Source organism: Embleya sp. NPDC020630 (genome assembly GCF_044334985.1).
GTDB lineage: Bacteria > Actinomycetota > Actinomycetes > Streptomycetales > Streptomycetaceae > Embleya.
Map to the genome: position 1 here is coordinate 557,859 of NZ_JBIRUB010000004.1, position 57,671 is coordinate 615,529.

48 protein-coding genes, 1 tRNA gene and 1 pseudogene (1 of these 50 only partly in view) are annotated in these 57,671 nt (G+C 71.1%); 10 read left to right on the forward strand and 40 right to left on the reverse strand.

Features of this window, described 5'->3' with window-relative positions; all coding sequences use genetic code 11:
* Positions 1-104 precede the first annotated feature (104 nt).
* The 7 genes from ACH4XV_RS18495 to ACH4XV_RS18525 form a co-directional block, all read right to left on the reverse strand.
* Positions 105-1,466 carry a replication-associated recombination protein A gene (locus tag ACH4XV_RS18495; RefSeq protein WP_380010239.1) on the reverse strand — a complete coding sequence of 454 codons (1,362 nt, stop codon included), beginning with the start codon at positions 1,464-1,466 and terminating at the stop codon, positions 105-107.
* Between the two features lie 1,693 nt (positions 1,467-3,159).
* Entirely contained in the window at positions 3,160-3,975 is an 816-nt protein-coding gene (locus ACH4XV_RS18500) for a vWA domain-containing protein (protein ID WP_380010242.1), read from the reverse strand.
* A 105-nt stretch (positions 3,976-4,080) separates the two neighbouring features.
* Positions 4,081-4,593 (reverse strand): hypothetical protein, encoded by a 513-nt coding sequence (locus tag ACH4XV_RS18505; RefSeq protein ID WP_395790982.1) that lies wholly within the window; start codon positions 4,591-4,593, stop codon positions 4,081-4,083.
* A complete protein-coding gene (locus ACH4XV_RS18510; protein ID WP_395790984.1) occupies positions 4,590-5,021 on the reverse strand; it encodes a hypothetical protein in 432 nt (143 codons plus the stop codon). The genes ACH4XV_RS18505 and ACH4XV_RS18510 overlap by 4 nt, the downstream gene beginning before the upstream one ends.
* A gap of 239 nt (positions 5,022-5,260) precedes the next feature.
* On the reverse strand, positions 5,261-7,078 hold the full coding sequence (gene aspS / locus ACH4XV_RS18515) for an aspartate--tRNA ligase (RefSeq protein WP_395790986.1): 1,818 nt from the start codon (positions 7,076-7,078) through the stop codon (positions 5,261-5,263).
* Entirely contained in the window at positions 7,075-8,334 is a 1,260-nt protein-coding gene (gene hisS, locus ACH4XV_RS18520) for a histidine--tRNA ligase (protein WP_395790988.1), read from the reverse strand. Before hisS ends, aspS begins: the two co-directional genes overlap by 4 nt.
* A 14-nt stretch (positions 8,335-8,348) precedes the next feature.
* Positions 8,349-9,044: an MBL fold metallo-hydrolase gene (locus tag ACH4XV_RS18525; protein WP_126643375.1), complete on the reverse strand. Its 696-nt coding sequence runs from the start codon at positions 9,042-9,044 to the stop codon at positions 8,349-8,351.
* 315 nt (positions 9,045-9,359) lie between these two features.
* On the opposite strand from ACH4XV_RS18525, the gene ACH4XV_RS18530 reads away from it, so the two are divergent.
* Together ACH4XV_RS18530 and ACH4XV_RS18535 are read left to right on the forward strand one after the other, a co-directional pair.
* Positions 9,360-10,202 (forward strand): peptidylprolyl isomerase, encoded by an 843-nt coding sequence (locus ACH4XV_RS18530; protein WP_395790990.1) that lies wholly within the window; start codon positions 9,360-9,362, stop codon positions 10,200-10,202.
* A 106-nt stretch (positions 10,203-10,308) separates the two neighbouring features.
* Entirely contained in the window at positions 10,309-11,538 is a 1,230-nt protein-coding gene (locus tag ACH4XV_RS18535; protein WP_395790992.1) for a DUF349 domain-containing protein, read from the forward strand.
* Between the two features lie 743 nt (positions 11,539-12,281).
* Here the strand turns inward: ACH4XV_RS18535 and ACH4XV_RS18540 are convergent.
* The 8 genes from ACH4XV_RS18540 to ruvC form a co-directional block, all read right to left on the reverse strand.
* The gene (locus ACH4XV_RS18540) at positions 12,282-14,981 is read right to left on the reverse strand and encodes a RelA/SpoT family protein (protein ID WP_395790994.1); all 2,700 of its coding nucleotides are present in this window, start codon (positions 14,979-14,981) and stop codon (positions 12,282-12,284) included.
* Positions 14,982-15,133: 152 nt separating this feature from the next.
* Entirely contained in the window at positions 15,134-15,682 is a 549-nt protein-coding gene (locus tag ACH4XV_RS18545) for an adenine phosphoribosyltransferase (protein ID WP_395790996.1), read from the reverse strand.
* On the reverse strand, positions 15,682-16,845 hold the full coding sequence (gene secF, locus ACH4XV_RS18550) for a protein translocase subunit SecF (RefSeq protein ID WP_395790998.1): 1,164 nt from the start codon (positions 16,843-16,845) through the stop codon (positions 15,682-15,684). The genes ACH4XV_RS18545 and secF overlap by 1 nt, the downstream gene beginning before the upstream one ends.
* The gene (gene secD, locus ACH4XV_RS18555) at positions 16,845-18,611 is read right to left on the reverse strand and encodes a protein translocase subunit SecD (protein ID WP_395791000.1); all 1,767 of its coding nucleotides are present in this window, start codon (positions 18,609-18,611) and stop codon (positions 16,845-16,847) included. The genes secF and secD overlap by 1 nt, the downstream gene beginning before the upstream one ends.
* A 173-nt stretch (positions 18,612-18,784) precedes the next feature.
* Positions 18,785-19,249: a preprotein translocase subunit YajC gene (yajC, locus tag ACH4XV_RS18560; protein WP_395791002.1), complete on the reverse strand. Its 465-nt coding sequence runs from the start codon at positions 19,247-19,249 to the stop codon at positions 18,785-18,787.
* 150 nt (positions 19,250-19,399) lie between these two features.
* Complete coding sequence (ruvB, locus tag ACH4XV_RS18565; protein WP_395791004.1) at positions 19,400-20,488, reverse strand: Holliday junction branch migration DNA helicase RuvB; 1,089 nt, start codon at positions 20,486-20,488, stop codon at positions 19,400-19,402.
* Positions 20,489-20,597: 109 nt separating this feature from the next.
* Positions 20,598-21,197, reverse strand: coding sequence for a Holliday junction branch migration protein RuvA (ruvA, locus tag ACH4XV_RS18570; RefSeq protein WP_395791006.1), 600 nt, complete (start codon positions 21,195-21,197; stop codon positions 20,598-20,600).
* Positions 21,198-21,251: 54 nt separating this feature from the next.
* Complete coding sequence (gene ruvC / locus ACH4XV_RS18575) at positions 21,252-21,800, reverse strand: crossover junction endodeoxyribonuclease RuvC (RefSeq protein ID WP_078974441.1); 549 nt, start codon at positions 21,798-21,800, stop codon at positions 21,252-21,254.
* Positions 21,801-22,130: 330 nt separating this feature from the next.
* On the opposite strand from ruvC, the gene ACH4XV_RS18580 reads away from it, so the two are divergent.
* Entirely contained in the window at positions 22,131-23,432 is a 1,302-nt protein-coding gene (locus tag ACH4XV_RS18580; RefSeq protein ID WP_395791008.1) for a glycosyltransferase family 39 protein, read from the forward strand.
* Positions 23,433-23,507: 75 nt separating this feature from the next.
* Here the strand turns inward: ACH4XV_RS18580 and ACH4XV_RS18585 are convergent, their stop codons facing one another.
* From ACH4XV_RS18585 to pgsA, 7 genes are all read right to left on the reverse strand, one after another.
* Positions 23,508-24,263 carry a YebC/PmpR family DNA-binding transcriptional regulator gene (locus tag ACH4XV_RS18585; protein ID WP_395791010.1) on the reverse strand — a complete coding sequence of 252 codons (756 nt, stop codon included), beginning with the start codon at positions 24,261-24,263 and terminating at the stop codon, positions 23,508-23,510.
* A gap of 75 nt (positions 24,264-24,338) precedes the next feature.
* On the reverse strand, positions 24,339-24,950 hold the full coding sequence (gene pdxT / locus ACH4XV_RS18590; protein WP_395791012.1) for a pyridoxal 5'-phosphate synthase glutaminase subunit PdxT: 612 nt from the start codon (positions 24,948-24,950) through the stop codon (positions 24,339-24,341).
* A gap of 90 nt (positions 24,951-25,040) precedes the next feature.
* Entirely contained in the window at positions 25,041-25,985 is a 945-nt protein-coding gene (pdxS, locus tag ACH4XV_RS18595; protein WP_078974445.1) for a pyridoxal 5'-phosphate synthase lyase subunit PdxS, read from the reverse strand.
* A gap of 87 nt (positions 25,986-26,072) precedes the next feature.
* Positions 26,073-26,609 (reverse strand): hypothetical protein, encoded by a 537-nt coding sequence (locus tag ACH4XV_RS18600; protein ID WP_380010413.1) that lies wholly within the window; start codon positions 26,607-26,609, stop codon positions 26,073-26,075.
* Between the two features lie 38 nt (positions 26,610-26,647).
* Positions 26,648-27,769: a glycosyltransferase family 4 protein gene (locus ACH4XV_RS18605; RefSeq protein ID WP_395791014.1), complete on the reverse strand. Its 1,122-nt coding sequence runs from the start codon at positions 27,767-27,769 to the stop codon at positions 26,648-26,650.
* Positions 27,766-28,692: a phosphatidylinositol mannoside acyltransferase gene (locus ACH4XV_RS18610; RefSeq protein ID WP_395791016.1), complete on the reverse strand. Its 927-nt coding sequence runs from the start codon at positions 28,690-28,692 to the stop codon at positions 27,766-27,768. The genes ACH4XV_RS18605 and ACH4XV_RS18610 overlap by 4 nt, the downstream gene beginning before the upstream one ends.
* Complete coding sequence (pgsA, locus tag ACH4XV_RS18615) at positions 28,689-29,393, reverse strand: phosphatidylinositol phosphate synthase (protein ID WP_380010304.1); 705 nt, start codon at positions 29,391-29,393, stop codon at positions 28,689-28,691. Before pgsA ends, ACH4XV_RS18610 begins: the two co-directional genes overlap by 4 nt.
* A gap of 236 nt (positions 29,394-29,629) precedes the next feature.
* Here pgsA and ACH4XV_RS18620 point away from each other — a divergent pair, with 236 nt between their 5' ends.
* Positions 29,630-31,789, forward strand: coding sequence for an elongation factor G-like protein EF-G2 (locus ACH4XV_RS18620; RefSeq protein ID WP_395791018.1), 2,160 nt, complete (start codon positions 29,630-29,632; stop codon positions 31,787-31,789).
* A gap of 86 nt (positions 31,790-31,875) precedes the next feature.
* Here the strand turns inward: ACH4XV_RS18620 and ACH4XV_RS18625 are convergent, their stop codons facing one another.
* The 5 genes from ACH4XV_RS18625 to thrS all read right to left on the reverse strand — a co-directional run bounded on the left by ACH4XV_RS18625 (position 31,876) and on the right by thrS (position 37,748).
* Positions 31,876-33,171, reverse strand: a complete 1,296-nt coding sequence (locus tag ACH4XV_RS18625) for a hypothetical protein (protein WP_395791020.1) — start codon at positions 33,169-33,171, stop codon at positions 31,876-31,878.
* A 199-nt stretch (positions 33,172-33,370) separates the two neighbouring features.
* Positions 33,371-34,642: a glycosyltransferase 87 family protein gene (locus tag ACH4XV_RS18630; protein ID WP_395791022.1), complete on the reverse strand. Its 1,272-nt coding sequence runs from the start codon at positions 34,640-34,642 to the stop codon at positions 33,371-33,373.
* The gene (locus ACH4XV_RS18635; protein WP_395791024.1) at positions 34,639-35,043 is read right to left on the reverse strand and encodes a thiol-disulfide oxidoreductase DCC family protein; all 405 of its coding nucleotides are present in this window, start codon (positions 35,041-35,043) and stop codon (positions 34,639-34,641) included. Before ACH4XV_RS18635 ends, ACH4XV_RS18630 begins: the two co-directional genes overlap by 4 nt.
* Before the next feature lie 64 nt (positions 35,044-35,107).
* On the reverse strand, positions 35,108-35,668 hold the full coding sequence (locus ACH4XV_RS18640; RefSeq protein WP_380010319.1) for an HIT family protein: 561 nt from the start codon (positions 35,666-35,668) through the stop codon (positions 35,108-35,110).
* A gap of 100 nt (positions 35,669-35,768) precedes the next feature.
* On the reverse strand, positions 35,769-37,748 hold the full coding sequence (gene thrS / locus ACH4XV_RS18645; protein ID WP_395791026.1) for a threonine--tRNA ligase: 1,980 nt from the start codon (positions 37,746-37,748) through the stop codon (positions 35,769-35,771).
* A 282-nt stretch (positions 37,749-38,030) separates the two neighbouring features.
* On the opposite strand from thrS, the gene ACH4XV_RS18650 reads away from it, so the two are divergent.
* The 3 genes from ACH4XV_RS18650 (at position 38,031) to ACH4XV_RS18660 (ending at position 39,912) form a co-directional block, all read left to right on the forward strand.
* Positions 38,031-38,441 (forward strand): hypothetical protein, encoded by a 411-nt coding sequence (locus ACH4XV_RS18650; protein ID WP_395791028.1) that lies wholly within the window; start codon positions 38,031-38,033, stop codon positions 38,439-38,441.
* A 62-nt stretch (positions 38,442-38,503) separates the two neighbouring features.
* Positions 38,504-39,223 carry a DUF3105 domain-containing protein gene (locus ACH4XV_RS18655; RefSeq protein ID WP_380010328.1) on the forward strand — a complete coding sequence of 240 codons (720 nt, stop codon included), beginning with the start codon at positions 38,504-38,506 and terminating at the stop codon, positions 39,221-39,223.
* Between the two features lie 23 nt (positions 39,224-39,246).
* Positions 39,247-39,912 carry a DUF305 domain-containing protein gene (locus tag ACH4XV_RS18660; RefSeq protein ID WP_395791030.1) on the forward strand — a complete coding sequence of 222 codons (666 nt, stop codon included), beginning with the start codon at positions 39,247-39,249 and terminating at the stop codon, positions 39,910-39,912.
* Between the two features lie 110 nt (positions 39,913-40,022).
* Here the strand turns inward: ACH4XV_RS18660 and ACH4XV_RS18665 are convergent, their stop codons facing one another.
* From ACH4XV_RS18665 to ACH4XV_RS18695, 7 genes are all read right to left on the reverse strand, one after another.
* Positions 40,023-40,643: a DedA family protein gene (locus ACH4XV_RS18665; protein ID WP_395791032.1), complete on the reverse strand. Its 621-nt coding sequence runs from the start codon at positions 40,641-40,643 to the stop codon at positions 40,023-40,025.
* Between the two features lie 317 nt (positions 40,644-40,960).
* Positions 40,961-41,989, reverse strand: a complete 1,029-nt coding sequence (locus ACH4XV_RS18670) for a LacI family DNA-binding transcriptional regulator (RefSeq protein ID WP_395791034.1) — start codon at positions 41,987-41,989, stop codon at positions 40,961-40,963.
* Positions 41,976-43,472 carry a GH1 family beta-glucosidase gene (locus ACH4XV_RS18675; RefSeq protein ID WP_395791036.1) on the reverse strand — a complete coding sequence of 499 codons (1,497 nt, stop codon included), beginning with the start codon at positions 43,470-43,472 and terminating at the stop codon, positions 41,976-41,978. The genes ACH4XV_RS18670 and ACH4XV_RS18675 overlap by 14 nt, the downstream gene beginning before the upstream one ends.
* Positions 43,473-43,523: 51 nt before the next feature.
* Entirely contained in the window at positions 43,524-44,417 is an 894-nt protein-coding gene (locus ACH4XV_RS18680; RefSeq protein ID WP_395791038.1) for a carbohydrate ABC transporter permease, read from the reverse strand.
* 1 nt (position 44,418) lies between these two features.
* The gene (locus ACH4XV_RS18685) at positions 44,419-45,453 is read right to left on the reverse strand and encodes a carbohydrate ABC transporter permease (RefSeq protein ID WP_395791040.1); all 1,035 of its coding nucleotides are present in this window, start codon (positions 45,451-45,453) and stop codon (positions 44,419-44,421) included.
* 1,398 nt (positions 45,454-46,851) lie between these two features.
* On the reverse strand, positions 46,852-48,156 hold the full coding sequence (locus ACH4XV_RS18690; protein WP_395791042.1) for an extracellular solute-binding protein: 1,305 nt from the start codon (positions 48,154-48,156) through the stop codon (positions 46,852-46,854).
* A 335-nt stretch (positions 48,157-48,491) separates the two neighbouring features.
* On the reverse strand, positions 48,492-49,484 hold the full coding sequence (locus tag ACH4XV_RS18695; protein WP_395791044.1) for a protein NO VEIN domain-containing protein: 993 nt from the start codon (positions 49,482-49,484) through the stop codon (positions 48,492-48,494).
* Between the two features lie 666 nt (positions 49,485-50,150).
* Here ACH4XV_RS18695 and ACH4XV_RS18700 point away from each other — a divergent pair.
* Entirely contained in the window at positions 50,151-50,354 is a 204-nt protein-coding gene (locus tag ACH4XV_RS18700) for a hypothetical protein (protein ID WP_395791046.1), read from the forward strand.
* Between the two features lie 80 nt (positions 50,355-50,434).
* Here the strand turns inward: ACH4XV_RS18700 and ACH4XV_RS18705 are convergent.
* Positions 50,435-50,509, reverse strand: a tRNA-Val gene (locus tag ACH4XV_RS18705).
* A 102-nt stretch (positions 50,510-50,611) separates the two neighbouring features.
* Positions 50,612-51,103: a TIGR02611 family protein gene (locus ACH4XV_RS18710; protein ID WP_395791048.1), complete on the reverse strand. Its 492-nt coding sequence runs from the start codon at positions 51,101-51,103 to the stop codon at positions 50,612-50,614.
* A gap of 365 nt (positions 51,104-51,468) precedes the next feature.
* Between ACH4XV_RS18710 and ACH4XV_RS18715 the strand changes: the two genes are divergently transcribed.
* The gene (locus ACH4XV_RS18715) at positions 51,469-51,882 is read left to right on the forward strand and encodes an SsgA family sporulation/cell division regulator (protein ID WP_026218464.1); all 414 of its coding nucleotides are present in this window, start codon (positions 51,469-51,471) and stop codon (positions 51,880-51,882) included.
* A 498-nt stretch (positions 51,883-52,380) separates the two neighbouring features.
* On the opposite strand, the gene ACH4XV_RS18720 is transcribed toward ACH4XV_RS18715, so the two are convergent.
* The 4 genes and pseudogenes from ACH4XV_RS18720 to ACH4XV_RS18735 all read right to left on the reverse strand — a co-directional run.
* A complete protein-coding gene (locus ACH4XV_RS18720; protein ID WP_395791050.1) occupies positions 52,381-52,920 on the reverse strand; it encodes a hypothetical protein in 540 nt (179 codons plus the stop codon).
* Positions 52,921-53,131: 211 nt separating this feature from the next.
* Positions 53,132-53,872 (reverse strand): GNAT family N-acetyltransferase, encoded by a 741-nt coding sequence (locus tag ACH4XV_RS18725; protein WP_395791052.1) that lies wholly within the window; start codon positions 53,870-53,872, stop codon positions 53,132-53,134.
* A gap of 140 nt (positions 53,873-54,012) precedes the next feature.
* Positions 54,013-54,837 carry an aminotransferase class IV gene (locus tag ACH4XV_RS18730; RefSeq protein WP_395791054.1) on the reverse strand — a complete coding sequence of 275 codons (825 nt, stop codon included), beginning with the start codon at positions 54,835-54,837 and terminating at the stop codon, positions 54,013-54,015.
* A gap of 245 nt (positions 54,838-55,082) precedes the next feature.
* Positions 55,083-56,105, reverse strand: a pseudogene (locus tag ACH4XV_RS18735) (chorismate-binding protein); the annotation flags it as partial.
* Positions 56,106-56,427: 322 nt separating this feature from the next.
* Between ACH4XV_RS18735 and ACH4XV_RS18740 the strand changes: the two are divergent.
* Positions 56,428-57,671 carry part of the coding region annotated (locus ACH4XV_RS18740; protein WP_395791056.1) for a DUF4328 domain-containing protein on the forward strand (this coding region is incomplete at its 3' end). 452 nt of the annotated region lie beyond the right edge of the window, so 1,244 of the 1,696 annotated nt are shown.

Sequence of the window (57,671 nt, forward strand, 5' to 3'; positions counted from 1 at the left end):
CGGCGCGGCGCCCCGAGTGGGGCGCCTTCACCTCTGTCGGGGCGGACGCGGGCCCTTCCCGCCGCGCCGAGGGGGCGCGGCGTGGGGTGGGGTCCTCGCGTCAGTCAGGACTTCGGCGGGGTCGGCGTGTTCAGGCGGGTGCGGAGCCACGTGGTGATGTCGGCATAGCGGGCCTCGGCGCCGTGGCGGGTGGGCTCGTAGTAGGTGCGGCCGTGGATGGCGTCGGGCGCGTATTGCTGCGCCGCCACGCCGTCGGGGTCGTCGTGCGGGTAGAGATAGCCCTGCGCGTGGCCGAGTTTGGCGGCGCCCTTGTAGTGCCCGTCCCGCAGGTGCGGCGGGACGGGCCCGGCCAGTCCCTTCCGGACGTCGGCGAGCGCGGCGTCGATCGCCAGGTAGGCCGCGTTCGACTTGGGTGCGAGGGCGAGGTGGATGACCGCCTGGGACAGCGTGATCCGCGCCTCGGGGAAGCCGATCAGCGCAACCGCCTGCGCGGCGGCCACCGCGACCTGGATCGCGGTCGGATCGGCCATCCCGATGTCCTCGCTCGCCGAGATCATCAACCGCCGGGCGATGAAGCGCGGGTCCTCCCCCGCCTCCACCATCCGCGCGAGGTAGTGCAGCGCCGCGTCCACGTCCGAGCCCCGGATCGACTTGATCAGCGCGCTCGCCACGTCGTAGTGCTGATCCCCGTCCCGGTCGTATCGCACCGCCGCCCGGTCCACCGCGCTCTCCAGCGTGGCCAGGGTGATCGATTCCTCGCCCTTGTCGGCAGCCGACCCCGCCCCCGCCTCCAACGCGGTCAGGACACGCCGCGCGTCACCGCCTGCGATCCGCAGCAGGTGCTCCTCGGCGTCCGAGTCGAGGGTGAGCGTCCCGGCCAGGCCCCGCTCGTCGGTGAGCGCGCGCTGCACCACCTCGCGCAGGTCGTCGTCGGTCAACGACTCCAGGGTCAGCAGGAGCGACCGGGACAGCAGGGGGCTGATGATCGAGAAGTACGGGTTCTCGGTGGTCGCCGCGATCAGCGTCACCCATCGGTTCTCCACGGCCGGCAGCAACGAATCCTGCTGGGCCTTGGAGAAGCGGTGGATCTCATCGAGGAACAGCACCGTGTCCCGGCCCTGGGAGCCGGCGTGCCGACGCGCGTCCTCGATCACCGCGCGCACTTCCTTGACGCCCGCCGTGATCGCGGACAGTTCCACGAACCGCTGACGGGTGACATGGCTGACCACATAGGCGAGCGTGGTCTTGCCGGTACCGGGCGGCCCCCACAAAATCACCGAACTCGGCGCGGTGACCCGACTCTCCGACGCCACCAGCCGACGCAACGGCGACCCCTCACCCAACAGGTGCCGCTGCCCGACCACCTCGTCCAGATCACGCGGCCGCATCCGCACGGCAAGCGGCGCAAGCGAGGGGTCCTTGGCCTGCCGCGCCTCGGCGGCAGCAGTAAAAAGATCGGCATCCACCCAACGACCCTAACCCCCACCCCCGACCCCACCCCCTCACAGCAACCACCCACGAAAACCCACCGGCCGGCCAGAATGCCGGTCCGGGGCCGGCCCGAGTCGATGATGACCCGCCGCCGGCGTCCGGGGCTCCAAGACCCGGGACCTCCGGCGAGACGAATGCACTGCTCAGCGAAACCCGGCCGGCAACGAGGGCACGGAGGTAATCGAGTCGAGTCTGCCAAGGACCCTTAAGGAGCGGGCCGAGCGTTCCCAACGCGCGTCGCACCCTTGGTCCCGAGTGGCCGGTCCGGGGCCGGCCCGAGTCGATGATGACCCGCCGCCGGCGTGCTGGGCTCCAAGACCCGGCCTTCTGGCGAGACGGATGCGTTGTTCGGCGAAAAGCGGCCGGCAGCGGGGAGTGGGAGAGCGCTCAGGTCTGGTCTGCCGGGGAGCGTTCCCGAGTGGGTCGGCATTTCGGGGTCGTTTGGGAGGAGGGTTGGGGTCCGGAACCGGATCTCGGCGGGTGGTTGGTGAACCTCGAGCTTCGGTGACCTGCGGTTTTGCGTAGCCGGGGCGAACCGTCGGGCGCCGAGTGCCGGTTTCGTGTGCTGCGCCCCCCACGCCGGAGCAGAAACCGGAACCACCCGATCGGAGCCGGCCGCAGGCGCCGCAACCCCACAGATGCCATCGAAGAGACCGAAAGCGCCAAGCGGAGGCCAAACCCGGATCCCAAGGCACCCCAAACCCTCCCCCGCCCGCACTGACCTGCGGTTTTCTCTCACACCGAGGCAACAGCACCCCACGCAATCCAGGTTCGTGAACCTCCGTCACCCACATGCCCACCGCCCGCCGGAAACACCCGGCCCCACGGGAAGGCAGCCCGGAGAACTCAACCCGACCACCACCCTGCCCGCCGCTGCCGGCCGCTTTTCACCAAGCAACACGCTCGCCTAGCCGAAAAGCCCCAAGTCTCGGAGCCCCGCACGCCGGCGGCGGCCCACCACCGACTCTGACCGGCCCCGCACCAGCCACCCGCAACCCAAAGCACAACACCCGCCGGAAACGCCCCGACCCACCCGGGAAGGCTCCCCGGCGGACTCGGCTCAACCGCCCTCCCTCCCCGCCGTCGGCAACCGCTTGTCCTGCCCAGCAATGCGCCCGTCTCGTCGGACACACCTGTCCTGCTGGGAATCCCAAGCCCTCGAACCACCCGCGCCCCTGACCGGGACCGCCTCGACCCGCCGGCCCGCCGACCGGCGGCTCGGCTCGGCTCGGCACGACCCAGGCAGGGGTGGGGCGCAAGGAACCGCAACCCACTTTGCCGCCATCGGTGTTGCGCAGCGAAGCCGGAGCCCCCTCGGCGCCGCACAGCGGCATCCACCTGTCCCCTCTCCGCCCCCGCCCCCGCCCCCGCCCTCCGAGAGCGCAGCGTAGGAGCGCACGCTCAGCCTCCACATCTCACGACACGCCCCTACGCCGTGCGTGAACTACCGCTCTCGCCACGGACCTCAACCCCCAGGCCGGCAGCTCTGGGTGCGAGGCGGCCTCTGCCCGGCGGCGTTGACCCGACCCCGCGAAAAGCTCCCGTCCGCGTCGCCCCCGCGCCGCCCCGCCCCGCACCGCCGCCGCGAGTGTCGCGTTTCGGCCCAGGTGTCGCGATGGCCCGCCGCCGGCCCGTCCCCGCGCGGGGCCGGGTTCGCGGGCGGCGTGGTCAGCGTAGGACGCCGGCTGATTTGGCTGTTTGGAGCCATTCGGGGAATTCGTTCATCAGGTTGTCGTAGAGGGTGGCGTCGGGCATGCGGCGGGGGTCGGCGCCTGCTTCGAAGAAGCCTGCGTTGTCGACGACGCGGTACTTCGGGGCGGGCAGGTCGTCGAGGCGGTGCAGGAAGCGGAATTCGTCTCGGCCGAAGCCGATGAACTGCCAGAAGATGGGCAGTTCGGCCGCCTTGCACAGAGCCTTCTCGGCGGCCTTGGCGTTGTTCGGCGCGCCGTCGGTCTGGAAGATCACGAAGGCCGGGTCGGTCGCGCCGCACGAGCGGTAGTGCGCGATCACCGCCTCCATCGCGGACACGTAGTCGGTGGTGCCCATGTGGCCGAGCTTCTTGTGCAGCGCGGCGATGCGGCCCCCGTAGTTGTCCAGCGAGATCTCCTCGGCCGCATAGGCCTTCGTGTCGAAGAAGATCACCGGCACGGTGCCGTCGTCGTCGAAGTGCGCGGCTGCGGCCAACACCCGGTCGGCGAGCGCCTGGACGCTGCCGTTCTTGTAGAACGGCGCCATGCTGCCCGAGCGGTCGAGCACCAGATAGACCGCCGCCCGCACGCCGGCCAGCCTGTTCTTCTCCAAGCTGACCCCGGCCGCCTTGTAGAGGCTGACCAGGCCGGGCGCGGAACGCTCGATCTTGTCGAGGCTGACCGCCGAGCCGCTGCCGCTGCGCACGGTGGCCGAGGGTGTCGCGCCGACCGGGGGCGGGGCCGCCGGGGCCGGTGCGGGCTTCGACTTCTTGCGACCGAACAGCGAGAAGGGCATGGCGAGGCTCCCAGCAGTCGAACGAGTCGGGTGGCCGCCCCCTCCCGGGGGCTTCCCGCGCCTACGCTCCCAGATGCCCCGCCCCCACGAACAGGGGCAGATCCCTCACGAATCGGCCATGTCGCACCCCGCCCGCCCACGCCGAACCCGTTCGGCCGTCCACCCCGGCGGTACCACCACCACCTCGCCCACATCCCCCGCCCAGATCACCTGCGGCCCGAACGCCTCGGCCAGCGCGACCACCGCCCGCTCCACTGCACCCTCCCCCGGAGCCCGGCAGGTCAGCCCGGACGCCGGCTCGTCGGCGCCGATCCGCTTGCGCTCACCCGCGACCGCCAGCGCGAGCCCGCCCAGATGATCGCCGTCACCACCCCCGGGCCGCTCCGGGAGCGGATCGGCCACCTCTGCGCCGTCGACCCACAGACTGAACCAGCAGCGCGCCGACAACCCTTCGCCCCGCAACACCCCCAACAGATCGCCGACTTGCGGATACGACGCGGCCCGCGCCTCCTCCAGGAGGTCGGCCGGCACCGGCATGCCGAACGACTCGACGAACTCCAGACCCCCCTCGCCGTCGGTGAACCACCGCAGCGGATTGATATGCACGGTGTGGCTCATGCGACCTCCCGATTCGAGCCCCGACCTCGACCCGCTCCAGCATCCCGCCCGCCTCCGACATGCGCGGCGACCCGAACTCCCGCCTCGGCCCCGGTCCCGGCCCCCGTCCCGACGGCAACGGGCGCACCACCTCCGCCCGTTGCACCGTCGCCGGCCCCGCCGCTCGCCGCCCGCTCCAACGCCGCCGCGCGCCGCCGCCGCGACGCGTAGAACCACTCCTGCCATTCCCGCGTGCCCTCGATCGCCTGCACGCGCGCCATCGCGTACAACCGCACCGGCGGCGAGCCGCGATATCGCATGTTGGCCATCGTCCCGTCGGGTTCGGTAAGGAAGCGCCCGATGGCGCCCTGCGTCCAGCCGCGCCCCAGCACGGTCGACCGCGTCACGTACTCCGCCGGCACCCGCCGCTTGGTCAAGTTCACCGCCATGTCGGCCTCCCCGAGGTAGTGCGAACCGATCCCGACGACCGGCTCGACTTCCAAGGTAGGCACCGACGCCCGCGCTTGCTTCTCCCCTGTGCAGAAGCGTTTTTCCTACGCCCGCTCCCGTCTCCACACGTCCCGTCCCATCTCCACACACCCCCGCCCAGCCTCCACACACCCCCCCACGCCGAAGGGCGGCCGAGCCATTGGCCCGACCGCCCCACACAACATCCACCGACAGGCGGTTACGCCTTCTCCGCACCCGCGTCAGCAGCCGCGCCCGCGCCCTTGGCACCGGCGTCCCCGGCCACCGACTTCGGCTTCGCGTCGATCCCCGCCTCCCGCCGCTGCTGCACCGTGATCGGCGACGGCGCCCCGGTCAACGGATCCCCACCGGAAGCCGTCTTCGGGAACGCGATCACATCGCGAATCGACTCCGCCCCGCCCAACAACGCCACCAACCGGTCCAACCCCAGCGCGATCCCACCATGCGGCGGCGGCCCATACGCGAACGCGTCCAACAGGAACCCGAACTGCGACTGCGCCTCCTCCTCCGACATCCCGATCGCCGCGAACGCGCGCTCCTGCACGTCCCGACGGTGGATACGGATCGAACCGCCGCCGATCTCGGTGCCGTTGAGCACGATGTCGTACGCGTTCGACAGCGCCTCGCCCGGGTTCTTGTCGAACCCGTCCAGCCACTGCGCCGTCGGCGCCGTGAAGGGGTGGTGAATCGCGTGCCAGCCCTGGTGGTTGCCGGCCGCGTCCTCGATCGGCTCGAACATCGGGAAGTCGACGACCCAGAGGAAGTTCCACTTCGACTCGTCGATCAACGACCCGCGCCGGGCGATCTCCAACCGCGCCGCGCCCAGCAGTTCGAGCTGCGCCGTGCGCCGCCCGGCCGCGAAGAAGATGCAGTCGCCCCTGCTCGCCCCGGTCGCCTCGACCAGCCCGGCCAGGTGCTCCTCGGACAGGTTCTTGGCCACCGGGCCGCGCAGTTCGCCCGTCTCCGCGTCGACCAGCACATAGGCGAGCCCGCGCGCCCCGCGCGCCTTGGCCCAGTCCTGCCAGCCGTCCAGCTCCTTGCGGGTCTGCGCGGCGCCGCCGGGCATCACCACCGCGCCGATGAACTCGGCCTGGAACACCCGGAACGACGTGCCCTCGAAGTAGGCCGTCAGGTCCACCAGTTCGCACCCGAAGCGGGTGTCCGGCTTGTCCGAGCCATAGCGCGCCATCGCCTCGGCGTAGGGCAGCCGGGGCAGCGGCAGCGCGATCTCCACGCCGTGCACCTCGCGCCACACCCGCGCGATCAGCTTCTCGGTCAGCGCCAGGATGTCCTCGGCGTCGCAGAACGACATCTCGACGTCCAGCTGGGTGAACTCCGGCTGCCGATCGGCCCGGAAGTCCTCGTCACGGAAACAGCGCGCGATCTGGTAGTAGCGCTCCATGCCGGCCACCATCAACAGCTGCTTGAACAGCTGCGGCGACTGCGGCAACGCGTACCACGAACCCGGCTGCAACCGCACCGGCACCAAGAAGTCGCGGGCGCCCTCGGGGGTGGAGCGGGTCAGGTACGGCGTCTCGATGTCGAGGAAGTCGTGGTCCTCCATCACCTCGCGGATCACCCGGGTGACCTTCGAGCGCAGCCGCAGGTTGCGCGCCATCGACGCGCGCCGCAGGTCGAGGTAGCGGTGCTTGAGCCGCACCTCCTCGTTGACCGTGCCCGGGGTGTACTCCTCGATCGGGAACGGCAGCGGCGCCGCCTCCGACAGGATCTCGAAGTCGTCCACGACGACCTCGACCGCCCCGGTGGGAATCTCGGTGTTCTCGTTGCCGTCGGGACGCACCCGCACGTCGCCGGTGACCCGTACGCAGAACTCGGAGCGCAGGTTGTGCACCGTCTCCAGGTCGCGGAAGACCACCTGCACGGTCCCCGAGGCGTCGCGCAGGTCCACGAACGCCACGCCGCCGTGATCGCGCCGCCGGGCCACCCAGCCGGCGAGCGTCACGGTGTGGCCGGCGTGCTCGGCGCGGAGCGTCCCGGCGTCATGGGTGCGGATCACTGAAGCTTCTCCTTCAAGACGGTGACGACCTGGTCGAGCGGAACCGGGGTCTGGTCCCCGTTCGACAGGTCCTTGATCTGGGCGACGCCCTCGGTGAGGTCACGATCGCCGACGACGATGGCGTAGCGGGCGCCGGACTGCGACGCGGCCTTCATGGCGCCCTTGAGCTTCTTCCCGCCGAACGCCATGTCGGCGGGGATGTCCTCGATCCGCAGCTGGGTGACCATGGCGAACACCGCGCGGCGGGCCGCGTCGCCGATCGCCACGCCGTAGACGTCGCAGTCGGCGGGGGTCTCCACGGTCTGGCCCTCCGCCTCCATCGCGAGCATCGTGCGGCCGATGCCCAGCGCCCAGCCCACCGAGGGCAGGTCGGGGCCGCCGAGGTCCTCGGACAGGCCGTCGTAGCGCCCGCCGCCGCCGATCGCCGACTGCGCGCCGAGGCCGTCGTGCACGAACTCGAACGTGGTGCGGTTGTAGTAGTCGAGGCCCCGGACCAGCCGCGGGGTGTCCTCGTAGGCGATCTCCAACTCGTCGAGCATGCCGCGCACGAACGTGTGGTGTTCGGCGCACGCCTCGCACAGGTGGTCGGTGATCAGCGGGGCGTCGGCGATCAGCGCCTGCACCTCGGGCCGCTTGTCGTCGAGCACGCGCAGCGGGTTGATCTCGATCCGCGCGTGCGTCTCCGCGTCCAGGTCGAGCGCGCGCAGGAACTCCTGCAGCTTGGCCCGGTAGACGGGGCGGCACTCGCGGCAGCCGAGCGAGTTGAGCAGCAGCCGGAAGTCGCGCAGGCCGAGCTTTTGGAAGCCCTCGGTGGCCAGCGCGATCATCTCGACGTCGACCAGCGGGTCGTCGCTGCCGATCGCCTCGGCGCCGACCTGGGTGAACTGCCGGGTACGGCCGGCCTGCGGGCGCTCGTAGCGGTAGTACGAGCCGAAGTACCACAACTTCACCGGCAGTCGGCCCGCGTACAGGTTGTGCTGGAGCACCGAGCGCATCACCGCCGCGGTGCCCTCGGGGCGCAGCGTCAGCGAACGGCCGCCGCGGTCCTCGAAGGTGTACATCTCCTTGGTCACGATGTCGGTGGACTCGCCGACGCCGCGCAGGAAGAGGCCGGTCTCCTCGAAGGTGGGGGTCTCGATGTACTGGAAACCGGCGTCGCGCAGTTCCAGGCCGAACTGGATCCGGATCCGGTTGAACGTCTCCGAGTACGGCGGGAGCATGTCGAAGGTGCCCTTGGGGGCGTTGAAGGTACTCACGGTATGAAAATCCGTCACATTCCTCGGTGCGGTCCCGCGGGCGGCGTCAGCTCTTGCAGATACGGATTGCTCGCGCGCTCGCGGCCGATCGTCGTCTGGGGGCCGTGGCCGGACAGGACGACGGTCTCGTCCGGCAGGGGCAGACACACCCGGGACAACGAGCGCAACATCTGCGCGTGATCGCCGCCGGGCAGGTCGGTGCGTCCGATGGAGCCGGCGAACAGCAGGTCACCCGAGTACAGGATGGGCGGGATGTCCGCGCTTCCCTGGGTGCCGAAGGCCACCGACCCCTGTGTATGGCCGGGCGCATGATGGACCGTCAGCTCGAGGCCCGCGAGTTCGAGCACGGCGCCGTCGGTGAGCAGGCGCACGTCCTCGGGTTCGGTGAAGGTCATCCCGCCGAACAACTGCTGTCCGACGCCGAGCGACAGGCCCTTGGCCGGGTCGGAGAGCAGGTCGCGGTCGTCGGGGTGGATCCACGCGGGCACCTTGTGCTCGGCGCACACCGGCACCACCGAGAACATGTGATCGATGTGCCCGTGGGTCAACACCACCGCCACCGGGCGCAGCCCGTGCTCGCGGACGATGTCCTGTACGCCGTCGAACGCGTCCTGCCCGGGGTCGACGATCACGCACTCCTCGCCGGCGCCCGGAGCGACCACGTAACAGTTGGTCTGGAAGGACCCTGCGGGGAACCCGGCGACGATCACGTTCGTCCTCTCGGTCTCGGGGTCTTCCGGCGACGGGGGCAAGCACGGAAGTATGCGGCGGACGTGGGAATCGGATACGAGACTACCGGCGCGCGGGGGCGGATCGCGAACCGGTTCCGGGGGTGCGTGCCTAGACTGTGCGCGAGCTGCGGCCGGTTCCGCACGTGTGGGATCACCGCAGGTCGGGACCGGTGCACCGATCCCGTCACGGTGCCGGAAGCCGTCGTCCGGCGCAGGCTCGGTCACACGGCCGTCCGGGTCGAGTCCCATCCACATCGAGTCCGTTCGAACCATTCGAATCCAGGAGAGCACGCGGTGGTCACCAAACAGCAGCGCCAGCGACAGCTCGCGCGCGAGAAGTTCGAGCGCCAGCAGCAGCGACGCGGGACCGCGCACGCACGCCGGCGCCGACGCAATCAGGTCGTCGCCGCGGTCGCGGCGGTGGTCGTGGTGGCGGGTGGCGGGGCGTGGCTCGCGGTGGCGACGAGTGACGACGACAAGGACGACAAGAAGACGAACGCGGCGAACACTCCGCCGAGCACGCAGCCCTCCGCGCCGCAGTCGCCGCCGCCCGCCGCCAAGCCCAAGACGTGTGCGGCGCCGGCGCCGGGCGAGCCGACGAAGGAGCAGTTCGGCGCGGAGCCCGCGATGTCGATCGACACCGCCGGCGCGTACACGATGACGCTCAAGACCACCTGCGGCGAGGTCAAGGTCGCCCTGGACGCGGCCAAGGCGCCGCACACGGTGAACTCGTTCGCGTTCCTGGCGGGCAAGAAGTTCTTCGACCACACCAAGTGCCACCGGCTGACCACGGGCGGCCTGGCGGTGCTCCAGTGCGGCGACCCGACCGGCACCGGCACGGGCGGTCCGGGGTACAAGTTCGTCGACGAGAACCTGGGCACCGCCGGCGCGGACGGCACCGCGGCCTACCCCGCGGGCACGGTGGCGATGGCGAACTCCGGTCCCGGCACCAACGGCAGCCAGTTCTTCCTGGTCACCGGGGACAGCAAACTGCCGCCGAACTACACCCCGTTCGGCAAGGTCACCGGCGGGATGGACGTCCTGCAGAAGATCGCCGCCGCGGGCACCGAGGACGGCGGCAGCGACGGCGCGCCGCACGAGAACGTGGTCCTCGACAGCGTGACCGTGGCCAAGTAGCAACCGACCGCACGCGTGTTCCACCGCGACTCCCCGGGCACGGCCCGGCCCGTGCCCGGGGGGTCCTGTGTAGAGTGCGCCGCATTCAGCATCGAAGGAGGCCGCTGTGAGCAGCGACCCGTGGGGCCGCGTGGACGAGCAGGGAAACGTCTTTGTCAAGACGGCGGACGGTGAACGCTCCGTCGGTTCGTGGCAGGCGGGTTCCCCGGACGAGGCCCTGGCCTACTTCCGGCGCAAGTACGAGGGACTCGCCGTCGAGGTGGAGTTGCTCGCGCGGCGGGTACGGACCACCGACCTCGCGCCCAAGGACGCCCACCACGCGATCGAGCGCCTGCGCGCGAGCATCGTCGACGCGAACGCGGTCGGCGATCTGGAATCGCTGGTCAAGCGCCTGGACGCGCTGGTGACCGTGGTGGATTCCAAGCGCGAGGAGCGCAAGGCCACCCGCGCGAAGGCGCAGGAGGAGGCGCAGGGCGCCAAGGAGCGGATCGTCGCCGAGGCCGAGCAGCTGGGCCAGAGCACGGACTGGCGACCGGCCGGCGAGCGGCTGCGCGCGCTGGTGGACGCCTGGAAGGCCGTGCCGCGCCTGGACCGCAAGGCCGACGACGAACTGTGGCACCGGTTCTCCCAGGCCCGGTCCAACTTCGCCAAGCGCCGCAAGGCGCACTTCGCGGAGCTGGACGGTCAGCGCGACAGCGCCAAGCGGGTCAAGGAGAAGTTGGTCGAGGCGGCCGAGGCGCTGTCCACGTCCACCGACTGGACCGACACCGCGGCGCGCTACCGCGACCTGATGAACGACTGGAAGGCCGCCGGCCGGGCCCAGCGCGACGTCGAGGAAGAGCTGTGGCAGCGCTTCCGGGCCGCGCAGGACGTGTTCTTCGCGGCGCGCAGCGAGGTGTTCGCCGAGCGCGACTCCGAGCAGCGGGAGAACCAGGCCGCGAAGGAGCTGCTGCTCCTCGAGGCCGAGACGATCCTTCCGGTGAAGGACGTCAAGGCGGCCCGGGCGGCGCTGCGCTCGATCAACGATCGCTGGGAGGCCATCGGCCACGTCCCGCGCGATGCCCGGCCGAGGATGGAGGCCCGACTCCAGACGGTCGAGCGGGCGATCCGCGAAGCCGAGGAGGAGCTGTGGAAGCGCACGAACCCGGAGGCCCGGGCTCGCGCGCAGGCCGCCGTGGACCAGATCCAGGCGTCCATCGACAAGCTCACCCAGCAGGCGGAGAAGGCCCGCGCGGCGGGCAACGAGCGCAAGCTGCGCGAGGCCGAGGAATCGATCGCGGCCCGCGCGCAGTGGCTGGCCGAGGCGAACAAGGCGCTGGAGGAGTTCTCCGGCTGAGCGGGTCGAGCGGTTCGAGTCGCGCGGGCGCGCGCGTACGCGGATCCCTCGCGTAGGCGCGGCCGGCGCCGCGACGCGGCGACGTACACCAGGCACGGGCGGACCCGGATCGGCGATCAGCCGGTCCGGGTCCGCCCGTGCCTGCCATCGGCCCGTTATCGGTCCGCCCCCGTCCGACGCGCGAGTGCCGGCCCCGGGCCGCCGCTCGCTCTCGCGGCGGGACACGCAACCCCTCGGCGCCCGCCGCACCCCCTCGGCCGCCGAGCCGACGCGATCGGGCGATCAATCGATCCGCGTCCGTCCCTCGCGCTGTCGGCCCCACCACGTCCGACGCGCGGATGCCGCAACCGGGCCGCCGCTCGCTCTCCTGGCGGGGCCCGCCGCGCAGCGCGCGCACCCGCGGCGCGTCCCCTCGGCCGCCGAGCCGACGCGATCGCCCGTGTCCCTCGCGGGTCCGCCTCACCGGTCGGCGTGCGCCGAGCCGGTCCGACCCCGCGCATCACCCCGGGACACCTCGCGGCCGTCGATCTTGGTCCGACAGTCCCGGCGCGGCCCGGCCCACCGCGTTCGCGGCCCGCCTTCGGTCACACCCACGACCGACCGCTCCCGAACCGCCCCACCCCGCCCGCAGGCATCGCGGCGGCTCCGAGCGCCGCCCACAGCGCCCCGCCTCGCTCCCCCGGATGCGATGACCGAGCGGCGCCGGAAAACCCTCCCGACGCCGCCTCCCGCCCCGTGACGGGCTACTGCTGCCGCCCGCTGGTCACCCGGTACGCGTCGAACACGCCCTCGACCCCGCGCACCGCCTTGAGCACGTGCCCCAGGTGCTTCGGATCGCCCATCTCGAAGGTGAACCGGCTCACCGCGACCCGGTCGCGCGTGGTGGCCACCGACGCGGACAGGATGTTCACGTGCTGGTCCGACAACACGCGCGTGATGTCCGACAACAACCGCGACCGATCGAGCGCCTGCACCTCTATCGCCACCAGGAACACCGAGGACGCGGTCGGCGCCCACTCGACGTCGACGATGCGCTCCGACTGCCGGGACAACGACTCCACGTTGCCGCAGTCCTGGCGGTGCACCGAGACGCCGTTGCCCCGGGTGACGAATCCGATGATCGGATCGCCGGGCACCGGCGTGCAGCAGCGGGACAGCTTGACCCAGATGTCGTCGACACCCTTGACCACCACGCCCGGATTGCCGGTCGAACGCGGCCGGCGCCGGGTGGTGGTCGGCCGGGTCGCCTCGGCCAGGTCCTCGGTCGCGCCCTCCTCGCCGCCCAGCGACTCGACCAGGCGCTGCACGATGGTCTGCGCCGAGACGTGCCCCTCGCCGATCGCCGCGTACAGCGAGGAGATGTCGGGGTAGCGCAACTCGTGCGCCAGCGTCACCAGCGTGTCCCCGCCGCCCGACATCAGCCGCTGCAGCGGCAGGCCCTGCTTGCGCATGGCCCGGGTCAGGCCCTCCTTGCCCTGCTCGATCGCCTCCTCGCGGCGCTCCTTGGAGAACCACTGGCGGATCTTGTTGCGCGCCCGGGGCGACTTCACGAAGCCGAGCCAGTCGTGGCTGGGCGCCGCGGTCTCGCTCTTGGAGGTGAACACCTCCACCAGGTCGCCGTTGTCCAACCGGCTCTCCAGCGGCACCAGCCGCCCGTTCACCCGGGCGCCGATGGTGCGGTGTCCCACCTCGGTGTGCACCGCGTAGGCGAAGTCGACCGGGGTCGAGCCGGCCGGCAGCGCTATCACGTCGCCCTTGGGCGTGAAGACGAAGACCTCCTGGCTGGAGAGGTCGAAGCGCAGCGACTCCAGGAACTCGCCCGGATCCTCGGTCTCCCGCTGCCAGTCCAGGAGTTGGCGCAGCCACGCCATGTCGTTGGCCGGGTCCTCGCCCTTGCGCGCGGACTTGGTGTCGGTCTTCGCGGCGCCCTTGGCGCCGACCGCCTCGGCCTTGTACTTCCAGTGCGCGGCGATGCCGTACTCGGCGCGGCGGTGCATGTCGAAGGTGCGGATCTGCAGTTCGACGGGCTTGCCCTCGGGCCCGATCACCGTCGTGTGCAACGACTGGTACATGTTGAACTTGGGCATCGCGATGTAGTCCTTGAACCGCCCGGGTACGGGGTTCCAGCGCGCGTGGATCGTGCCGAGCGCCGCGTAGCAGTCGCGGACCGAGTCGACCAGGACCCGGATGCCCACCAGGTCGTAGATCTCGGTGAACTCGCGGCCGCGCACGATCATCTTCTGGTAGACCGAGTAGTAGTGCTTCGGCCGCCCGGTCACCGTCGCCTTGATCCGCGCCGAGCGCAGGTCGCCCTGCACCTGGTCGGTGACCAGCGCCAGGTATTCGTCCCGCTTGGGCGCGCGCTCGGCGACCAGGCGCACGATCTCGTCGTACATCTTGGGGTAGAGGATGGCGAAGGCCAGGTCCTCCAGCTCCCACTTGATCGTGTTCATGCCCAGGCGGTGCGCCAGCGGGGCGTAGATCTCCAGCGTCTCGCGGGCCTTGCGCTCCTGCTTCTCGCGCTTGAGGTAGCGCATGGTGCGCATGTTGTGCAGCCGGTCGGCGAGCTTGATCACCAGCACGCGCGGGTCCTTGGCCATCGCGATGACCATCTTGCGCACGGTCTCGGCCTGCGCCGCCTCGCCGAACTTGACCTTGTCCAGCTTGGTCACGCCGTCCACGAGCATCGCGACGGTGTCGCCGAAGTCGCGGCGCAGCGCGTCGAGCCCGTAGTCGGTGTCCTCGACGGTGTCGTGCAGCAGTCCGGCCATCAGCGTCGGCGGGTCCATGCCCAGCTCGGCCAGGATGGTGGCGACCGCGAGCGGGTGGGTGATGTACGGGTCGCCGCTCTTGCGCCGCTGGCCGCGATGCCAGCGCTCGGCGGTGGTGTAGGCGCGCTCGATCTGGCGCAGGTCGGCCTTGGGGTCGTTGACCCGAACCACCCGCAGCAGCGGCTCCAGGACCGGGTTGTAGACGCTGTTGCGCTGCACGCCCAGGCGGGCCAGGCGGGCGCGGACCCGGCTGGGCCCGTCCACCCGCAACGAGCGCGAGCGCTCGCCGGTGCGCGAGGCGCCCGCCGCGCCGGGTGCCGCCTTGGCGACCGGTCGCGGGCCTCGGGCCTCGGGTCCGGCCGCACCGGCGGCGGGGCCGCTGTGGCCGTCGCTGCCGCGGGGACCGTCGGCGCTGTCCTCGGACGCGGGGCCGCGGGCGTCACCCGCGCCGGGCCGGTTCGCGGGCGGCTCGGCCGAAGCCGAGGGCCGCTTCTGCGGCGGTTCGGCGTGCGCGTCGGCGCGGGCCCGGGCGGGAGCCTCCTCTGCTCCTCCGGCGCTGACCGGCGGATGACCCGCGGGTCCCGGTGTGGCACGTGTGGCGTCGTCCGAGGGAGCCGCGTGTTCGACGGCATCCCCCGAGGACGACGCGACGGGCGCGACCTCGTCCGGCAAGGGAACTCCTCCCACAGATGACGGAAATTCCATCGTACTGACCCGCGCCGTCGACACTCGGCCATCCGGTTCGGCGGCCCCGAAACGGCGGAGGCCGGAGGCTCCCCACCTGGGGCGCCTCCGGCCTCCGGACACCGGCCGCGGGCGGCGTGTCACACGACGATGAACGACTCCAGCGCGCCGTCCGGCAACACCGGCGCGAGCCGGGCCCGGCCGGCCAGGAAGCCGAGTTCGAGCAGGACCTCGACCCCGACCACCTCGGCTCCGGCCCGCCGGATCAGGTCGATCGTGGCCTCGACCGTCCCGCCGGTGGCGAGCACGTCGTCGATCACGAGCACCCGGTCACCGGCCTCGAACGCGTCCTGGTGCACCTCGAGGGTGGCCGAGCCGTATTCCAGCTCGTAGGACTGCGCGTAGGTGGCGCACGGCAGCTTGCCCGCCTTGCGCACCGGCACGAAGCCGGCCCGGGCGCGCAGGGCGACCGGAGCGGCGAGGATGAAGCCGCGGGCCTCGATCCCCACCACCTTGTCCACCCGGCCGGCGCAGCGCTCGGCCAGCGCGTCGACCAGCGCCGCGAAGGCGACCGGGTCGGCGAGCAGCGGCGAGATGTCCTTGAACACCACGCCCGGCTTCGGCCAGTCCGGCACGTCCCGGATCCGGCTGTCGAGCAGCTTGCGCAGCTCGTCGGGGTCGGTGGCCATCAGCGCTTCCTCTTGCCGGCGGGACGGGTGCGCGCCCGGCCGCGCGCGGCGCCGGCGCGAGGCGCACCGCCCTGCGCGGGTACGGTCTCGTCCTCGTCCGCCTCGGTCTCCTCGTCCACGTCCGGGTGACCCTCGGCCTGGTCCGCGGGGATGCCCGCGGCCTCGGCGGCCTTGGCCGCCTTCGCCTCGGACGCCCGACGCTGGGCCACCTTCTTCGCGAGCAGCCGCATCTCCGGCGAGCGCTCCTTGAGGTCGGCCAGTATCGGCGTGGCGATGAAGATCGACGAGAACGCACCGGCGGCCAGACCCACGAACAGCGACAGCGCGATGTCCTTGAGCATGCCCGCGCCCAGCAGCCCACCGCCGACGAACAGCAGTGAGGCGACCGGAAGCAGGGCGACCACGGTGGTGTTGATCGAGCGCACCAGGGTCTGGTTCAGACCCGCGTTGGCCGCTTCGCTGTAGGTGCGCTTGGTCTGCTTCGTGATGTTCTTGGTGTTCTCCTTGACCGTGTCGAATACCACGACCGTGTCGTACAGGGAGTAACCGAGAATCGTCAGCAGACCGATCACCGTGCCCGGCGTCACCTCGAAGCCCACCAGGGCGTACACGCCGATGGTGATCACGATGTCGTGGATGAGCGCGACCAACGCCGCCACGGCCATGCGCCACTCGAAGGCGAAGGTGAGGTAGATCACCACCAGGATCATGAAGATCACCAGGCCCTGGAGGGCCTTCTTGGAGATCTCCTTGCCCCAGCTGGGACCGACCACCTGCGTGTTGATCTTGTCGGGCGCGACCTTCAGATCCTTGGCGATGGCTGCCGCGATCTGCTTGGTCTTGTCCGCGTCGGACTCGGCGAGCTGGATCCGCAGACCGCTGCCGCCGACCTTTTGCACTATGGCCTCGGTGCCGTCGGTGAACGGCTCCACCGCCTTGCGCGCGTCGCTCTGCGAGGCCGGGGTGTCCTGGATGGTGTAGACGGACCCGCCCTTGAACTCGATGCCCTCGTGCAGCCCGCGGCCGAGCAGGCCGCCGACCGCGAGCACCAGGATCAGCGCCGAGATCGAGTACCAGATCTTCTTGCGGCCGACGAAGTCGAACGAGACGTCACCGTGGTGCAGCCGGACGCCGATGTTCTTGATGTCACCGAAGCGACTCATCACGCCTCCTTCACGCCGGCGGCGCGCCCACGGGGGCGACGACCGCGGTACGACTGGCGCTGATTGGCGCCGAGCGCGACGGGGTCGAGGCCGGACCACTTGTGGCCGTCCGCGAAGAACCTGCGCCGGGCGAGGATCGTCATGAGCGGCTTGGTGAACAGGAACACCACCACGACGTCGAGCAGCGTGGTCAGGCCGAGGGTGAACGCGAAGCCCTGGACCTTGCCGACCGAGACAACGTAGAGCACCGCGGCGGCCAGGAACGACACCGCGTCGGACACCAGGATGGTGCGCCGGGCACGAGGCCACGCCTTCTCCACGGCGGGTCGCAACGTGCGACCCTCACGGATCTCGTCCCGGATGCGTTCGAAGTACACGATGAACGAGTCCACCGTGATACCGATCGCGGCGATCGCGCCGCAGACCGCCGGCAGGTTGAGTGCGAAGCCGATGCTTCGGCCGAGCAGACACATGATGGCGTAGGTCAGGGCCGCCGAGACCACCAGACTCGCGATGCTCACCAGGCCGAGGCCGCGGTAGTAGAACAGCGAGTACAGGATGACCAGGACGATGCCGATCGCACCCGCGATCAGACCGCCCCGGAGCTGGTCGCCACCGAGCGAGGCGGACACCGTGGTCACGTCGCTCTTGGTGAAGGACAGCGGGAGCGCGCCGTACTTGAGCACGTTCTCCAGGTCCTTGGCCGAGCTGCGCGAGAAGTCGCCCGAGATCACCGCGCTGCCGCCGGGGATCTCCGACTTCACCGACGGCGCGGAGACGACCACACCGTCCAGGTCGATCGCGAAGCGGTTGGTCGGGTACTTGCCCTGCGCCAGGTCACCGGTGATCTTGGTGAACTTGCCGGTGCCCGAGTCGCTGAACTTCAGCTCGACTTCCCAGCCGCCGACGGAACCGTTCTGCGGCAGCTGCGCCTTCGACGAGGACACGTCGGTGCCGGGGATCAGCACCGGGCCCAGGATGTACTTCTCGGCGTTCTCGCCCTGGGTGCGGCTGCACGCCACGGTGGGCTTGTCCTCCGGAATGGGCTCCGAACCCAGGCCCCGGTTCTCCGGGAGGTTGCAGTCCAGGTTGGTGAACTTCGCGCGCAGCTCGGGCGTGATGCCGTTCGCGTCGGCGCCGGCCGGCGGGGTGTTCGCAGGAGGCGTCGCGGGCGGAGTGGTCGCGGGGGGAGTCGTCGGCGGCGGCGTCGGGGCACCGGACGCGTCCTTCAGGTTCGGGATCACCCGACCCTGCGGCTTGTTCGACTCGGCCGCCGGCGGCGTACCCGCGGGCGGGGTGCTCGCCGGCGGCGCGCTCGCGGGCGGCGTCGACGGCGGGGTCAGCGGCAGCTTGGTCCCACTCTGGGGAGCGACCGGGGCCGCCTCGAGCACGGGACGGAAGAAGAGCTTCGCGGTCTGTCCGACCTGCTCCGCCGTCTCCTTCTCGTTCTTGCCCTTGGGGATGCTGATGACGATGTTCTTGTCGCCCTCGGTCTGCACCTCCGCCTCGGACACACCGAACGCGTTGACGCGCTGGCGGATGATCTCCACCGCGGTCTGCATGTTCGTCTTGTTGACCGCGCCGTTACGGCCCTGGTCGGCCTTTGCGGTGAGCGTGACACTCGTGCCGCCCGCGAGGTCGATGCCCAGACGTGGGGTCTTGTCCCCGGTCGAGAACATGATCGCGTACAACGCCACGATCACGACCCCGATGAAGGCAAGGACCCGTCCCGGGTGCCCTCGGGAACTCGATTTCGGTGCTGCCACCTTCGCCCAATCTCCCTCTCGATGCCGCCGCGTCGGGATTGCCCCACGGTCGCCGGCACGGCACGGCGCCCGACGGATGGTCGGGCGCTCTCGTATCCGGGGTGTCACCCCCGGTCACATGACTGTATTGCTCCGCGGTGGCCCTGGGACCACCGCGGCCACCACGAGCCGAACTAGTCCTGCTTGTCGTCCTTGCGCAGCCGGTCGCCGGTCTCGGGCGCCTTGCTCGCGCCCTCGGCCTTGGTCACGTCCACGGTCTTGCCGTCCGCGGCGTCGGCGTCCTCGCCGGCCTCGGGCTTCTTGTCCAGACGTACGGCGTCGTCGCCGGCCTCGGCGGCGTCGTCGTGCTCGTCGTCGACGTCGTCGTCCTCGGGCTCGTCGCCGGAGGACAGGACCGCCGCGATGGCGCTCTTCACGAAGCGGCAGTGCACGTCGGGGGCCACCTCAAGGATGACGGAATCGTCCTCGACCTCGGTGACCGTCGCGTACAGACCCGCGATCGTACGGACCTCGGCCCCCGGAACCAGCGAGTTCTGCGTTTCCATGGCCTGTCGCTGGCGTGCCTTCCCGGGCTTGATGATCAGGAAGTAGAACACCACGACGATGATTACTGGCAGGAGGAGGGTAAGCGGGTCCACGGCTTGAAACGATTCCTTCCCAAGGCCGCGCGGCGGCCCGGACGGTGACACTCGGCCGGCCACGGCGCGGCAGCCTCGGCGGAGTCTAGACGGGTACTTACTACAGGAACAACGACTACCGGCCGCATGCGTTCCCGACACGCAGCGGCCTCACTCGGTTGCATCCTTACCGGTCACGGCGCCGTTGTCGAACAACACGCTCTGTTGTGCGCCGTGCCGATCGGGCAGCGCCCCCTGTGGGGGGTTGAGTCCCAGATGCGACCACGCCTTGGCGGTGGCCACCCTGCCGCGGGGTGTGCGGGCCAGGAAACCGCTGCGGACCAGGAACGGTTCGGCGACCTCCTCGACCGTCTCGGTCTCCTCCCCCACGGCCACAGCCAACGTGGACAGGCCCACCGGACCGCCGCCGAACAGCGTGGTCAGGGCTTGGAGCACGGCCCGGTCCAGCCGGTCCAGGCCCAGCGCGTCCACCTCGTAGACGTCGAGCGCGCGGGCCGCGATGTCCCGGTCGACCTTGCCGTTCGCCCGCACCTGCGCGTAGTCGCGGACCCGGCGCAGCAGCCGGTTGGCGATCCGCGGCGTGCCCCGCGAGCGGCCGGCGATCTCCGCCCCGCCCTCGGCGGACAACTCGACGTCGAGCAATCTTGCCGAACGATTCAGCACCCGTTCGAGTTCGGCGGGCGCGTAGAAGTCCATGTGTCCGGTGAAGCCGAACCGGTCGCGCAGCGGCGGCGGCAGCAGTCCGGCCCGGGTGGTCGCGCCCACCAGGGTGAACGGCGGCAGGTCCAGCGGGATGGCGGTGGCCCCGGGTCCCTTGCCGACGATGATGTCGACCCGGAAGTCCTCCATCGCCATGTACAACATCTCCTCGGCGGGCCGCGACATGCGGTGAATCTCGTCGAGGAACAGCACCTCGCCCTCGGACAGCGAGGACAGGATCGCGGCCAGGTCGCCGGCGTGCTGGATGGCCGGGCCCGAGGTGATCCGGATCGGTACGCCCATCTCGGCCGCGATGATCATCGACAGCGTGGTCTTGCCGAGTCCGGGCGGGCCGGACAGCAGCACGTGGTCCGCGGTCGCGCCGCGGCCGAGCGCCGCGGTCAGCACCAGGGACAACTGTTCGCGCACCCGCTCCTGGCCGATGAACTCGTCCAGGTTCTTCGGGCGCAGCGCGGCCTCGACGGCCTGCTCCTCGCCGTCCGCCTCGGCGGTCACCAGGCGTTCGCCGTCCTGCGTCATCGTGTTCCGCCCAGGGTCGTGGTCGTACGGCCTGCGTTCATCCTGCCGGACGCCGGCGACATCCCCGGCACCGCGCGTGCCGCGTCGTGGCCGGCTCGCCGGGCGGGGTTCATCGGCGGTTCAGGCCGCGCAGGGCCGATTTGAGCAGGGCGCCGATGTCGGGGGTCGCGGCACCGTCCGCCTCGGGGGCGACCGCGTCGACCGCCTCCTCCGCCTCGCGGGCGGCGTAGCCCAGGCCGACCAGGGCGGCGTGCAGCTGGTCGCGCCAGCCCGCGCTCACCGGGCTGCCGACGCCGACCGCGCCGGTGGGCGCGCCGAGCTTGTCCTTCAGGTCCAGGAGCAGCTTCTGCGCGCCCTTGGGGCCGATCCCGGGCACGGCGGTCAGCGCCCTGGCGTCCTTGGCGGCGACCGCGGCGCGCAGCGCGTCGGGGCTGTACACGGCGATCATCGCGAGGGCCAGCTTCGGGCCCACCCCGTTGGCGGTCTGCAATACCTCGAACGTGCGCTTCTCGTCGTCGTCGGCGAAGCCGAACAGGGTGAGCGAGTCCTCCCGGACCACCAGCGACGTGGCCAGTCGGGCGGGTGTGCCGACCCGCAGGCCGGCGAGCGTGGTGGGCGTGCACTGCACGGCCAGGCCGACCCCGCCGACCTCGACGACGGCGGTGTCGGGGCCGATGCCGGCCACCGTTCCGGAGACGAACGCGATCACCCGAGTGCTCCTGCGTGGTTGGTGAGGTGGGGCGGTACGGCCGGGGCGGCCCGGTCAGCGGCGGGTGCCGCGCGGGAGCCGGCCGGCCGGGGTGCGGGCCGCGGCGACCGCCGCCGCGAGCCGGTCGGAGGCGCCGCCGCGCCAGATGTGGCAGATCGCCAGCGCCACCGCGTCGGCGGCGTCGGCCGGTTTCGGCGGACCGTCCAGGCGCAGGATACGCGTCACCATGGCGCCGATCTGGGCCTTGTCGGCGCGCCCGCTGCCGGTCACCGCGGCCTTGACCTCGCTCGGCGTGTGCAGCGTGACCGGCAATCCGCGCCGCGCGGCGCACACGATGGCCACGGCGGAGGCCTGCGCGGTGCCCATCACGGTGCTCACGTTGTGCTGGCTGAACACCCGCTCGACCGCGACGCAGTCCGGGCGGTGCCGCTCCAGCCACTCCTCGATGCCCTGCTCGATGCCCAGGAGTCGGGCGTCGATCGTGGCATCGGCAGGTGTGCGCACGACGCCGGCCTCGATCATCCGCAGCGGTTTGCCCACCGCGCCGTCGACGACCCCCACGCCGCATCGGGTCAGACCGGGGTCGACCCCCAAGACCCGCATGCCGCGCCCCTCTCGTGTCGTACTCGCGTCGCGTTCGCGGCGTTCCCGTGTGGTTGCCGCGTCGTCGCCGGTCGCGCCGCGCCGACCGGCACCCGATACGAACACGTGTTCGCCCGAGGAAACCCTAGTGCAGCCGCGCCGATCCCCTCGGTATCGCCACTCCGTGATCACTCGTTCGAGCGACACGTAGGCTTGCCCCGGTCGATAACGCCCCGATGACAGCCCTGTGACGATCGTTCCCCAAGCGGCCCGGTCGCCGACGGGGAGCCCGCACGGGCAGCGCTAGGGTCGCTTGCAGACTGCTCCCCGCTCGCCGCCCGGAAGGTTTTCATGCCGTCGCCGTCCATGCCGGTCGTGGTGACCCCGCCGGCCGCCGAGAAGGGTGCGACCAGGATGCCGGCGGCCCCCGACACCGTGTTCGCGGACGGTTTCGCCGAGCGTGTGCGACTCGGCGGCGCGGAAGTGCTCGGCCGCGCGCGGGCGTCCTTCCGCCCGGCCCGCACCGCGGTGTTCGGGTACCTGATCGCGCGCGCGATCAACCTCGTCGTGCTCGCCCTGATGGCGCTGGCGACGGGCAAGCCGTTCTGGTCGAAGCTCGGCTCCTGGGACGGTGCGTGGTTTCGCGACATCGCCGACTTCGGCTACGTGGACAAGATCCCGGTCTCCCCGACCGGCAAGCCGTACTGGACCAACGTCGAGTTCTTCCCCGGCTACCCCTGGGCGATCCGCCTGGTCAGCGACCTGACCGGACTGTCCGCGCTCAACGCCGGGATGGTCGTCACCGCGGTCGCCGGCGTGGTGGCCGCGTGGGGGTTGTACGCGCTCGGGCGCGAACTGACCGGCAGCCACCGGGTGGCCACCCTGTTCGCGCTGCTCTGGGGAGTGGCGCCGGGGTCGATGGTGCTCACCATGGTCTACTCCGAGGCGCTGTTCGTGGCGTTCGCCTCGTGGGGCCTGCTGGCGGTGGTGCGCCGCCAGTGGACCCTGGCCTGCGTGTTGTGCCTGTTCGCGGGGCTGACCCGCAACACCGCGTTCGCGCTGGTCGCGGCGCTGGGGGTGACGGCGCTCGCGATCGTGCTGCGGCGGCGGGAGGACGGCGCGCGGGTGGGCCTGTTGGCGCCCGAGGCGCGGCGCCCGGTGCTGGCCACGCTGATCTCGCCGCTGGCCTGCGTGGGCTTCATCGCGTGGGTGGGCTGGCTGGCCGGGCGCCCCGACGGGTGGATGTGGATCCAGGACAAGGCGTTCAACCTGCGGTTCGACGGGGGCATAAGCACCGTCCAGTGGATGAACAAGTACCTCACCCACCTGGGCCGACCGATCTACGTGGTCTGCACGTTCGTGATCATCCTGTCGGTGGCGCTGATGATCTGGTCGTTCCGCGACCGCCGGATCCCGCTGTCGGTGCACGTCTACGGCGCCGTGGTGATGTTCCTGGCGCTGACCACGAGCAACGGCTGGTTCTTCCACTCCAAGCCGCGCTTCATGCTGCCGGCCTTCACCATCCTGCTGCCGCTGGCCCGACTGATGGTCAAGTGGCCGCGCGGGGTGGTGATCTCGATCCTGGTGGCCGGGGCGGCGTTCTCGGGGTGGTACGTGGGCTTCCTGCTGTACGTGATAAACACCAACCCGTAGCCGGGAGGCGAACCCGAATGTATGTGGGGCCGACGGCAACCGCCGTCGGCCCCACATACATTCGGGAAATCCGACCTACTCGGCGTTCACGCGCTCCATGACCTCGTCCGACACGTCGAAGTTCGCCCAGACCTCCTGGACGTCGTCGCTGTCCTCCAGGGCCTCGATCAGCCGGAAGATCTTGCGCGCGCCGTCCTCGTCCAGCTCGACCGAGACGCTGGGCAGGAAGTTGGCGTCGGCCGAGTCGTAGTCGATCCCGGCGTCGACGAGCGCGGTGCGCACGGCGACCATGTCGGTGGCCTCGCTGACCACTTCGTAGGTCTCGCCCAGGTCGTTGACCTCCTCGGCGCCGGCGTCGAGCACCGCACCCAGGATGTCGTCCTCGCTCAGGCCGTTCTTCGGCACGATCACGACGCCCTTGCGGGTGAACATGTACGACACCGACCCCGGGTCGGCCATCGAGCCGCCGTTGCGCGTCATCGCGACCCGCACGTCGGACGCCGCGCGGTTGCGGTTGTCGGTCAGGCACTCGATCAGCACCGCGACACCGTTCGGTCCGTACCCCTCGTACGTGATCGACTGGTAATCGGCGCCGCCGGCCTCCGCACCGGAGCCGCGCTTGACCGCGCGGTCGATGTTGTCGTTCGGGACCGAGGACTTCTTGGCCTTCTGAATGGCGTCGTAGAGCGTCGGGTTGCCGGCGACGTCACCGCCGCCGGTACGAGCCGCCACCTCGACGTTCTTGATCAGCTTGGCGAAGAGCTTTCCGCGCCTGGCGTCGATGACGGCCTTTTTGTGCTTGGTGGTCGCCCACTTCGAGTGGCCGGACATCCGCCTCTACTCCTTCGGGTCGCGGGTGCGCTGCACGGACCTGTACAGGCTGGAAGATCCTACCGGCGCGCGGACTCAGAGCGTGGCACGGACCATGTCCACGAAGTACGCGTGCACGCGCCGGTCGGGGGTGAGCTCGGGGTGGAAGGACGTGGCGAGCAGGTTGCCCTGGCGAACGGCCACGATCCGGTCGCCGTACGGCTCTGCGCTCAGCCGGGCCAGCACCTCGACCTCGGCGCCGACCGACTCGACCCACGGGGCCCGGATGAACACGCCGTGGATGGGGTCGCCGCCCTCGAGGCCGGCGAACGGGACGTCGGCCTCGAACGAGTCGTTCTGGCGCCCGAACGCGTTGCGCCGCACGATCATGTCGATCCCGCCGACCGTCTCCTGGTCCTCGCGGCCGTCCAGGATCTTGTCCGCGAGCATGATCATGCCCGCGCACGAGCCGTAGACCGGCATGCCCTCGGCGACTCGCGCGCGCAGCGTCGGGAACAGGCCGAAGGAGACCGCGAGCTTGGACATCGTGGTCGACTCGCCACCGGGTATGACGAGCGCGTCGAGGTCGGCGAACTCCTCGACCTTGCGCACCGGGCGCGCGATCGCGTCGAGTTCGGCCAGCGCGATGGCGTGTTCGCGCACGTCGCCCTGGAGGGCGAGGACACCGATGATGGGAGTGGTGGACACGTCAACCTCGTCCGGTCGTAGGTACCGAGCCGGGCCCGAACGCGGATCGCGTTCGGGCCCGGCCCACGGCATGTGCGAAGTGCTGCGGGACTACCAGCCGCGGCCGGCGTAGCGCTGCTCGGCGGGGAGGGTGTCGATGTTGATGCCGACCATCGCCTCGCCCAGACCGCGCGAGACCTTGGCGATCACGTCCGGGTCGTCGAAGTGCAGGGTGGCGTCCACGATCGCCTTGGCGCGCTTGGCCGGGTCGCCCGACTTGAAAATGCCGGAGCCGACGAACACGCCCTCGGCGCCGAGCTGCATCATCATCGACGCGTCGGCGGGGGTGGCGATGCCGCCCGCGGTGAACAGCACCACCGGCAGCTTGCCGGCCTCGGCGACCTCCTTGACCAGCGCGTACGGCGCCTGGAGGTTCTTCGCGGCGACGAACAGCTCGTCCTCGTCGAGGACCGAGAGCGCCTTGATGTCCTTGAGGATGGTGCGCATGTGGCGGGTGGCCTCGACCACGTTGCCGGTGCCGGCCTCGCCCTTGGAGCGGATCATCGCCGCGCCCTCGGTGATCCGGCGCAGCGCCTCGCCGAGGTTGGTCGCGCCGCACACGAAGGGGGTGGTGAAGCGCCACTTGTTGATGTGGTTCGACTCGTCGGCCGGGGTGAGCACCTCGGACTCGTCGATGTAGTCCACGCCGAGCGACTGGAGCACCTGGGCCTCGGCGAAGTGGCCGATGCGGGCCTTGGCCATCACGGGGATGGACACGGCGCCGATGATGCCGTCGATCATGTCGGGGTCGGACATGCGCGCGACGCCGCCGTCCTTGCGGATGTCGGCCGGCACGCGCTCGAGCGCCATGACGGCGACCGCGCCCGCGTCCTCGGCGATCTTCGCCTGCTCGGCGTTGACGACGTCCATGATCACGCCGCCCTTGAGCTGCTCGGCCATGCCGCGCTTGACCAGGTCGGTGCCGGTCTGGGGGGTTGCGGGGGTGGTGGACACGGATGACCTCACACAGATGCGATCGACGACGGTTGGCTCCATCGTACGGGTGATGTGGATCCTAATGTCATGCCACCCCGGCGAATTACCCGGGCCAATCTGTCCATGGTGGCCTGCACGTGGCTCCTGTCAGGACCCACCGGGCTGCAATGTGCGGGGTTCCTCGTCGTCCATCTCGAAGGTGACGGGGTACGGGGCGTGGCCGGCCAGCCGCAGGTAGCGCACCAATCGGTGCCGGCGCACCGCCCGCGCGCCGCGCACCGCGTCGTTGTGGAATCGCCGCGCCATCGGCACGCGGCGCACCGCGGTCTGCAGTTCCGCGACCAGTTCCTCGCCGCCGGGCCGGGCCCGGAGGTCGTCCGCCTGGGCCGGGTCCTCGAACAGGAACCGCAGCGCTCGGGTCAGATCGCTTTCGGCGACCTCACGCTCCTCCTCGGCGGCGTTGCGCGCCTCGTGCGCGGCGCCGGCCAGCACGAGCGAGGACGCCGGATCCAAAAGCCCCGAGGTGGCGATCTCCTGCGCCACGGCCGAGCGCCGCAACAACTGCGCGTCCAGGGCCGCCCGACTGGAGTCCACCCGCGCGTGCAGCCGATCGAGCCGCCCGGCGGTCCAACTCAGGTACACCCCGACCGCGAGCACGGCGATCAAGATCCAGATGACAGTCATCACCCGGCGACCCTAGTACGCGCCGCCGGGGGCGCTCACTACGCCGCGGGTGCTCCGGCGGTGACGGTTTCGTAGACGCCGAGGATGTCCGTGCCGACGGTCTCCCAGTCGTAGCGCCGCACGTGCTTGCGCCCGATCTCGCGCAACTCGTCGCGTCGCGCCGGATCCCGCAACAGGCCCACCGCGGCCGCGGCGAGCGCCTCGGCGTCCTCCACCGCGAACAACTCCCCCGCCCGCCCGCCGTCCAGCACCTGGCGAAACGCGTCCAGGTCGCTCGCCAGCACGGGCGCCGCCGCCGACATCGCCTCGACCAGGATGATCCCGAAGCTCTCGCCGCCGGTGTTCGGCGCCACGTACACATCGACGCTGCGCAACAGCCGCGCCTTGTCCAGGTCGCTGACCATGCCGAGGAAGGTGACCTGCCCGCGCAGCCCCTCCGGCAGATCCTCCACGGCCTCCTCGGCGTCGCCGCGCCCCGCGACCAGCAGCCGCACGCCGGGAAACGCCTCGACGATCCTGGGGAACGCCTCGATCAGGGTGGGAAGTCCCTTGCGCGACTCGTCGATTCGTCCGATGAAGCCGATGGTGGGCGCCTCGGGCGTGCCCTGCCACGCGGGCTCGACGGGCGCGTCGGCGAAGAAGCCGACATCGACCCCGTTCGGGATCACCACCGCGTCGCCGCCCAGGTGTTCGACCAGCGTGCGGCGCGCGTACTCGCTGACCGCGATCCGCGCGCTGATCTTCTCCAGCGCGGGTTGCAGGATCGGGTAGGCCGCGATCATCGCGCGCGAGCGGGCGTTGGAGGTGTGGAACGTGGCCACCACCGGCCCGGACGCCGCCCAGCACGCGAGCAACGACAGGCTGGGGGTGGCCGGTTCGTGGATGTGCAGCACGTCGAAGTGCCCGTCGTGGATCCACCGCCGTACCCGCGCGGCGGACAGGAACCCGAAGTTGAGCCGGGCCACCGAGCCGTTGTAGCGCACCGGCACGGCCCGCCCGGCCGGCACCACGTAGTCCGGCAGCGGGGTGTCGTCGTCGGCCGGCGCCAGGACCGAGACCTCGTGGCCCCGGGCGATCAGGTTCGCCGCCAGGTCCCGCACGTGGTACTGGACACCACCCGGCACGTCCCACGAGTAGGGGCAGACGACGCCGATCCTCACTTGGCCCCCTCGATCCGGGCGAGCCGGCGTCGGTCCAGGTCGGCGAGCCACAGCGGCTGGAGCATGTGCCAGTCCTGCGGGTCGCGCGCGATCGCCCGCGCGTAGGCGTCGGCGACCTGCTGCGTCATCACCGCGATCTTCTCCCGGCGGGTGCCCTCGGCCGGAACCTCGATCTCCGGGTGCAGCGTGCCGCGGATGACCTTGCCGTCCCACGGGAGGGTGACCGGGATCAGCGCCGCGCCGGTCTGTACGGCCAGCGCGGCGGGCCCCGCCGCCATCCGCGTCGGCTCGCCGAAGAACGTCACCGGCACCCCGGCGGCGGTCAGGTCGCGGTCGGACAGCAGGCACAACAACCGGCCCTCGCGCAGCCGGCGCGCCAACGTGCCGAACGTGTTGCCGTCGCCGCCGGTCAGCGGCAGCACCTCCATGCCCAGCGACTCGCGATAGGCCACGAAGCGCTGGTAGAGCGACTCGGGCCGCAGCCGCTCGGCGACGGTGGTGAACGGGTAGCCCTTGAGCGTGATCCAGGCGCCGGCGTGGTCCCAGTTGCCCATGTGCGGGAGCGCGAAGATGACGCCCTTGCCGCGCGCGCTGCACTTGTCGAGCAGCGTGACGTCGCACTCCATGCGGGACAGCACCGTCTCCTGGTCCCACACCGGCAGGCGAAACGCCTCCTGGTAGTAGCGCAGGTAGGACCGCATGCCCTCGCGCGAGACCTCGCGAACGCGCTCGGGTGTGGCGTCGGGCCCGAGCACGCGGCGCAGGTTGGCCTCGAGTTGCCGCACTCCGCCGCCGCGCCTGCGCCACGCGACGTCGGCGATGCGACGGAAGATCGCGGCGGCGACCGGTTCGGGCAGCCGCTTGACCACGGACCAGCCCAGGGCGTACCCGGTGTCGGCCAGTCGCTGCCCGACCTCGGTCATGCCTTGTCACCTCCGGGCAGCGCGTTGTCGATCGCGGATGCCGAACGATGCACCGCGATCATCCGCTGGAAGACGGTGATCACGCTGCCCACGGCGATGAACCAGAGCGCCGCCTCCTGGATGTACGGCACACCGAGCCCGTCGAGACCGGTCGCCACCAGCGAGATGACCAGCCGTTCGGCCCGCTCGATCAACCCGGACACGTCGCACGCCAGGCCCAGGCTCTCGGCGCGGGCCTTGCAGTACGACACCACCTGGCCGGAGCCGAGGCAGACGATGGCCAGGATCGACATCCGCAGGTTGTCGCCGTCGCCCGCGAACCAGATCGCCAGCGCGCCGAAGATCGCGGCGTCCGCGACCCGGTCGAGCGTGGAGTCGAGGAACGCCCCCCACTTCGTCGAGCGCCCCAACTGGCGCGCCATGTTGCCGTCGACCAGGTCGGAGAAGATGAACGCGGTGATGACGAGCGTGCCGGTGAGGAACCAGCCGATCGGGAAGAACACCAGCGCCGCGACGACCACCCCGAGGGTGCCGATCAGCGTCACCGTGTCCGGACTCACGTTGTGGCGCAGCAGGAAACTCGCGAACGGGGTGAGCACACGCGTGAAGAAGGCACGAGCGTATTTGTTGAGCATCGCCTTCCCGAAGGATTGCCGGGGCGGCGGGGGATCCGAGGGACTCGACCCGCCTGGTGCGCCCATCGTACTGACGCGGTCGCACGTCCCGAGCCCCCCGTCATCCGGGCGTGCCGCGCCCGGGCGTGCCGCGTTGGAGAAGGGCGCGTACGGCGAGGACACTTGTACTCGGTCCGGCGTCGGGGCAATGCTGCCGTTCAGGAATCGATTTGCGGACGTTGGCGTACCGACGACCGACTTTGCACCTGCGCGTCCGGGACGTCTGCGACGACCGCACCAGATGGACAACCAGGAGGTGGCACATGGCGGATAAATCCGGAGCTAGCGCCGGAACCGTCGGCAGGGTAACCGCACCCGCGAGCCCGAAGGCGGTACGCAACGTGGTGCTGGTGGGCCACACGGGGGCGGGCAAGACGACATTGGTGGAGTCCCTGCTCGTGGCGACCGGGACGATTCCCCGGGCCGGTCGCGTCGAGGACGGGACGACCGTCTCGGACTACGAGGACATCGAACACCGCCAGCATCGGTCGGTGGCGTTGTCGCTGTGCCCCGTCGAGTACGAGGGCGTCAAGATCAACCTGCTCGACACCCCGGGCTACGCGGACTTCGTCGGCGATCTGCGGGCCGGTCTGCGCGCCGCGGACGCGGCGCTGTTCGTGGTCTCGGCCGCCGACGGTGTGGACGGCTCGACCCGGATGATCTGGGACGAGTGCGCCTCGATCGGCATGCCGCGCGCGATCGTGATCACCAAGCTCGACCAGGCCCGCGCCGACTTCGACGAGATGGTGCTGATCTGCCAGCGCGTGTTCGGCGACCCCGACTCGGACACCGTGCTGCCGCTCTACCTGCCGCTGCACGGCGAGGACGAGAGCGTGGCCGGTCTGATGGGCCTGCTCACCCAGCGCGTCTACGACTACTCCTCCGGCACCCGGCAGAGCCTGGACCCCGATCCGGAACACCTGCCGCTGATCGAGGACGCCCGCAACCGGTTGATCGAGGGCATCATCGCGGAGAGCGAGGACGAGTCCCTGATGGACCGCTACCTCTCCGGCGAGCGGATCGACGTGGACACGTTGATCGGCGACCTGGAGACGGCGGTCGCCCGCGGCTCGTTCTATCCGGTACTCGCGGTCGCGCCGGACGGGCTGGGCACCATCGAGCTGCTCGAGGGCATCATCCGGGCCTGTCCCGCGCCGCCCGAGCACGAGGTCCTGCCGGTCACCACGCCCGACGGCAAGCCGCGCGACCCGCTGACCTGCGACCCGGAGGGCCCGCTTGCGGCCGAGGTGATCAAGACGACCTCCGACCCGTACGTGGGCCGCATCTCGCTGGTCCGGGTCTTCTCCGGCACGCTGCGCCCGGACATGACGGTGCACGTGTCCGGGCACGGGATGGCCGATCGCGGCCACGAGGACCACGACCTGGACGAGCGCATCGGCGCCATGTCCGTGCCGCTGGGCAAGCAGCAGCGCTCGTTGAACCGGGGCATCGCCGGCGACATCGTCGCGATCGCCAAGCTGACCCGGGCCGAGACCGGCGACACCATCTCGGACAAGGACGATCCGCTGCTGATGGAGCCGTGGATGATGCCCGACCCGCTGCTGCCGGTCGCCATCCGCGCGCACAGCAAGGCCGACGAGGACAAGCTCTCCCAGTCGCTGGCCCGCCTGGTCGCGGAGGACCCGACGCTGCGCCTGGAGCACAACACCGACACCCACCAGCTGGTGCTGTGGTGCATGGGCGAGGCACACGTCGAGGTGCTGCTCGACCGGCTGCGCAGCCGCTACGGAGTCGCGGTGGACGCGGTGGCGCACCGGGTGTCGCTGCGCGAGACGTTCGCGGAGAAGGCGAGCGGGCGCGGTCGACACGTGAAACAGTCCGGCGGGCACGGGCAGTTCGCGATCTGCGAGATCGACGTGGAGCCGCTGCCGGGCGGGAGCGGGTTCGAGTTCGTGGACAAGGTCTTCGGCGGCTCGGTGCCGCGCAACTTCATCCCGTCGGTGGAGAAGGGCGTGCGCGCGCAGATGGACAAGGGGGTCGCGGCCGGCTATCCGATGGTGGACCTGCGGGTGACGCTGACCGACGGCAAGGCACACTCGGTCGACTCCTCCGACATGGCCTTCCAGATGGCGGGCGCGCTCGCACTGCGCGAGGCCGCCGCGAGCACCCGGATCCACCTGCTGGAGCCGGTCTCCGAGGTGCGGGTCACCGTCTCCGACGAGTACGTGGGCGGCGTGCTCAGCGACCTCAGCTCGCGCCGCGGCCGAGTGGTGGGCACCGAACCGATCGGCTCGGGCCGCACCCTGATCCGGGCCGAGGTCCCGGAGATCGAGATCAGCCGCTACGCGATCGACCTGCGCTCGATCAGCCACGGCACGGGCCAGTTCGCCCGCACCTACTGCCGCCACGACCCGATGCCCCCGCAACTGGCCGCGAAGGTCACGGAGGACGCGGAGTCCTGACGCTCGACCGCCTGCGGCACGACCGGCCGGTACGACGGGCCGGCCGGTCGGGTCGGCGCGCTGCCTTGGCGCCCCGCCCGTTCCCTTCAGGGGATCGGCAGCGGGCGGTCCAGGGCGGTCAGGGTCAGCAGTACGCCGGCCGACGTCCAGGCCAGGGGGGCCACCGAGGCGGGTTTGCCGTCGGCGGAGACCTTCTCGGGAAGGGAGCCGGCCGCGGTGCGGTGGTCGGCCAGCCAGTCGAGCCGCAGCCGGGCGCCGGCCCGGTCCCCGCTCGCCGCGCTGAACAGCGCGAACGACGCGGTCTCCGGGGTCCACGCCGCCGTCGGGTCGCCGGCCCAGTGCTCGCCCGGCAGGATGCCGCCGTTGGGCAGTGTCAGCCGTTCGGCGGCGCCGCGAACCGCGCTCGCGACCCCGGCGTCGGCCGGCGCGAACGGCGGGCCCAGCCACGTCACCGCCGTGTCCGCGCCGCCCTTGGCCGAGGCCGTGCGCGGGTAGTCGTGCCGGCCGAAGGTGTCCCGGATCGCGCGGTCGAGCCGTTGTGAGGGTGCGGCCCAGCGTTCGGCCGCGACCGGGTCGGTCCGGCGGGCCAGGTCGACGGCCGCCCGCAACCCGGCCGACAGCGGCGCGGCGGTGCCCAGGGTGACCTGGTCGGTCCGGGTCTCCCAGTAGTCCGGGCCGCGTGGTGGCAGCCCGTTCGGCCGCAGCCGCCCGGTCACCGCGTCGCCGGCCGCGCGCACCATGGGCCACAGCTCGGCGAGCGCGGCGGTCGTCTCGGGGGCCTTCGGGTCCTGGTGGACGTACCAGAACCAGACCGCCCACGGCACCCAGCCGTTGCCGTCCAATTGGGCGGCGCGCTTGTCCCCCACGGGGCCGCCGTCCAGCCGATAGCGCGCCTCCCAGGTGCCGTCGGGGCGTTGCAGCGTGGCCAGTCGGCGCAGTACGTCGAGTGCTTCGCGGCCGTGCCCGGTGGCGGTGTAGGCCGCCGCGACCCACGCGGCGTCGCGCGGCCAGACGTACTTCCAGATGCCGTACCAGGCGGCGGCGACCGACCCGTCGGGCTGGGTCAGGACGCGCATGTCGAGCAGTGCGCGCTCGGCCATCTCGCGGTCGCGCGGCGTCGCCCCGGGGATGGTGCCCCGGGCGAGCCAGGCGCGGTCGGCCTCGGTGGGCGCGACGCGCGGCGCGTCGGTGGGCAGCGCGATCGGGCCGTCGGGGCCGGATATGACGCCGCCGAGGAGCAGCGGCCGGGTGGTGGGCGGGGGTGGGGCCGCGCCGCCGACGAAGACGATGATGCCGGTGGCGAGCAGTACGCCGATCACGGCGATGCCGAGGGAGCGGGCCCTGCCGAGCGAACGCCCGGGTCGGGGCCTCCTGTTCGCCACGTTCGCCGTCTCCGCCCCCGGGCCCCCCGTCGCCTTCGTGGCAACCGGGCCGTTACTCGTTCGGCCCAGTCTAGGCATCGTCGGATCATCGTTCGAACACGCGTCGGCAGACGTCCCGACCCTCCACCGCGCCCTCGCCCGCATCGCGCCCGCCTCGCCGTACGACCCGTGACCACGAGCCGGAGCGGGCGGGGACGGATCAGCTGAAAGTACGACGAGTGTACGAAGTCGGATCCGGGTCGGGCTCGGCGACCGGCGCCAAACCGGTCGAACAGGTGATTCGTCGGCGCTCCGCGACCAGGGACCAGACGCCTGCGACCAGCACGGCCAGGCCGACCAGGACATACGCGTTGCCCACGAGCAGCTGCCACCCGTGCAGGTTCAGCTCCCCACCGTCACCGAACGGCACCGTCCACACGATCCCGCTCGGCAGCACCCCGGAGACCCGGGCCCGGTGCATCGGATAGGCGGCGGCCACGGCGAGCACCGCGACCAGCGCGAGCGTGGCGGCCGGGGCGCGGGTGCGCCGGACCCGGTCGATCAGCACCACGACCAGCGGCAGCGCCCACGCCCAGTGATGGGTCCAGGAGATCGGCGACACCAGCAGCGCGGTCAGCGCGCACAGGCCCACCCCCGTGAGCGCCGCCCCGCGCCGGGCCGCCCGCACCGCGAGCGTCATCCCGACCGCCGCGACGGACAGCGCGAGCAGCGGCCACAACCACCCGGGGGGCGTCTGGGCGCCGAACTGCCGGGTCACCGCGCCGTGCACGGACTGATTGCCGGGGAACTGGGCCAGTCCGATCCGGGTGTCGTCCAGGAACAGGCCGCCCCAGTAGTCCGCGCACTCCCGGGGCAGCACGGCGAACGCCGCCGCGAAGGTGGCGACGAACACGCCCAGTGCGGTCAGCCCCTCACGGACCCGGCCGGTCAGCAGCAGATACGGGATGAAGATCGCCGGCGTCAGCTTGAGCCCGGCCGCCAGGCCCACCCCCACACCGGCGAACCGGGCCCCGCGCGCCCGCGCGAAGTCGGACAGCACCAAGACGAGCAGCAGCAGGTTGATCTGGCCGAAGCGCAGGTTCTCCTGGACCGGCTCGGTCCACAACAGCACGGCGGCGGTCAACGCGGTCGCCTTCACCCGGTCCCCGCGCGACCCGACGATCCCCCACGCGAGCCACGTCGCAACCACGAGCAGCACGAGGTTGCCCGCCACCCCGATCACCTCGACCGCGCCCCACGGCAACCACGCCAGCGGGGTGAACGTCAGCCCGGCCCACGGCGTGTAGGTGAACGGCAACCGGCCGGGCCGGATCGTGTACAGCTCGCCGTCGCCGGCCAGCACCTCCAGGCCGCCCTGGCGATAGACCTTCAGATCGCCCAGCCACCACATGTCGGCGGAGCCGAACGTGCCCAGCAGCAGATACGCGGTGATCGAACACGCGGCCACCGCGAGGGCCGTCCGGCGGGTCACCCCGCAGCGTTGACGGTGTCCGGCCGCAGGTGGGCCGGCATCGCACACGCGGGCGTCCCGCCGGGCATGCGGTCGCGGTTGTCGGCCACCAGCCGGTACACCCCGTGCGCCGCGATGCTGACCGGTTGCACGCGCAGCGCCGCGCCGGCCAGGGCCCACGGGCCGCCCGCGCTCATCAGCAGCTTGGCCACCGCGTGGTGGCCGCCGTACACGGTGCCGACGGGGGTCACCCACAACACCTCGTGCTCGGCGCGGTGCTGCTCGACGCCCAACTCCTCCAGCTCGGCGAACTGCCAGGCCACCACGTCGGCGTCGAACGGAATGTGCTTTCGCGCGAACTCCACCGACCGGGTGCAAAAACCACAGTCGCCGTCGTACACGAGAACCGGTCGTGCGCTCAAAGTTCTTCTCCTCAACAACCGCTGACAACCACTGACAACCGCTCGGATCCTGCGGGTGGACGGGTCAGTCGACCGGCCAGGCGGTGGCCAACATCTCGCGGGTGTCCGCGAGCAGTTGCGGCAGCACCTTGGTGTGCCCGACCACGGGCATGAAGTTCGTGTCCCCGCCCCACCGGGGCACCAGGTGCTGGTGCAGGTGCGCGGCGATGCCGGCTCCGGCGACGTGGCCCTGGTTCATCCCGATGTTGAAGCCCTGCGCCCCGGAGACCTTGCGCAGTGTGCTCATCGCCAGCTTGGTGAACCGGGCGAGCTCTATCGTCTCGGCGTCGTCGAGGTCGGTGTAGTCGGCGACGTGCCGGTAGGGCACCACCATCAGGTGGCCGCCGTTGTACGGGTACAGGTTCAACACGGCGTAGACCTGCTCACCCCGCGCGACGACGAGCCCGTCGACATCGCTCAGCGAGGGAATCCGGCAGAACGGGCACCCGTCGTCGGGCGTCGGCCCCGACGGCTTGTTCTCACCCTTGATGTACGCCATCCGATGGGGAGTCCACAGCCGGGCGAAGGCATCCGGCCCCCCAACCCCATCCTGGATCTCGGGCTCGCTCGTCATGCCAGGAAGCATATGCCGTGGGCACACACCGACCACGACCCGGTGACGGGCCGGCGGCGGCCCGGTGGTCGCACTGCCGCGCGATCACCGGGCCGCCGCCGACGACATCGCGTCAGACCTGGACGCGCTCCCGGACGGCCTTGACGATCTCGGCCACCGCGGCGTCGACCGGGACGCCGTTGTTCTGCTCGCCGTTGCGGTAGCGGAAGCTCACCGCGCCGGCCTGGACGTCCTCGTCGCCCGCGAGCAGCATGTACGGGATCTTGTCCTTGTTGGCGTTGCGGATCTTCTTCTGCATGCGGTCCGCGGAGTCGTCGATCTCGACCCGGATGCCCTGCGCCCGGAGCTTGGTCGCGACCTCCTCCAGGTAGGGCACGTGCTCCTCGGTGATCGGGATGCCGACCACCTGGACCGGCGCGAGCCACGGCGGCATCTTGCCCGCGTAGTGCTCGAGCAGGACCGCGAAGAATCGCTCGATCGAGCCGAACAGCGCGCGGTGGATCATCACCGGCTGCTGCCGCGTGCCGTCGGCGGCGGTGTACTCCAGGTCGAAGCGCTCGGGCAGGTTGAAGTCGACCTGGATGGTCGACATCTGCCAGGTCCGCCCGATCGCGTCCTTGGCCTGGACCGAGATCTTCGGCCCGTAGAACGCGGCGCCGCCCGGGTCGTCGACCAGTTCCAGGCCCTGCTTCTGCGCGGCCTGGCGCAGCGTCTCGGTGGCCTCGGTCCAGTTCTCCTCGGTGCCGATCGACTTCTCCGGGTTCCTGGTGGACAGCTCCAGGTAGAAGTCGTCGAGGCCGTAGTCGCGCAGCAGGTTGAGCACGAACGTCAGCAGCGAGTCCAGCTCGCCCGCCATCTGGTCGCGCGTGCAGTAGATGTGCGCGTCGTCCTGGGTGAAGCCGCGCGCGCGGGTCAGCCCGTGCACCACGCCCGACTTCTCGTAGCGGTAGACGGTGCCGAACTCGAACAGGCGCAGCGGGAACTCGCGGTAGGACCGGCCCCGGGCCCGGTAGATCAGGTTGTGCATGGGGCAGTTCATCGGCTTGAGGTAGTAGTTCTGCCCCTCGTCCAGTTCCATGGGCGGGTACATGCCGTCGGCGTACCAGTCCAGGTGGCCGGAGACCTCGAACAGCTTGCCCTTGGTGGCGTGCGGCGTGTAGACGAACTGGTAGCCCGCCTCCTCGTGCCGGCGCCGCGAGTAGTCCTCCATCGTGCGCCGGATGATGCCGCCCTTGGGGTGGAAGACGGCCAGGCCGGAGCCGATCTCCTCGGGGATGGAGAACAGGTCCAGTTCGGCGCCGAGCTTGCGGTGGTCGCGCTTCTCGGCCTCCTCGAGGAAGGTCGTGTAGGCCTTGAGCTCGTCCTTGCTCGGCCACGCGGTGCCGTAGATGCGCTGGAGCTGCTTGTTCTTCTCGCTGCCGCGCCAGTAGGCGGCGGCCGAGCGCATCAGCTTGAACGCGGGGATCAGCCGGGTGGTGGGCAGGTGCGGGCCTCGGCAGAGGTCCTTCCAGCACAGCTCGCCGGTCTTCGCGTCCAGGTTGTCGTAGATGGTCAGCTCGCCGGCGCCGACCTCGGCGGACGCGCCCTCGGCGGCCTCTGCTGCGGAGCCCTTGAGGCCGATCAGCTCCAGCTTGTACGGCTCGTCGGCCAGCTCCGCGCGCGCGTCCTCGTCGGTGGTGACCCGGCGGGCGAAGCGCTGCCCCTGCTTGACGATCTCCTGCATCTTCTTCTCGATGCGCTTGAGGTCGTCGGGGTGGAACGGGGTTTCGACGTCGAAGTCGTAGTAGAAGCCGTCCTTGATCGGCGGGCCGATGCCGAGCTTGGCCTCGGGGAACAGCTCCTGTACGGCCTGCGCCAGCACGTGCGCGGCGGAGTGGCGCAGGATGTTCAGGCCGTCGTCGGAGCCGATCAGGACGGGCTCGACCTCGTCGCCGTCGACCAGGACGTAGGCCAGGTCGACCAGTCGGCCGGCCACGCGCGCGGCGACCACCGAGCGGTCGCCGTCGAAGAGCTCGGCGGCCGTCGTGCCCGTGGTCACCACCCGCTCGTCCCGGTCCGGGTCGCGGCTGATGGTCACTCGGGCTTCGGACACCGTTCGTCTCCTGACGTGTGGTTGGCGGATGTCGCGCGGCGCGGCTCGGCTCGCTGGTACGCCGATGCGCTCGCTCGCACACCGATGCTATCGAGCCGGGAGCGGGAACCTTGCCTCGGTTTCCCCATGCCGGGCGGGCGCCGGCCCGGCGTGGGGGTGCCGGGGCGGAGGTGTCGGCGGAGGCACCTGCGCAGTCGTGTCGCCGTCGCGGCGCGGTCGCGACGACGAAAGATCGCGCCCCGACTTCCCACAGGGTCACTCCTTCGGGTGAGAATAGGGCCCGTGACGCAACGGATGGCCTCGCTGGCAGTCCCGCTGCGGCCGGTCATCCGGCTGCTGGCCGGGGCTGTGCTGGCGTGCGCCGCGCTCCTGGGCAGCGCGTTCCCGGTCCACGCCGAGTCACTGCCGTCGACCGCGACCATTCCGACGGTGTGTCCCTTCCATCACTCGGCGCACGAGCAGCGGGACGCGGGCGGTCCGGACGACAAGGGCGACGGTTCGGGACGCTGCGGGGATCGCTCGCACGCGTGTGTGCCGGCCACCGTCCCGCCGCTGCCGCCGGTGGTCGCGCCCTCGCCGTGCTCGATGTTGCCGCCGTGGTTGGCCGATCCGGACGCCGTAGGCATCGCGCTCGCGCCCACGCCCGCCAAGGACGCCCCCGATCTGACGGTGCTCTGCGTCAGTCGTACGTGATCCGCGCGGCACACCCTCGCACGGTCCACAGACGTATCCCGGAATCGGAATAAGGCGGAGCCATGGGGCAACAGTCCCCCAACACCTCGAAGAAGCAGAGCAAGGCACAGCGATCCGCCAGGATGGCGGCGACGCGTGAGCGGGTCGCCGCGCAGCGCGAGGCGGAGCGCAAGGCCGCCAAGCGTCGTTCGGCGATCATCTTCGGCGCTTCCGGCATCGCGGTCCTCGCCCTGGTGGCGGGGTTGACCGCCGTGGTCATGTCGTCGAGCGACGACGACAAGAAGTCGAGCGCGAACAACGTCATCGCCGACGTGCGGCCCGACCCCAACACCAAGAGCGACATAGCCGGCGTGAGCGCCTACACCGCGGCGCAGGGGCACATCGCCAAGCCCAAGGAGGTCACCTACCGGCAGGTTCCGCCGGTGGGCGGCGAGCACGACCCGGTGTGGCAGAACTGCGGGATCTACGACGCGCCGATTCCCAACCGCAACGGCGTGCACTCCCTGGAGCACGGCACGGTCTGGATCACGTACCAGAACAACCTGCCCGCGGACCAGCTGGAAGTGCTGAAGTCCAAGGTCAAGGGCAAGACGTACATGATGCTGAGCCCCTACGACGGCATCGACAAGCCGATCGTCGCCTCGGCGTGGGGCCTGCAGCTGAAGCTGGACAACGCGAGCGACCCGCGTCTGGACCAGTTCATCACGAAGTACAAGGAAGGCAAGCAGACTCCGGAGCCCGGTTCGCCGTGCACGGGCGGGGTCGGGAAGCCGACCTCGTGAGGCCGCGCGCACGTGTCGCGACGATGATCGCGACCGGGTTGCTGGCCGTTCCGGTCCTGGCCGCCTGTTCCTCGGACGACTCCGGCAAGCCGGCCGCCCCGCCCGCGCCCGCGCGCGCGCTGGGTCCGGCGCCGGCGGCGGTGCCGAATCCGCCGGCGGACGACTCGGTGGAGGCGGGCTTCGCGCGCGACATGCGCACGCACCACGCGCAGGCCGTACAGATGGGGATGATGATCCGCGATCTGACCCAGGACGACGCGACGCGCAAGCTCGCGTACGACATCGCGCTGACCCAGCAGGAGCAGATCGGCCGGATGGCGTCGTGGCTCCAGATGTGGGGCCTGACGCTCGGCTCGACCCGGCCGGTCATGCAGTGGATGACGCCGGGTTCGATGCCGGGCCACTCCGGGCACGGCACGCCGGCCGCCGGTGCGGACACCCAGCTGATGCCGGGGATGGCCACGCAGGCGCAGTTGGACAAGCTGGCGACGTTGCACGGCAAGGACGCCGAGGTGATGTTCCTCCAGCTGATGATCGCGCACCACGAGGCGGGTGTGGCGATGGCCCGCGAGGGCCAGGCGCGCGCGCAGGTCCAGCAGGTGAAGGATCTGGCGAACACGATGGTCGTCGGGCAGAGCTCGGAGATCGACCTGATGCGCTCGATGTTGACGGAGCGCGGAGCGGGTTAGGCGCGGGGCGGGTGGGACGAGCCGCGGTGTACGCCCGGCTCGTCCCACCCGCCCGACACGCGTGTGGGGCACGGGATGTGCGTCCCGTGCCCCACACGTGTCGGATCGGGTCACGCCTCGGCGGTCGCCTCGCCGGCGTGGCGTCGGCGGCGGACCTCGCGCACGACACGTGCCGGCACGCCCACGATCAGCGGGACGGAGGCCCCCAGCGCCATGCCGCCGAGGGCGACCAGGAGCGGGCTGTCCTCGACGATGTGGCCGGCCAGCGTGCCGACCGTCATCGCGTACGACACCGAGATGATCGCGCCGACCAGGGTGGCCGCGCGGAACTGCGGCGGCGGGTAGCCGAGTCGGCCGGCGAGCATGTTCACCGCGGTCCGCCCGCCGGGCAGGAATCGGGCCGCGATCAGCGCCGACATGCCGCCCTTGGCGAGCGCGTTGCGGGCCAGGTCCATCGCCTTTTGTCGGCGCGGTCCGAGTACGGCGTCGCCCCCGCGGCGAAGCCGTGCGCGGCCGACCGCGTAGGCGCACTGGTCCCCGACGAAGGCACCGATCGCGGCGGTCAGCAGGACCATGGCCACATAGCGCACGTCTCCGTCGGCGACCGCTGCGGCGGCCATCACGAGTTCGTCGCCGGGCACGATGGGCACTACGGCGTCGATGGAGACGATCAGTGGCATCACCAGCCACAACCAGGGCGAGAACAGCAGCCCGGTGCCGGCGCCGGTCACTGGAGTACCCCCGACCACGCGCAGCGGATCGGGGGACGGGTATCGGTCACCGGGAGATCATCGCGCGATCGCCCATCCGGTGGAACATCGGGTCCGGGTCACCGACGCTCACGGGACGTGATACGGCCGGAAAAACACCGATCTCGACCCTCGGTTCGCACCGAAATTCGGGTCCTCGCCATGTCGACTTCCCGACATCGGCGCGCTTCGGGCAGCGGGGTGGGACCCCGTCACGACGCCGCGGCGTCGCGGCCCGACGGCGTCACGGCGTCACGGCGTCACGGCGTCACGGCGTCACGGCGTCACGGCGTCACGGCTCACGACGAACGCCGCTCGACCAGCGTCGTGCCCAACACTGCGGAGCTTCCCGGGCCCCCGCCGCCGATCCGTTCCAGCAGCAACCGCGTCATCAACCGACCCTGCTCCGCGACCTGTTGCCGCACCGTGGTGAGCGCGGGCTCGGCCCATCCCGCGACATCCGCGTCGTCGAAGCCGACCACCGCGACATCCTCGGGCACGCGCCGACCCGCCGCCGCCAACGCCGCCATCGCGCCGACCGCCATCAGGTCGGACGCCGCGAACACCGCGTCCAGGTCCGGCGCCTGGGCCAACAGCGTGCGCATCGCGGCGGCCCCGCCGGCCCGACCGAAGTCCGCGTGCGCGACCAGCGCCGGCCCGGGTACCGCGTCCAGATAGCCGCGCAGCCGGTCCACGCCCGCACACATGTCCTGAGGGCCGGCGATCGTGGCGATCCGCCGTCGTCCGCGCGCGCTCAGGTGCTCCACCGCGGCGCGCGCACCGCCCACGTTGTCCGCGTCCACGTAGACGAAGTCGGCGTCCGGACCGAGCGGTCGCCCGCCCACCACCACGGGCATGCCCGCGTCGTGCAGCCGACCCGCCAGCGAGTCGTCCCCGTGCAACGACACCAGCAGCGCCCCGTCCACGTGGCCGCCGCGCAGATATCGCTCCAACCGGTCCTGCTGCGCGGCCGTGCGCACCATCATCAGCACGAGCTGGTTGTCGGTGTCTGCCAGTTCGGCGCCCACGGAACGCACGATCGCGGACAGGTACGGATCACCGAAGAGCCGGGTCTCCGGCTCCTGGACGACCAGCGCCACCGAGTCGGTGCGCCGGGTGACCAGCGTGCGCGCCGCGCGGTTGGGTACGTAGCCGGTCCGCGCGATCGCCGCCTCGACCACCTCGCGCACCCGCGGGCTGACCTTGGGTGAGCTGTTGATCACCCGGGAGACGGTGGCGCGGGACACCCCGGCCACCGCCGCCACCGTCTCCAGGGTCGGCGGTTCGGCCGCCGAGGCGACCTTGCTCCGACCGTCATTCCTGGTCAATGCTCCCCAATCCGTCCGAGGCCGGCTCGGCTTCGGGCACCCGATCGCCGGCGATCAACGCCGCGTACCAGCGTGCGCTGTGCTTGGGCGTACGCCGACCGGTCGCGAAGTCCACGTGCACGATGCCGAAGCGTTTGGCGTAGCCGTACGCCCACTCGAAATTGTCCAACAAGGACCACACGAAGTAGCCCCGGACGTCCACCCCGTCGTCGACGGCCCGGCCCACCGCCGCGATGTGCGCCGCGATGTAGGCCGTGCGTTCGACGTCCTCGATCGTGCCGGCCGGGTCCATGCGATCCTCGTAGGCCGCGCCGTTCTCGGTCACCATCAGCGGCAGCCCCGGCGCCTCGGCCCGCAACCGGCTCAGCACGTCGTACAGTCCGCTCGGGTCGACCCCCCAGCCCATCGCGGTGCGCTCCCCCGGCACCTGCGCGAAGCGCACGTCCGCGCACGCGGGCCACGGGGAGTACGCGCTCGCGCCGTGCCCGTCGTCCCGGCCGGCCTCGGTGCCGCCGTCCTCGGCGGCACCGACCAGGAGCGGCGTGTAGTAGTTCACCCCGAGCACGTCGATCGGCCGGGCGATCTCGGCGAGATCGCCGTCGCGCACGAACGCCCAGTCGGTCACCGAGGCGGTGTCGCGGAGCACGTCCGCCGGATACTCGCCGCGCAGCAGCGGGCCGAGGTGGATCCGGTTGGCCAGGCCGTCCACCCGACGCACCGCGTCCAGATCCGCGGGCCGGTCCGAGAGGGGGCGCACCGCCGCCGGATTGAGCGTGATCGCGACGCGGTGCCCGGCCGGCAGTTCGGCCCGCAACGCCGCGACGCCGAGCCCGTGGGCGAGCAGCAGATGGTGGTTCGCACGCAGCGACAACTCCTGGTCGCTCGCCCCCGGCGCGTGTACGCCCGACCCGTGGCCCAGGAACGCGGAGCACCAGGGCTCGTTGAGCGTGGTCCAGTCGCGCACGCGGTCGCCGAGCCGCGCCGCCACCAGCCGCGCGTAGTCGGCGAACCGGGCCGAGGTATCGCGCGCGCCCCATCCGCCCGCGTCCTGGAGCGCCTGGGGCAGGTCCCAGTGGTACAGCGTCGCGTACGGATCCACGCCGTGCGCGAGGAGTTCGTCCACGAGCCGATCGTAGAAGTCCAACCCGGCCGCGTTGACCGGTCCGCTCCCGGTGGGCAACACCCGCGCCCAGGCGATGGAGAACCGGTAGGCGCCCAGGCCGAGTTCTGCCATCAGGGCGACGTCCTCGCGATAGCGGTGATAGTGGTCGGTGGCCACGTCGCCGGTGTCGCCGGCGTGCACCCGACCCGGGACGCGGCTGAAGGTGTCCCAGATCGACGGCGCCCGTCCGTCCTCGGCCGCGGCCCCCTCGATCTGATAGGCGGCGGTGGCGGCGCCCCAGACGAATGCGGGCGGGAAGCGGTCGGCGAATCGGGTCGACGAGGTCGGGGCGTGGTCGGTGGTGAGGGCGTGGTCGGTCATGATCGGATTTCCTTACGTAGGGGGTGGGTCGGCCGGCTCGACGGCGTGTGCTCAGCCCTTGACCGCGCCCTGCATGATTCCGCCGACGATCTGCCGGCCGAGCAGGCCGAAGACCACCAGGACGGGCAGGGTGCCCAGCAACGTCCCGGCGAGGATGATCGATTGGTCGTGCACGTATCCCCCGCCGAGCGAGTTGATCGCGACCTGCACGGTCGGATTGCTCGAAGACAGGGCGATGATCGGCCAGAAGAAGTCGTTCCACGTGGTCATGAAGGTGAGCAGGCCGAGTACCGCCATCGCCGGGCGGGCGATCGGTACGACGATCGACCAGAAGATCCGCGCGTAGGACGCGCCGTCCACCCGGCCGGCCTCGATCAGTTCGTCGGGCAGCGCCTCCATCAGGTACTGCCGCATGAAGAACACGCCGAATGCGGTGACCAGCGTGGGCAGTACGACGGCCTGCAACTGGTTCACCCATTGCAACTTCGCCATGATCATGAACAGCGGGATCAGCCCGAGTTGCGGCGGGATCATCATCGTCGCGACGGTGATTCCGAGCAGCGCGCCGCGCCCCCGGAACCGCAACTTGGCGAAGGCGAACCCGGCCAGCGTCGAACACAGCACGGTGCCGGCGGCGACGGTGACCGACACGATCGTCGAATTGATCAACGCCTGGACGATGTCGGCCTCGTCGAGGGCCTTGTCGAAGTTGGAGAGCAGGTTGCCGCCGGGCGTGAAGGGCGGCGGCACGTGGTTGATGTCCGCGTTGCTGCGGGTGGCGGCGACGATCGACCAGTAGAAGGGGAAGATCGAGAGCAGGGTCGCGAACCCCAGGATCAGGTATACGAGCGGCCCACCGCGGAGTTGACGCGAGCGCCTGGACCGACGGACGCGCCCGGAGCGCCGGACGTGATCTCGCGGCGGGGCAACGGATGTACCGGCCATGTCAGCGGCCCTCCCGGATTTCGCGACGCGAACGGCGCCGGGCGACAAGCGCGTTGGCCCCGATGACGAGAAGAATGCTCAGGAACGTGGTCCACGCGATCGCGGACGCCTTGCCGAGCGCGTAGTTGCTCCACCCGGTCTCGTACATGTAGAGCCCGATGGTCTGGTACTGGTGCGAGGCTCCGCCCCGCACCCCGATCGGGCCGCCCTGGAGCAGCAGCGGCTCGGCGAAGATCTGCATCGCGCCGATCGTCGATACCACGACGGTGAACACGATCGTGGGCCGCAGTCCGGGGATGGTCACGTGCCGGAACTGGTGCCAGGACTTCGCCCCGTCGAGCGCGGCGGCCTCGTAACGATCGTGCGGAATGGCCTGCATCGCGGCTAGATAGATCAGCGCGTTGTAGCCGACCCAGCGCCAGGTGACGATGGTGGAGATGGCGATCTGCGAGGTCCAGGTGCCGTTGTACCAGTCGACGTTGTCGACGCCGAACAGGCCGAGGAACCAGTTGACCATGCCGTAGTCCCGCCCGAACAAACCACCGAACACCAGCGTCGCGGCGGCGACGGACGTCGCGTAGGGCATCAGGATCGCGACCCGGAAGAAGGTCCGTCCCCGCAACCGACGGTTGAGCAGATGCGCCAGGCCGAGCGCCATGCACAACTGCGGCACGGTCGAGATCACGCCGATGGTGAAGGTGTTGCGCAGCGCCTTCCAGAAGAAGGGGTCGTGCCAGAGGTTGGTGTAGTTCTCCAGCCCCAGCCAGGTCATCTCATCCGGGTTCTGCAATCGGACGCGGTGCAGCGAGATGTAGCCGGTATAGAGCAGCGGGAACAGCCCGAAAGCGACGAAGAGCACAAAGAACGGCGCAACGAACCCATACGGGGACGCGGCATCGACGCGCCGCCGCCAAACCTGACGGGACGTCGGCAAATCGCCGGCCGCCCGAGAACGCGAGCCGGACCGGTATCGGGCCCCGGACCGACGCGGGGATCGAGTCGAAGCCGCAGAAGCGGAAGGTGGTGGAGCCGCCATCAGGATCACTCCGGACAGGGTGAGGTGGGTGGGCGGTCGTGGGGGTGAGCGGGTCGGGGTCGGACGGGGGGCGAGCGAGCGTCGGACGGGCGTGGGCGCGCGATCATCGGGCCAGGCGTGGAAGCGGGCGGGCGGACGAGTCGGGTGTGCGGTCGGGCGCCGGGAACGGGCACGAGGCGGGCGGGCGCGGGAGCGGGCAGGCGTCGGGAACGAGCGTGGGTCGGGTGGGTGTCGGGAACGGGCAGGGCGGGCGGGTATCAGAAAGAGGTGCGCGGCGAGTGGCCCGACCGAGGAGGGAGGGCCGGGCCATCGCAGGGAGCAGGCCCCGCAGCGACTCCCACTCGGCGCACACCCGCGAGCGCCACACCGCCGACCCGCGATCCCACGCGGAGCCACCCACTCACCTCAGCGCGAGGGCCGACCGCCGACTCAGCGCGGCTGACGGCCCCCAGGCCCAGCGCGAGCCTCGAACACCGGCCGGGCCCGGCGGTCAGCCACCCACTCGACACGGAATCCGCCCCCCGACGCGACCCGGGAGGCGCCCGCGTCTCGGGGTGGGGCCGACCACCCACTCAGCACCAAGGTCAACAACCCATCCGACACAGGCACCCCCTGGCTCAGTGCCGAAGTCGGCCACCCGCCCTGCGCGGAGATCGACCACCCGCTCGACAGGCGAACCCACCACCAACCCGAGATGGGCACCCCCTGGCTTGGTCCGGATGCCGACCACTCGCTCAACACGGCAGCCGGCCACCCACTCGACGCGGACGCGCACCCTCGCTCGGTTCAGCTACCGACCACCCGCTCCGCACCGAGGTCGACCACGCGCTCGACACGGAAACTGGCCACCAACTCGACATAGGCACTCCCTGGCTCGGTACAGGAGCTGACGACTCACTCAGCCCGAAGGTCGACCACCCACTCGACACGGGAACCCGCCACTGACTCGACGTGGGGGCGCTCCCCCGGCTCGGTCTGGGGGGCGACCGCCAGATCAGCGCAGAAGTCGGCCACCCGCCTCGGCACCGGGGCCCGGTCGGCCGCTCGACGCGGGACCGGCCGCCGATTCGACGCGAAGGCCGTCGCACCCTGGCTCGGTACGGGTCCACCGGCGGCCGGGCACGGTGGTCGGCCACCCCGCTCGGTACGGGGACTGGCCACTCGCCTCGGCGACGGGGCCGGCCATCGCTCGGCGTAGGGGACTGCCACCGGCTTGGCGCGAGGATCGGCCACGGACCGCCACCGTGGTCGGCCACCCCGCTCGCCGCGGCAATCGACCACCGGCTCGCCGTGGCGGTCGACCACCCGGCTCGGGTGCCGGGGGCCGGCCGCCGACTCGGTGTCGGCCTTCGTACCCGGCCCCGGCCGCGCGCACGTCGCCGGGCGTTGCCGCCGTCGTCAGCTTGCGAGGGCGTTTTTGACCGCGTCGCGTGCCCGCTTCCACGCGTCGTCCGGTTTGACCCCCTGGGCCTCCACGGACGTCAGCGCGGTGGTGATGTTGTCCTTGATGTCGTTGTGCCGAACCCCGGTGACCTGCACGGGCATCCGCTCCGCCGCCGCGCTGAAGATCGCTCCGATGGGCGCGTTGTTGAAGTAGGGATCCATCGTCGCCTTGACGCTTTCGATCGCCCCGGTCTTGGACGGGAAGTTCCCCTGCTTCCGGAACATCTTCGCCTGCTGCTCGGGCGCGGTCAGCCAGGCGACCAGTTCGGCCGCTTCCTTGTGGTGCTTCCCGCCCTTGGGGACGGCGAGGTACGAGCCGCCCCAGTTCCCCGTACCACCGGGCCCCGCGGCGACGTCCCATTTGCCCTTGCCCGCGTCACCGGCCTGGGTCTTGATGTACCCGATCATCCACGCCGGGCACGAGAGCGAGGCGAAGCCGTCGGCCGAGAACGCCTGGTTCCAATCGCTCTGGAACTGCTGCAAAGCGGCCGACAGTTTCCCGTCGGCGGCCTGCGCAGCGAGGTCCCACGCGTGCTTCACAGTCGGATTGGTGTCGTAGATCGGCTTGCCGGCCGCATCGTAGTAGGACTCCTGCTGCTGCCCGATGATCGCGTTGTACAACCCGGTCACACTGTCCAGGTAGTGCGTCTTCTTCGGCGCGTTCGCCTGGAACTGCCGCCCCAGTTCGACGTATCCCTCCCACGTCGACCAGCGCCGCGCCAACTCCTCCCGATCGGTGGGCAGTCCGGCCGCCCGGAACAGATCGCTGCGATAGCAGATCGCCATCGGCCCGATGTCCGTCCCGGCCCCCAGCACCTTCCCGTCGGCGGTGGTCGCCGCCTTGCTCTTCCACGGCAGGTACTCGGCATTGCCACCCGCGAGGCCCAGCGAGTTCAGATCCACCCACTTGTCGGCCTGGTTCCGCACGACGTCGGCGATCCGCCCGACCTCGATGCCCTGAATGTCGTCGATCCCGCCCCCACCGGCGAGCCGGGTCTGCACGGTACGCCAGTAGTCCTCCTCCTTCTCGGTGTCGTGCTGAACGATCTTGATGCCCGGGTGCGTCTGCTGATACTCGGCGTACAACCCGGCCTCCTCGAAGCCGAACGTGCCGAACAACCCGACGTTCAGGGTGACTTTGCCGTCCCCCGAGCCGGACCCCCCGTCACCCCCACACCCGGCGAGAACGGATCCGACCAACAGCGCGGTACACAGAGCGGACAGGGCTCTGACTCGACCACGAACGTAGCGCGTGCGCATGGAAAGACCTCCTGGTGACCCTGCATCCGGGACGGCGATGAGCGAGGTACGTCGTGCGGCGGTACGAAAACTGCGGCGGTGCGGTCGTCCATGGCGGCCCGACACCAACGGCCCGGCAACACGGAACACACGCCATCGACGCAGCCGGGCCCACGCCGTGAGAGCGCTCTCACAACGTGCTCAGGAGCCTGGCCTGCCCCATCACCCTTGTCAATACTTCAAAGACCCCACACCCACCCGAGCCCTAAAACCCGCCGAACGCCCGGAGCCCCGGGCTGCCTTCGTGATCCGAGACCTCTCGGCCCCGCACGACACGGTCGACTCGGACCTGGAGGCTAGGCAGGGCCGTCGAGGCTGTAGTGGTACTGAGTCGCTGTGGCTCGCTCGAGAGCGATGACCCAGGGGTCCCACCACAGTTCGGTGCCACCGGCGGCGGTGACGTCGTCGCCGGAGCGGTCCACGACGATCCCGTGAACGACGAAGAGAGCGGAGTTCGGGTAGGAGAGCGCGTGCCGGACTTCGTTGGCGGTCAAATAGACACCTTCAGGGGCGCCGGTCATGCCCTTGACCTCGACGTGCTTTTCGATGCCGTCCTTGTGGCACGTGAGATCCCAACTGCTGGTGTTCGCAACTACGGTCACGTCCCAGCCCTCGGCGCGATAGTGAGCTTCGGCCAACAGCATCGCCCGCATCTCGACGGCTCGATTCACCACGCTGTCCGACGAACGACCCTGCCCTCGAGCCGACTTACGCCCCTGGGCATCCGGTTCCCCCGATCGGTACGGTGCGGGGTCGGGAGCAACAGCGGCCCCGACGCCTGCCTCGACCTGCACTTCGAGCGGCTCCGAGATCTCGACGGTCTCCGGCCGGATGAGCATCTGCTCGAGCCGTTCGGCATCCCCGGCAGCCGGGACGTTCACAGTGAGTCGGAGACGTCGGCGCTCGTTGCCCCCTTTCGCACCCGGCTTCGCTCCGATCCTCTTCTGCGGACCCGTCAGAGACAGACGCAGTCCCCTGAAGTCTTTGACGGTGTACAGGTCGACGGCACGCCAGGCAGGCGAGAGCACACGCCGCTCTTCCAAGGGAAGGTTCTTGAGCGTGGTGTTCCTGCTGTCGACCGCAGCATCGAGCAGTCGGCCGTGTAGACCGCCTAGTCGGCGAAGCAGTATCTCGAGCGCCTGGGTGTAGTCCCGGTTCCGAGGAACGCCCTTGCCGCCACCCGCCGAAGCAAGCACCACGTCGTAGTGGTGAGGCTCCGCATGTCCCGGCGTTGGTTCGACGCTGAAGCCGGCAACAAGCGGACGACCGAAGTCGTCGAACACGGCCATGTTGTCTCCTCCGAAACTGCCAGGCGATACGTCCCTCGGCTATTCGACACGACGACTCCGACAGCCCTCACGGCTCCGCATGCCTTGACCCCGGCAAAGCCACGCCTCATCACCCTCCTGGTGCGGCGGAACCGGCCCCGGCCGGCAAGCACGTCAACGTCCGGCAGCGCATGCCTGAACTCACGCAGGACAGCGCCGGGAACGCCCGAACCGAACGGTGATCCGGCAAGTCGCCGAGACGCCGATACTTCCGCTGCGGGCCGGGAGGCTCCCGTTCGGCGGCGGCCTCACCTGCGCGCGCTCCGACTGCGGCGGCCGCCCGCACATGCCGGCCGCCGGGCCCTGCACGTGCCCCCGGGTTTGCCCTGCACGGCTGCCGCAGGCACCGACCGGACCGGCAGCGCCCCCGCCGTGGGCCTGGGCCCAAGCGCACGCAGTCGCCGTTGCCCACCACCCTCGTAGCCGCCACCACGCGCCGCGAGCACCCCGACCGCAGACCTGACGGACGCCCGAGGTCGCCACCGGACACCGCTCGCGCGGTCGTCCAGCACTTGGAGCAGACGAAAAAAGCCGTGCCGGCAGTCGGCATCGACGGGGATTCCGGGCGACCGTGAAGCGGGCCCGCCTGGCTGCGGAGTGGACCCGCACGAGCTTCGACCAAGCTTCGTGGCGCTGCTGTCCGAACACGGTATCTCGCTGGAGGTGGTCGCCCTGGTGGTCGATCGCGGCAGCACAATCACCACCGAGCCGGTCCATCGCAAGCAGCCGACGCCGGATATTGCGCAAGGAGCCGAAGCCATGGATGCCATCTTCGGCGAGGCTTCGGAGGACGCGTCGGACGAGGGCGGCAAGGCACACGACAAGGGCTGACTTCCACCTCGGTGGCTCCCTGTTTGGCTCCCGAACACGCAGAAGGGGTATCCGCGTTGACGCGGATACCCCTTCTGAGCTGGTGGGCGATACTGGGATCGAACCAGTGACCTCTTCGGTGTGAACGAAGCGCTCTCCCGCTGAGCTAATCGCCCGGGTGCAGGGAGAACATTACCGCATGGGTGGGGGCGGTTGTGACCGCCCTCCGCGGGTGGGGTGCGGGGGGCGCCCGGGGTCTGGGGGCGACTCGCTCGGGGTCAGAACGGGAGGGCCATGCCGTATTTCCACAGGTACAGGGCCACCGCGGCGGCGATCAGGAGCAGGCCGATCGCGAGCATGATCATGTTGCGGCGGCGGGTCTTGGGGTCGAGGGCGCGGGTGGCGGCCCTGGTGACCTTGTCCTTGGTCCACAGCAGCGTGCGCTGGGCCCAGACGAATTCGGTGCCCAGGACGGCGAGGCCGAGGAAGATGACCGCCCAGCCGGGGCCGGGCAGCGGGAGCATGATGATGCCGCCCACGATGATCGCGAAGCCGATGATGGCGACGCCGATCTGCCAGGTCATGTGCAGCGGCTTGGAGCGCTTGATGAAGGCCGGCGCGCGGGAGCCGAATGGTTTCGCCTCGGGCGCCCCAGTGGGTGTGCCGGCGTTCGTCGCGCCCTCGGATGCCGCTGCCGCGGCCGGGTCGTCCCGGTCGGCGGTGGGCTTCCCGGCGGCGTGCGCGCTGTTCTCCGCGACCCCCGTGTCCATCGTGCGTCTTCCTCTCTCGTCGTACCGGCCGTCGTCCACCGGATGCCTCCGTTCGCCCGGGGCCGGCACCGACCTCGGCCCGGCCTGGCTTGACAACGCTACAAGGGGGCAGAGGTTCGGTGCAGACCTTACGGCCGGGGACCGACCCGGGCGGGCCGGTCCGGGCGATCGGAGCGACCCGATCCGATCGCCTGTTCCCTTCCGGAAATCATGCGGGCGAACGTTACACCTCCGCATCGCTCTTAAGGAGTACCCAGACGCCCGTATATCGGGCAGAGACGTTTACAAGAGGTCCGCAGGTGGGATGTTGCGAACGCCGACGTGCGAATCCCCGAGCGCACACTGAGCGAAAGGCCATGGCGCTTATGAACACCACGGTCAGCTGTGAGCTGCACCTGCGCCTCGTCGTCTCGAGCGAGTCCTCATTGCCGGTCCCCGCGGGACTGCGCTACGACTCGTCGGACCCGTACGCCGTGCATGCGACCTTCCACACGGGTGCCGATGAGACGGTCGACTGGGTCTTCGCCCGCGACCTTCTCGCCGACGGGCTGCGTCAGCCCTCGGGCACCGGCGACGTTCGTGTGTGGCCCTCTCGGAGCCACGGACAGAGCATCGTCTGCATCGCCCTCAGCTCTCCGGAGGGCGAGGCCCTGCTCGAAGCGCCCGCACGGGCCTTGGAGTCGTTCCTGAAGCGCACGAACGCTGCCGTGGCCCCCGGCAACGAGCACCGCTTCTTCGATCTCGACCGGGAACTGTCGCAGATCCTCGCCGAGAACTGAGCTCTGGCACGGCGGACACGCCCCTGTCCGCGGCGCCGGGTTCACACGTCAGCGCTCCGCCGCACCCATCGTCCACACGGTGGGGGCGGCGGAGCGTTTTCACGTCCCGACCGGTGGAACGGCCACGCCGACGACCCCGGGCCGTCCCTCCCGCCCGACGAACGAACGGTCGGACGAGCGAGCAGGCGAGCAATCGGGCGCGCGAGCGGCCCGGCGATCCGAATACGCATCCGACCCGGGCGCGCCACAAAGAAAGCGCGCATTCGAACACATTTTCCGGCACGGCGCGCGCCGCATAGGCCGCGACTCGGGCAGGACTATCCCGCCGCATAGGCATCGCATCGGCACGGCCACAACCGCACACAACCGCACGGGAATGCGTTCACATTCACCATGCCCGATCGCTCCCGTTGTGCGTGGACACGGATTAGCACCTCACGCTGACCCGCGGTAACCGACGGTATCTCGGTGAAATCCGCAAATCGGGATTCCCCGACTTCAGATCCCGCGCCTGCGCAACAGTTCCTCGATCTCCGCGAACTCGTCGTCGCCCCCGCTCGCGCGCGACGATCGCCGTGAGCGCGGCGCGGCGGCCGGCTTCGGCTGTTGGCTGCGCGGCGGCGCGCCGCCCGAACCGCCCGCTCCCGCCGCCGGACCGCCGTCACCGAGCAGCGCCGCCAGGTCGGACGAGATGGCGGAGGTGGTGGACCCGGTGCCGCTCGACTCCGGGGACTTCTTCTTTCCGCCGACCATGCGGGTGATCATCAGCAGGATCACGGCGAACGCGAGGATCGCGACGCCGCCCCACGCCTTGAGGCCGAAGGCGAGGTCGGTCGCCCAGTCGGCGACCGCGCTGCCCACCCGGCGGCCCAGCGTGGCCAGGCCGGTCAGGTACAGGCCGATCGGGAACAGCGCCGCGGCGGTCCACCGCGTCGCGCTCAGGAAACGTCGTTGGCGAGCCTTTTGTACCGCGGTGACCAGGCCCAGGCCCGTCAGCGCCATGCACAACGCGCCGGTCACCACATCTGCGCCGGACATGCGCTCGGCCTCCTCGTTCGAAACCTACGAAGCTTCGTTGTCGGTCGGCGTCGACGGGATCGGTCGACGGCCGTTGCCGTCCTGCCTCCATCGTGGCCGTCTCGCTCCTCGAACACCACGATCGACGGTCGGTTCGGTACTCGGGGAGGACTCCGACCGACTCGTCTCCTCCCCGTGGAGTAGACCCAGGATCAGGGATGTTCCCGACTTCTCACAGGATGGGTTTCCCCCAATAACGCGTACGCGGCGCGAATCGAGCCCCGGTGAGCACCTTCGTGAACTCCGGGGTGCGGGCCTCGTCGGGCAGGTCGATGGCCAGATCGGGCAGTCCCTGGGTCGCCGTCACGTGGCCGGCGGCGCGCAGGAGCGTCGCGGCGGCCTCCGGGTTGCGCGCGGTCAGGGCCAGGACGACGCCGTGCGCGACCCACACCGCCGCACCGTCGCCCAGCGTGTACGGGGCGGGCGCGGTGGGGTGGTCGAGGCGGGCGTGCGCGCGGGCCCGGGCGGCGGGTTCGGACCATCCGGCCGCGCGCAACGTCGCCGCGCAGCGGTGCAGTTCCGCGCGGCACCACGCCTCGCGTTCGTCGGTGTCCATCATCCGCACCCCGTGCGGCAGGCCGGTGGCGCGCACCGGGGCCACCAGTCGGGTGCTGTCGGGCGCGTAGCCCAGGGCCGAGACCAGGCCGGTGGCCGCGCGGTTGCCCTCGGGCACCGCGGCGGCCATCCGGGTACAGCGCCGGCCGCGCATGATCTCCTCGGCCGCGAGCATCGCCACGCACCCGTGTCCTCGGCGGCGGCGCGACGGCAGCACCTGGATGTGCAGGATCCATCCGGTGCCGGTGCCCCACGGGCCGAGCGGGGTCAGGTGTACGCCGCCGACGGATCGGCCGTTGGCGCAGATCGAGTACACGCCGTCCCGGCCCGGTCCGGCCGGTCGCAGAGTGGTGGTCATCGCGTCCCCCCGCCTTGCCGATGTCGCGCCCCGTCATCGGCAGTGCTGCCCGCGCGCGGACCCGGTCAACCTGCGCCGGAGCGCCGACCGCGGGATCGGCGCACCGGCGCGGCCGGGGCCGGGGCGGGCCGGCGTCCGGCTCAGGGGTCGATGTCGGCGGCGGCGCGGGTGGCGAAGATCTCCATCGCCTTGCGGGTGAGCGGGCCGGGCGCGGTGAGGGTGCGCTCATCGATCCGGTGCACCGCCTGGATGTCGCGCAGCGACGAGGTCAGGAACACCTCATCCGCGTCGGCGAGCGCGGTCAGCGGCAGGTCGGTCTCCTCGGCGCCGACCCATTCGAGGACCAGTGCGCGCGAGACGCCGGCCAGGCAGCCGGCCGACAGCGGCGGGGTGACCAGGCGGCCGTCGAGGACCACGAACACGTTGGAGCCGGTGCCCTCGCACAGGTTGCCCGCGGTGTTCGCGAACAGCGCCTCGCTCGCGCCGTGCCGGGCGGCGTGGCCGAGCATCACCACGTTGTCGGCGTAGCTGGTGGTCTTGAGCCCGGTGGTCGGCGCGTTCTCGTTGCGGGTCCACGGGACGGTGACCACGGCGGTGCTCTCGCCGCGGGGTTTGGCCGGGGCGAGGGCGACCACCAGGGTCGGTGTCGCTCCGCCGCGCTCGGAGCCCAGCGGCGAGGCGCCGCCCGTGTAGGTGATCCGCAGTCGAGCGGTGCCCGGCAGCGGGTTGGCCGCCAGCACCTCGGCGCACGCGTGGCGCAGCAGGTCGAGGTCGGGGTCGGGCAGCCCGAGACCGCGCGCGGAGCGGGTCAGCCGGGCCAGGTGCCGGGTCGTCGCGAAGGCCTGTCCGTCCCGCGCCTTCAGCGTTTCGAAGACGCCGTCGCCGACGGTCAGCCCGTGGTCGTCCACCGGGACCACCGCGTGTTCGTCGTCGACGAGGCGGTCGTTCAACCAGATTCTGCTCATGCGCCCTCCGAGGTGTCCGCGGGGTCGTGTCCGACGCGATCCCGCGCGGCCCGATCCTGCCCGGTTCCGGGCTCGGGTGGGTAGCCGGGGGCGGCCGGCGCCGTGGACCGTGGGCGCTCGCCGGGGTGCTCCGGGGCCGTCGCGCGCTCGCGGGCGCCGATGTGCTCGGGGCTCGCGGGGTGCTCCCGGCCGCCGGCGTCCGCGGGGGCCGGCGAGTGCTCCGCCGCGGTGTCGGTCCGGTGCCCGGCCGCGACCGGCTCCGCCCGATACTCCCCCGTCGCGACCGCGAGCAGGTTCCGCGCCTTCAGGCGGGTCTCCTCCCACTCGCGCTGCGGGTCGGAGTCGTACGTGATGCCCGCACCGGTGCCGAAGCACAGTCGGCCGTCGCGGACGAAGAAGCTGCGTATGCCCACCGCGAGCGAGCCCTCGCGGCGGTCCGCGTCCACCCAGCCGATCGCGCCGCAGTAGGGGCCCCGCGGGACCGGCTCCAGCTCCTCGATGATGCGCAGCGCGCTGCTCTTGGGGGCGCCGCTGACCGAGCCGGGCGGGAACGTCGCGGCGAGCAGTTCGGGCCAGCCGACGCCGGGGGCCAGCGTGCCGGCGACGGTGGAGACGAGGTGGACCAGGCCCGGATGCCGTTCGACCACGCACAACTCGGGCACGGTGACCGAGCCGATCGCGGCGGCGCGGCCCAGGTCGTTGCGGACCAGGTCGACGATCATCACGTTCTCGGCGTGGTCCTTGGGCAGCAGGTCGGCCTCGGTTCGGCCGGTGCCCTTGATCGGGCCGGAGCTGACCCGGTCGCCGACGCGGTGCAGGTACAGCTCCGGCGACGCGCACGCGACGTGGACGCCGTATTCGGGCAGTCGGATCACCCCGGCGTACGGGGCGGGGTTGCCCAGCGCGAGCCGGCCGGCCAGGCCGACGATGTCGGCGTCGGCGGGCAGCGGGGCGCTGAGCATGCGGCACAGGTTGACCTGGTACACGTCGCCTGCGGCGATGTACTCGCGGATTCGGCGTACCCCCGCGCGGTACGCGTCGGCGCCGAGCGAGTCGGTCCACGTGTGGGCGGGCGGCCCGGTCCACGGGGCGGCGGGCAGCGGGGCCGGGCGCACGTGGTCGAAGCGGGCGCAGATCGGGTCGCCCTCGAAGTCGGCGACCACGGCCCAGAAGCCGTGCGAGTCCAGGGCTGCCGGGTCGCGGGTGACGTCCCGCAGTCCGGTGGCCAAGCGCCCGCCGAGGTGGGCGATGGGGGGAGGCTGGCTCACGTGTTCGTTCCGGGGTCGCGACCGCGGCACCTGCTTGAGGATCGGCGCGCGGGTCAGGACGCCATTGTAGGAGGCGGCCGATCGGCGCGGCCGGCCCGGGCGGCCCCGCGTCGGCCGCCGCGAGCGCGCCCCGCGCGCCGGTGCGACGCGCCCGGAAGTGCCCCGAATCGATTCCGCGTTCCCGTGTGACGCTCGGGCACGGCATGATGCGGCACGGGTGGATGCAACCCGGTGACCCCGAGACCGGTGACCACCCCTCCCGGTCGGTTCGCCCGACCCGTCGAAGTCTCCACCGCATCACGCGATCGAAGGACGTTCATCCGTGCACTGTTCCGCCTGCGACACCTGGTCTACGCGGGCCGACCGCTGTTCGTACTGCGGCGCCGTCCCGGCCGTCGCGCCGCAGCAGGCCGGCGCCGTGTCGGCCCCCGTGGTCACCGGGTCGACCGCGGCCCCGGCGGCGCCCTCGGCGCCCACGCCGCCGGATCCGTACGCTCCGCCCGCACCCGCGCCCACCGGGGCGTATCCCGCCGGGGTGTATCCGGGCGCCTATCCGCCCGCGCCGGGTGCGTTCGCGCCGCAGGCGCCCTACGGCATGCCCGGGGCGTATCCGGCCTCGCCCTTCGGGGGCTGGATGCCGCAGCCGTTCCGCTCGCTGCGCGGCCTCGCCGTGACGTTGTACATCCTGCTGCCGCTGTCGGCGGTGTTCGCGGGGCTGTGCGCGGCGGCGTTCTTCCACCGGGCCGACGTGCTCCGGCAGATCGTCGACGCCGGCGACCTCGGTGTCACGGACTCGCTGCGCACCCGGGCCGAGGACTCGGACTCGCTGGTCGCGGCGGCGATCACGTTCCTGGTGTTGTCGATGATCGCGACGGCGGTGCTGTTCATCATCTGGATGTATCGGGCCCGTGCCAACGTGGACCTGTTCGGCCCGTCGAAGCAGCACCTGTCCACCGGGTGGGCGGTCGGCGGTTGGCTGGTGCCGGTGGTGAGCCTGTGGTTCCCGAAGCTGATCCTGCACGACGTGTGGCGCGCGAGCGATCCCCGGACCGCCGAGCGCGGCGGTCGTACGCCTGGGCGGCTGCCGCTGTTGTGGACCTGGTGGGTGCTGCTGGTCGGCGCGTCGGTGTTGTTCTTCGCGAGCCGGCTGTCCTACCCGCTGGGTGACGACATCGACCTGTCGGACGCCGATCGGCTGCAGACCATCGACATCCTGTCGGGGGCCGCGGACATCGTGCTGATCCTCGCGGCGGTCGCGGCGATCTTCGTGGTTCGGAAGATCACCACGTTCCAGCACGAGCGCGAGGCGCTGGCGTTCGCGTCGGGGCTGGTCCCGGCTCCGGGAGCGGCGGGCGGTTTCCCGGCGGGGGCACCGACGCCGTGGGCGGCCTATCCGGCGCAGGCGCCGACCGGGCAGTACTTCGCTCCGCCGGTGCCGGCCGCGCCCGGTGCGCCCGGCGGGTTCGCGCCGCCGGCGCAGACCGCGCTCGGCGCGCCGCCGGTCCCGCAGGCTCCGGTGGAGAGCGCGACGGCGGCTGCGCCGGTCGCTCCCGCGCCCTCGGCCGA

Coding starts and splice junctions, on each gene's coding strand:
- ACH4XV_RS18500 (WP_380010242.1), bottom strand. CDS start 3,975: ATGCCCTTCTCGCTGTTCGGTCGCAAGAAGTCGAAGCCCGCACCGGCC.
- ACH4XV_RS18505 (WP_395790982.1), bottom strand. CDS start 4,593: ATGAGCCACACCGTGCATATCAATCCGCTGCGGTGGTTCACCGACGGC.
- ACH4XV_RS18510 (WP_395790984.1), bottom strand. CDS start 5,021: ATGGCGGTGAACTTGACCAAGCGGCGGGTGCCGGCGGAGTACGTGACG.
- ACH4XV_RS18545 (WP_395790996.1), bottom strand. CDS start 15,682: ATGGCCACCGACCCCGACGAGCTGCGCAAGCTGCTCGACAGCCGGATC.
- secF (WP_395790998.1), bottom strand. CDS start 16,845: ATGAGTCGCTTCGGTGACATCAAGAACATCGGCGTCCGGCTGCACCAC.
- ruvB (WP_395791004.1), bottom strand. CDS start 20,488: ATGACGCAGGACGGCGAACGCCTGGTGACCGCCGAGGCGGACGGCGAG.
- ruvC (WP_078974441.1), bottom strand. CDS start 21,800: ATGCGGGTCTTGGGGGTCGACCCCGGTCTGACCCGATGCGGCGTGGGG.
- ACH4XV_RS18580 (WP_395791008.1), top strand. CDS start 22,131: ATGCCGTCGCCGTCCATGCCGGTCGTGGTGACCCCGCCGGCCGCCGAG.
- ACH4XV_RS18585 (WP_395791010.1), bottom strand. CDS start 24,263: ATGTCCGGCCACTCGAAGTGGGCGACCACCAAGCACAAAAAGGCCGTC.
- pdxS (WP_078974445.1), bottom strand. CDS start 25,985: ATGGAGCCAACCGTCGTCGATCGCATCTGTGTGAGGTCATCCGTGTCC.
- ACH4XV_RS18600 (WP_380010413.1), bottom strand. CDS start 26,609: ATGACTGTCATCTGGATCTTGATCGCCGTGCTCGCGGTCGGGGTGTAC.
- ACH4XV_RS18610 (WP_395791016.1), bottom strand. CDS start 28,692: ATGACCGAGGTCGGGCAGCGACTGGCCGACACCGGGTACGCCCTGGGC.
- pgsA (WP_380010304.1), bottom strand. CDS start 29,393: ATGGGCGCACCAGGCGGGTCGAGTCCCTCGGATCCCCCGCCGCCCCGG.
- ACH4XV_RS18620 (WP_395791018.1), top strand. CDS start 29,630: ATGGCGGATAAATCCGGAGCTAGCGCCGGAACCGTCGGCAGGGTAACC.
- ACH4XV_RS18640 (WP_380010319.1), bottom strand. CDS start 35,668: ATGCTTCCTGGCATGACGAGCGAGCCCGAGATCCAGGATGGGGTTGGG.
- ACH4XV_RS18655 (WP_380010328.1), top strand. CDS start 38,504: ATGGGGCAACAGTCCCCCAACACCTCGAAGAAGCAGAGCAAGGCACAG.
- ACH4XV_RS18660 (WP_395791030.1), top strand. CDS start 39,247: ATGATCGCGACCGGGTTGCTGGCCGTTCCGGTCCTGGCCGCCTGTTCC.
- ACH4XV_RS18675 (WP_395791036.1), bottom strand. CDS start 43,472: ATGACCGACCACGCCCTCACCACCGACCACGCCCCGACCTCGTCGACC.
- ACH4XV_RS18680 (WP_395791038.1), bottom strand. CDS start 44,417: ATGGCCGGTACATCCGTTGCCCCGCCGCGAGATCACGTCCGGCGCTCC.
- ACH4XV_RS18685 (WP_395791040.1), bottom strand. CDS start 45,453: ATGGCGGCTCCACCACCTTCCGCTTCTGCGGCTTCGACTCGATCCCCG.
- ACH4XV_RS18690 (WP_395791042.1), bottom strand. CDS start 48,156: ATGCGCACGCGCTACGTTCGTGGTCGAGTCAGAGCCCTGTCCGCTCTG.
- ACH4XV_RS18695 (WP_395791044.1), bottom strand. CDS start 49,484: ATGGCCGTGTTCGACGACTTCGGTCGTCCGCTTGTTGCCGGCTTCAGC.
- ACH4XV_RS18710 (WP_395791048.1), bottom strand. CDS start 51,103: ATGGACACGGGGGTCGCGGAGAACAGCGCGCACGCCGCCGGGAAGCCC.
- ACH4XV_RS18715 (WP_026218464.1), top strand. CDS start 51,469: ATGAACACCACGGTCAGCTGTGAGCTGCACCTGCGCCTCGTCGTCTCG.
- ACH4XV_RS18720 (WP_395791050.1), bottom strand. CDS start 52,920: ATGTCCGGCGCAGATGTGGTGACCGGCGCGTTGTGCATGGCGCTGACG.
- ACH4XV_RS18725 (WP_395791052.1), bottom strand. CDS start 53,872: ATGACCACCACTCTGCGACCGGCCGGACCGGGCCGGGACGGCGTGTAC.
- ACH4XV_RS18730 (WP_395791054.1), bottom strand. CDS start 54,837: ATGAGCAGAATCTGGTTGAACGACCGCCTCGTCGACGACGAACACGCG.